Raw genomic sequence first — 56,247 nt, 5'->3', positions numbered from 1 at the left:
GGCTGGATTATCGCCACCATGGTCTGGATGTTCCCTTCCGCAGGCGCCGCCAAGATCCTGGTGATTATTCTGATGACCTGGCTGGTGGCGCTGGGGGACCTTGCGCATATTGTGGTGGGTTCGGTAGAGGTTTGCTATCTGGTGTTTACCGGCGAGCTGCCGTGGCAGGCGTTTATCTGGCCCTTCGCGATACCGACGCTGGCAGGCAATATTATCGGCGGCACCTTCATTTTCGCGCTGATCAGTCATGCGCAAATCCGCAACGATATGAGCGCTGAACAAAAAGCGCAGGCAAAAGCGAAACAGAAAAAGCAGGCGCAGCAGGGGGAGAAAGCGCAGAAAAACCAGCGTAAATGACAAAATTGCTGACAGAATAAGCAGTCAGGCGGGTAAGTGGTTAATCTGGTGAACAAATTGCGCTATACTGCCCGCCGCTGTCCCCTTAGTTAAATGGATATAACGAGCCCCTCCTAAGGGCTAGTTGTAGGTTCGATTCCTGCAGGGGACGCCATCTCAGCGTTTGTTAACTTCACTTACGCTCGCCAAATCCTGGCAGGCGCAACCAGAACTCCCGTTTGATTCACCATCACTTATTACCCATCTGTTTTTTGTTTTGCTACCGCAATCATGGTAAGTCGCCAGCTATTTTAGATGTTCAACTATTGGGCACTGCAGGCATTAAGCGCTCAGCCACACTAAGTGTTTAGCGGCGTACCGTTTTCGCTGAAGATAAATTATAAATTTTCGTGGCAGTAAAATAAGAGAAGTGCCTATTATAAACATCTCAGATATCAGCACAGCCTTGAAGTTAAACATATCCATTTTAATAAATTATATAAAAAATTATTAGTCTGAAGATATTTCACATGTTGCCGGTGTAGATTCGCGATAAAAACCACTATCGCCTGATGAGTCTAATTAACACTAAATAAAAACAATCCCAGCGCTTTTCACCGCACAATAAACAGAGCCGGACAGATGAGCGCCTTTCTTATACCTGTGAACCCATGGCAGGCCTCCATGCCTGCCGGTTTAGCTTAACGCGCCTGACGGAAGGCGCTCAGGTTTACTACCTGGTGCGGCTGGTTGAGCGCTTTCCTTGCCAGCCAGTAGAGTAGAACCCGGTCATCATCGCTTTCACTGTCTGCCATAGAGAGCAGCTTGAGCGAGAGGGTCGATTTGTTTAATGGCTGACTGGCGTCACTCAGTTCAATAACAGCACGACCGATAAGACAACAGACTTCGTCCTCTTTGGCAGTGGATTCATATGCTCGGTCTTTCATATTTCCTCCTTTTATGTAAAAACTAAGTCTGGCACAAATAATAGTTTCCGGTATAAATTTTCCCGAGAGGAAATATATTGCAACGCTTATTGAAGTTTGCTTGCGATTTAGCGATATCTTCACGGAAAAATGCCTGTCAGGAGAGAAATTATGTGGTTTATTGCCCGTGGCGCGCTGTTATTTAGTCTGCTGGTTAACGTTATGCCGGCAACCTTAGCTAACCCGCTAACGCATGTTAATCCGATGACCGACTGCCTTAATGGCCATATTTTGCCGCAGATGGGCAGCAACGAAGCGCCAGAGGCGATCGTTAATCATGCTTTTCTTCTCTGTAAGCCTTTTGTTGATAGCTGGCTCGCTTCTTATCCGGATGCACGTCGCCAGCAGTTAGATCAGGCGCTGCGACAGTTTTATCTGGACCGGCTTAATGCTGCGTTAAACAGATCGGTCAGATAAACCAAACAAATTGCGATACGATCGCGATTGCAATAATATATTCTCCTTGTTTAGCAAAATATTTACCAAAGTTTCACCTCTGAGCCCTGGTTTTAACCTCCCTTTGCTCGCCAGCCTTCTTCTTATTAATTAATGCAATGCCGTTCATACCGTGAAACAGGCACTTTATTCCTTACGCGTGGCTGTTCGCGGCAATTTTCCCCATAGTAAGATGCACCGGCTCTATTATCAGGCTAATTAAGGCATTCCCTTAGGGAGAAGATAATGAGCAGAGCAAACCTCTCGTCCGTTCCAGATTCAGTTCGCTGGCTAACGCTACTCGGTACCATTATTACTCAATTCGCACTCGGCTCTGTTTATACCTGGAGCCTGTTTAACGGTCAGCTATCACAAAAGCTGGATGCGCCAGTTAGCCAGGTCGCCTTCTCGTTTGGTTTACTCAGCCTCGGGCTGGCGCTCTCGTCATCGGTAGCCGGCAAACTGCAGGAGCGTTTTGGCGTGCGTAACGTGGCTATCGGCGCCGGTCTGCTGTTGGCATTAGGCTTTTACCTTACGGCGCAGGCCAATTCACTGCTGATGCTGTGGCTGAGCGCAGGCGTGCTGGTTGGTCTGGCGGATGGTGCAGGCTATCTGATGACATTATCAAACTGCGTAAAATGGTTCCCGGAACGCAAAGGCGTTATCTCCGCTTGCGCTATCGGCGCTTACGGACTGGGCAGCCTCGGCTTTAAATTTATCTGCAGCAGCCTGCTGGCGCATTTCACGCTGGAAAATACCTTTTTAATCTGGGGTGCCCTCGCCATGAGCATGGTGATTTTAGGCGCATTGCTGATGAAAGATGCGCCGCAGCAGCAGGCTTCTCAAAACAAGAACGGCGAGGCCGCCGCGCGCGATTTCAGCCTGGCGCAATCAATGCGTATGCCGCAGTACTGGATGCTGGCGCTGATGTTTTTGACGGCCTGCATGAGCGGCCTGTATGTGATTGGCGTAGCGAAAGATATCGGCGAGGGTATGGTGCATCTCAGTACGCAAACCGCAGCCAGTGCGGTGACGATTATCGCTATCGCCAACCTGAGCGGTCGTCTGATCTTAGGCGTGCTGTCAGATAAAATTGCCCGCATCCGGGTTATTACACTGGCGCAGGTCGTTTCACTGGCAGGCATGGCTATCTTGCTGTTTACTCAGATGAACGAAACCACTTTCTTTATTTCCGTTGCCTGCATCGCCTTTAGCTTCGGCGGCACCATTACCGTGTACCCTTCCCTGGTCAGTGATTTCTTTGGTCTTAATAATTTGACGAAAAATTACGGCGTTATTTACCTGGGTTTTGGTATCGGCAGCGTGCTGGGTTCGCTTATCGCTTCGCTGTTTGGCGGCTTTACCGTGACGTTCAGCCTGATTATGACGCTGCTGGTTATTTCACTGGTGATGTCGTTGATGATTCGTATACCGCATCGGGAGCGCAGCATGCAGCAGGTTTTGCAACGCGGTTGATACTGCTGCCGGGTAAGCCATCAGGGCACCCGGCAGGCTGTTATTCAGACACCGGACGCGCTACAGGCCGTCCGGTTTCTTTTAACCAAACGAGGGTTCAGGCAGACCAGCAACCGGCATCCGTACCGCGAATAGGCTTCCGGACCATGGGTACTGCGCCAGTTCTTCTGCGCTACGATTTTCCCGACTGGATGTGATATAGAGCGTTTTCAAATCCTCGCCGCCAAAGGCGACCATCGTCGGCCAGCGCACCGGTAGTGGAATTTCATCTACCATCTCTGCGGTATTTGGATCGATGCGCACGATACGTCCGCCATCAAACATCGCCGACCAGTAAAAACCTTCTTCATCTACCGCCGCCCCATCCGGCATTAGCCCATCGCTAAAACGCCGGAACAGCTCGCGCTTGCCGTTCTCGCCGGTTTCAGCATCAAGCGAATAGCGCCAGATCACATGGTTCGCCGTGTCGCTGTGATACATCCAGCGACGATCGGGGGAGAAAGCCAGACCGTTAGAGACTTTGATATCCTCATCGATCACATGCAGCTGTAGATCTTTATCGAGACGGCAGAGCTTCGCGCCGTTACGATCCTGAGGCTCCCACAAACTGCCGCACCAGAAACGGCCAAAGGGATCGACGCGCCCGTCATTAAAGCGGCTTTTACTCGCTTCACCTGGATTATCAGCTATTTTACGCTCCGGCTTTCCCTGTGCGTCAATAAACCAGACGCCGCTGCGCAACGCCGCTACCAGGCCGCCTTCACGGCGCAAACCGATACAGCCCACCTCTTCCTGCTGTGGGAATACCCGGTGTTCGCCGCTTTTTGGATCAAAGCGATGAATCGCCGGGGCCAGAATATCAACAAACCACAGCGCCTGCTCTGCGGTTGACCAGAGCGGGCATTCGCCCAATTCGGCCTCAATGGGTAAAACGCGCTCTACCTGCCAGTTCATTATGGCTCCTTTTCGCTACGCATTTGGTGCATAAACTGTAGCGGAAATTGCCGTGTCGGGGTTTACCCGCCAGGCAAAATAATCACGATTTCAGGCTTTCGCCATGCGTGGTCATCACCTGTGGATATCAGTAAAACATTTTGCAGCTACGCGCCGGACTGCCTCCGCTCTTATCATGGCGATCCATACAGATAAAGCTATAGCGCCCGGATTAAGCACTTTATTAATTTTTTACCTGTATATTTATCCAGAATCATTCTTCAGGATCGCCAGTTATTTCCTGGGCAATGCTTTAATATTTTCACTTGTTATCGGCCCGGCAAGGTAAATATTTCTCCCTTTGAAAAAATGGCCAGGGAAAAACTAATCACCTGGACGGCAAATGAGAATGAGAATATAGATGAGGGGTTGCGTTTAGGATAATTCCTGCTATTATTGCTTTCCATTCAGCCCATTCCTATATTTTTGCGCGGCCCTTTTACTCTACTCTTAATTGCATTGAAACATTTATTAATATTTAAATATTAAACTCTACATTAGTGCCGTTATTCCTTCACTTTTAGCTTTTATAGTGGACGGCATTAAAGGCAATAAGAGAATTGATCATGCAAATAATGATAAAAAGCGCTTCTGTACTGGCGATTGTCAGCATGCTAAGCGGATGTATCATTGCTCACGATCGCGGGCATCATAAGGGCTGGCAGCACGATAACGGCCATCATAAGGGCTGGCGCCATCATCATCGAGGATGGTAAAAAAAATTCTAAACGGGTAGGTCACAGCAACATACCTGGCGGGCAAAGCCTGCACACAGCAATATAATAAAAATAAGGTAGGAAAAGTTGGGCGAGAATATTCTCGCCCTTTTCTTTTTTAGCTTTTTAAAGCGAAATTACATTGATACCAGACCGTGGTTAATCCCGGCACATGGCTATCCTGCGGAGGTAATGATTCAACCAAATCAAAGCCCTGAGCGTGGCAATAGTTGGTCACATCAAGCTTCAACGCATCTTTATCCACTTTTTTCGGGTGATAGCGATACTGCACCGTATGTGAAACAAGATCTTCATCCACTCGTTCGAACGCGCCTGGTTTGCTGGCCGTACAGCCTGCTAATAAAAACAGCGCCAAAACGCCGTAAATTTTGCTTTTCATAATTCTTCCTTATGCTGGTGCGGCATCTTAACAGGCAGCCATAAAGGCACAATCGGAATGCTGCTTAAAGCGCAGCGGTGGATTGATGGTTTTACCTATTGAATCGATTCAATTTAACGTTTAGAGCTGCTGACTGTTAAATGCGATTATCTCTACAGATGCCATGATATCTGTGCTATACACCAGGTTTTTTACGATAGATAATAATAAGTTAACTACGAATGCCCGCCTGAAGCGGGCTTTTTTTTGTGGATTATCCGGCGTTAGCGCTGAGCATCATACGCACAACGCTGAGCGTTTACCTGTCAGGAAGTGCGATGGCACCCTCGCCAGCAACAGAACGCGCACAGAAAGAGAATGCTGCAAAGTTTTCTACCGATCCCGTTACTGCGCGCGAACGTCTACCAGTACCGGACAAGGCGCACGCTCAATAACCGCTGCGCTCACGGAACCTTTCAGCAGACGATTAAACGGCGAAAGATGGCGACGCCCCATAATAATCATTTGGGCATCCAGCACGGCGGCCTGCGCCACAATGGTCTCCGCCGATTCGCCCGCCACCACGCGACCGCGCGCAACGATTCCTGCTCCCAGCAGCTGTGCCAGCGCATGGCGAATCACCAGCTCTGCGGTGTTTTGCTCATCCAGCGCCGCGCCGAAGTCAGCCGGATCTTCGCCAGCCGTAATATCCAGCGGCTCGCCGCAGGTGGCATAGGCCGGATCGATGCAGCACAGTACCATCACCTGCGCTTTTAACGCTCGCGCCTGCTCCGTTGCCAGGGAGACGACTTTACGTGAGTGATCCGAGTTATCTATTGCGACCAGCAAGGTTGTCATTCTGTTTATTCCTCAGTCATGCGCCAGATGTTTGCCAATTTCACGCGTCATCGCTTCCTTACATCTTAGTATTTCATCACGATAGAACGCCTCATTCCTGTGAAAGCGCGCCGCCGGCACCAGCAGCGAAACGGCAAAGCGTCCCAGCAAGGTATCCAGCGCAACGCCCATCGTAGAGATCCCTTCCAGGGTTTCACCACGATCGAAAGAGACGCCGCTCTGGCGGATCTCTTTTAACTGCCGCAGCAGCTCCGGCAAGGTTTTAATGGTGTTTTCGGTAATAGCATCCCAGGAATCGCCAACCAGCGCCCGGACATCTTCATCGCTCTCCAGCGCCAGCAGGGCACGGCCGCCCGAAGTACTGTACAGAGGCAGATTAAGCCCCATCCTTGGTACAACGCGCAGTTCACGATCGGCAACGATAAAATGCACAATTGCCAGCTGGGTGCCGCTGGCGCGCGCCAGCGAAACGGTTTCTCCGGTGGCATCGCTCAGCGCCTGCAGCAAAGGACGCGCCACTTCCACGACATCCGTATGAACGCTGGAGATCAAACGCAGCAGCGCTGGCCCGAGCCGCACGCCGCCTGCGCCGTGGCTGCGTACCATTTGGGCCGCGTCCAGCGCCGCCACAATACGCTGTACCGTTGAACGAGGGAGATCCACCGCCTGAGCAATTTCTCCCAAACTCATACCGCCCGGCTGTTCTCCCAGAGCGTTAAGGATTTTCGCTGCGCGTGCAATCACCTGGATGCCGCCCGTTTTCTCATCATCACGATGGTACGGTTTTTCAGACATGAACATGCTGTTCTCTTTCCATGAAGGGCATCGATACTGTAGCGCATTTCATGCCACCTTCCCAGCCTGTATCACATTGCAATACATCTAATCGGCATGTAAGATGCGCGCTCACTGTATCGCATCACAATACACCACACCATAATAAAAACGCTATGGAGTACCTGCTATGAACGGTCAGCCTGCCGCTGCACCGGCTCCCCATCCTTTTACCCTGCGTCTGGCGCTGGGGCTGGTCGGGGTGCTGATTGCTGCCCTTGCTTCCGGGCTTAACGATCGCGTCACCGATATGGCTCTGGCCGATATTCGCGCCGCGCTGGGCATCAGTTACGATCGGGGAAGCTGGCTTATTGCTGGCTATCAGGCGGCAGAAGTCGCCGCAATGATGATCGCGCCCTGGTTTGCCGTTACGTTATCGCTGCGTCGCTTCGCGCTTGGCGTAGCGTTCGGTTTTGGGCTGATGGCGGCGCTGCTGCCTTTTGTCACGCACTATCCGCTGTTCCTGACGCTGCGCGTGCTGCAGGGAATTTTTGGTGGCGCATTGCCGCCATTGCTGATGACGGTCGCGCTGCGCTTTCTGCCGCCGCCGCTAAAGCTTTACGGACTGAGCGCCTATGCATTAACCGCCACCTTTGGCCCCAATATGGCCGCTACCCTGGCCGCTTTCTGGACCGACAGCGTGGGCTGGGCCTTTGTTTTCTGGCAAATTATTCCGGCTATGCTGATCGCTATGGTGCTGATTGGCTGGGGGCTCCCGCAGGATCCTGTGCGGGTTGAGCGTTTTCGACAGATGGATCTGTTTGGCATGCTCACCGGCTGTAGCGGCATTGCGCTGCTAATCCTGGCGTTAAGCCACGGAGAACGTCTCGACTGGCTCAGCTCGCCGCTGATCTGCGCTATGTTGCTGGCGAGCGTGGCGCTGCTGACGGTTTTTCTGATTAATGAGTGGTTTCATCCGCTGCCGCTGTTCCGCCTGCAAATGCTGTCACGTCCTAATCTGACGCACGGTTTGCTTACGCTGACGGGCGTGCTGCTGCTGGCCCTCTCCGGATCGGTGCTGCCTTCGGCATACTTTTCTCAGGTAGACGGTTTTCGCACCGCACAGTTTGCGCCGTTAGCGCTGATGATTGGCGCGCCGCAGCTGCTGATCGCTCCGTTTATCGCCATGCTGCTTAATCTGCGCTGGATCGACTGCCGCTGGGTGCTCTCATGCGGCGCCCTGCTGATGGCAGGCTCCTGTGTGATGGGCTCGCAGCTTACCGGTGACTGGGCGCGCCAGAACTTTTGGCTGATCCAGATGATGCAGGCCTTTGGCCAGCCGATGATGATTTTGCCGGTGTTAATGAGCGCCACATCGGTGGTGCTGCCGCCGGAAGGCCCGTTTGCTTCAGCAATGTTTAATACCGTGCGCGGATTTTCCAGCATCGCGGCCGGTACGCTGGTGGAGTGGTTTCTCAGCCATCGCGAGCAGTTTCATTCACATATTTTACTGGACGGCGCTGCCAACCGCAGCTGGCTGCTGCGTGCCGGTTCGTCTGCAGAAGCCAGTGCCTCCGTACCGCTATTGCCGGACGGCAGCATCAGCTCCACGGAAAATATCGCCCACTTCTCCACGCTGGTTAAGCATCAGGCGCAGATATTAAGCATCAGCGACAGCTATCTGTTGCTGATCGCTTTTGCGCTGCTGCTGATCCTGCTGACCGCCTGGCTGCCGAAGCGTGTCTGGCCGCCGCAAACGCTATTACAACAACCTGTTATAACAAAACCGGGAATTTAACGATGTCTTTAACACCTGCTAAACGTACCGGCCTGTTGGCGGTACTGTTGATTGTCTTACTGGCTATTGCCTTCTTTATCTGGTCCAGCATGATGCGGGCCGACTATCGCACTGATGACGCATGGGTCACCGCGGACTATACGTTAGTTGCGCCGAAAATTTCTGGCTATATCAGTCAGGTGATGGTGCGTGATAATCAGCGGGTGAAAGCGGGCGAACTGCTCGCCACGCTGGATGACCGCGACTACCGCGTTGCGCTGGAGAGCGCCAAAGCGAACCTACAGCTAAGCGAGGCGAAGCTTGCCAGTATTGTTGCCCAGCGGGAGCAGCAGCAGGCGGTGATTGCCCAGCAAAAGGCGGCGGTGAACGCCAGCCAGGCGACCTTAAGCTACGCCGGGCAAAACGCCGAGCGCTATCGTCGTCTGTTGCAAAGCGGCACCGCCACCGCCGACGAGCAACAGAAGGCCAGCTCTACCATGCGATCTGCCGCCGCTCAGGTTGAGCAAAATCGGGCTGCGGTAGTGGCAGCGGAGAAAGAAACGGCAATTTTACTGGCCAGCCAGAAACAGGCGGAGGCCGATATTGCTGCCGCTCAGGCGGCAGTCGATCAGGCGCAGCTGAATCTCTCTTATACACGTATTGTAGCGCCGGTAAGCGGCATGGTGGGTCAGCGCGCGCTGCGTCAGGGCGCGTATGTTTCTGCCGGCAGTCGCCTGCTGGCGCTGGTGCCGCTGGAGCAAAGCTATATTGTCGCGAATTATCTGGAAACCCAGCTGGATAAGGTGCAACCCGGCCAGCCGGTAGAGATTACCGTTGATGCGCTGCCCGGCCAGCAGTTCCATGGTCACGTCGACAGCATCGCGCCCGCAACCGGCGCGACTTTTTCCGCCATTGCCGCAGATAACGCCACGGGAAATTTCACCAAGGTGGTCCAGCGTCTGCCGGTTAAAATCGTTCTGGATGCCGATCAGCCTAACCTGGCGCATCTGCGGGTAGGCATGTCGGTGATCCCGGAAATTAAAGTGAAGTAGCGGCAAGCTTTTCGGGCTACGGCTCGGAGCATGCCTATTTATTTTGTGATCGAATCCGCGTAAATTAGCGCGCGATCCCGTTCTGAGTTATTCAGAACTAACCGGAGCAAAGGCGTCGTACTAAAGAAAGCGCGCCTTGTTTTTATTCTGTTCGCGTTATGCAGGTCTGGGATCGCCACCGACATAACCGCTCAGAGGAGTTGTCAGGTGAAATACGCGTTGATGGGAATCTCTTTTTTCCTGTTAGTCTGGGTTGGTACCTTCATGCTAATGCTGTAAGCGTGCGAAAATAGGGGCGACGTTATGCGTCGCCCGATTTGCTTTCAGAGGTCGCTTTTTCCATTGCCCGGCAAAATGCCATCGGCACGAAACATCGCTTTAATTCCCCGCACCGCCTGACGAATACGATCGCAATTCTCAATCAGCGCAAAGCGCACATGCGTATCGCCATAGTCGCCGAAACCAATACCCGGCGAGACGCAAACTTTCGCCTCCTGCAATAGCCGTTTGGCAAACTCCAGCGATCCCAGCTCCGCATAGCGATCGGGAATTTTGGCCCAGACGTACATGGAAGCCCTGGGCATCTCAACCATCCAGCCTGCCTCATGCAGCCCTTTTACCAGCACGTCGCGGCGGCGTTTATACTGCTGTGCAATATCGCGCACGCACTGCTGATCGCCTTCCAGCGCGGCGATGGCCGCCACCTGCAGCGGCGTAAAGGTGCCGTAATCGTGATAGCTTTTGATACGCGCCAGCGCGTTCACCAGCTCTTTATTACCCACCATAAAACCGATGCGCCAGCCCGCCATGTTGTAGCTTTTTGACAGCGTAAAAAACTCAACCGCCACGTCGCGCGCACCTGGTACCTGCATAATAGAGGGCGCTTTCCAGCCGTCGTAAACGATGTCGGCGTAGGCCAGATCGTGGATCACCAGTACGTTGTACTGCTTCGCCAGCGCAATCACCCGCTCAAAGAAATCAAGCTCGACACACTGCGCGGTAGGATTTGATGGGAAACCGAGGATCATCATTTTCGGCTTGGGATAACTTTCGCGGATCGCCCTTTCCAGCTCGTTAAAAAAGTCCACGCCAGCCACCAGCGGCACCGAGCGCACCTGCGCGCCAGCGATCACCGCGCCGTAAATATGAATGGGGTAGCTGGGGTTGGGCACCAGTACGGTATCGCCATGATCAAGCGTCGCCAGCATCAGATGCGCCAGCCCCTCTTTCGAACCGATGGTAACAATCGCTTCCGATTCGGGATCGATCTCCACCTCATAACGGTCAGCGTACCAGCGAGAGATCGCCCGACGCAGACGCGGAATACCGCGCGAGGTGGAGTAGCCGTGCGTATCGTCACGCTGTGCCACCTGACATAGCTTTTCGACGATGTGCGGCGGCGTCGCGCCATCGGGGTTGCCCATGCTGAAATCGATAATATCTTCGCCGCGCCGACGCGCAGCCATTTTCAGCTCAGCGGTAATGTTAAAAACGTAAGGGGGGAGACGTTCGATACGCGAAAAACGACGAGACGAGCTGTTATCAGCCATAGCATCCTCAGAATATACGTAAGCGCCCGGACCGTCCGAGCGACGCTGACCACTGATGTGGTCGAATAATGAACATAGCCTGGCGGCGCTCCCCTTGTCGACAGGCCAGCAAAAATAAACTTTTTGTCGAGCCGGCTGGCGGAACATGCGAAGATCGTGGCGCCGTATGGCCACATTTTTTATGATGTTACTTCTTCATTACGCCACGAGATGCCTGTGCAATCTATATTCGATATGCTGCTTGCGGTGTTCGACCGCGCCGCTTTAATGCTGATTTGCCTGTTCTTTTTGACGCGCACGCGCCATTTCCGCCAGCTTTTGCAGAAAGATGAGCACTCTCGCCAGGAGCTGCTGGCGGTCACCGCGATCTTCTCGCTGTTTGCCCTGTTCAGTACCTGGTCGGCGGTGAATGTTGAAGGTTCCCTGCTGAACGTGCGTACTATCGCCGTGATGTCCGGCGGCATACTATTTGGCCCATGGGTGGGCATCGCCACCGGGATTATCGCCGGGCTGCATCGTTTTTTAATCGATATTCACGGCGTCTCTTCCGTGCCCTGTTTGATTACCAGCATTATTGCTGGCATGGTCTCCGGCTGGATTAACCTGAAAGTGCCGAAAGCGCAGCGCTGGCGGCTCGGTATTCTTGGCGGCATGCTGTGCGAATCGCTGACCATGCTGCTGATTATTCTCTGGGCGACGCCGTCAGCGCTGGGCCTGGAGATCGTCTCTGAGATTTCAATTCCGATGATTCTGGGCGCGGTCAGTATCGGCCTGATTGTGCTGCTGGTACAAAGCGTTGAGGGAGAGAAAGAGGCGGTTGCCGCACGTCACGCCAAGCTGGCGCTGGATATTGCCAATAAAACTCTGCCGCTGTTCCGCCAGGTAAACAGCGACTCGCTGCGTCAGGTCTGTGAGATCATCCGCAACGATATCAACGCCGATGCCGTCGCGATGACCAATAAGCATCAAATCCTGGCCTATGTCGGCTACGGCGAACAGCACTATCGTCAGGGCGATGATGGCCTGAGCCCCACCACGCGCCAGGCGATTAACTACGGTAAAATCATTATTAAAAACAACGATGAGGCCTATCGCACGCGCGATATTCACTCAATGATTGTGATCCCGCTGTGGGAGAAAGGTGAAGTCACCGGCACGCTGAAAATCTATTATCGTCATGCGCATCGCATTACCTGGTCACTTAAGGAGATGGCGGTCGGCCTGTCGCAAATTATCTCTACTCAACTGGAGGTGTCGCGCACCGAGCAGCTGCGTGAAATGGCGAACAAGGCGGAACTGCGCGCGCTGCAAAGCAAAATTAATCCGCATTTCCTGTTTAACGCGCTGAACGCGATCTCCTCTTCTATCCGGCTTAATCCCGATACTGCGCGCCAGCTGATTATTAATCTGTCGCGCTATTTGCGTTACAACCTTGAGCTGAATGATGACGAGCCCATCGATATTAAAAAAGAGCTGTATCAGGTGAAGGATTATATCGCCATTGAACAGGCGCGCTTTGGCGATAAGCTGACGATGATTTATCACATCGACGAAGAGATAAACTGTACCCTTCCCAGCCTGCTGATCCAGCCGCTGGTGGAAAACGCTATCGTACATGGCATTCAGCCCTGCCGTGGTAAGGGCGTGGTGACGCTGTCGGTAGAAGATGTTGGCGATCGGGTGCGGATTGCGGTACGCGATACCGGAAACGGCATCAGCGATGAGGTTATCGCGCGCGTGCAGCGTAATGAAATGCCGGGCAATAAGATTGGCCTGCTGAACGTACATCATCGCGTTAAGCTGCTGTACGGCGGCGGGCTACAGATTACACAGCTGCATCCGGGCACGGAAATCGTGTTTTTCATCAGCAAGAACGGTGAAAAACTGCCGGAAAAAACGCTGTCGCTGACGGCCTGAAGGAGAGTAGTAAGTGAAAGCCATCATTGTGGAAGATGAGTTTTTGGCGCAGCAGGAGCTGAGCTGGATGATTAATCAGCACAGCCATATCGATATTGCAGCCTGCTTTGATGACGGCCTCGACGTGCTGAAATTTCTGCAGCACAACGAAGTGGACGTGATCTTTCTGGATATCAATATCCCCTCGCTGGATGGCGTTCTGCTGGCGCAGAACATCAGCAAGTTTGCCCATAAACCGCAAATTGTTTTTATTACCGCCTGGAAAGAGCATGCGGTACAGGCGTTTGAGCTGGACGCGTTTGACTACATTCTTAAACCCTACCACGAATCGCGCATTGTCAGCATGCTGCAAAAGCTGGAAGCGCACTGGCAACAGCAGCAACAGCAGCCCGCCGCACCGGAAACCTCATCGCTGCGCCCGGTGGCGCAAACCGTCAATCTGATCAGGGATGAACGGATTATCGTTACGGATATCAATGAAATCTACTATCTGGAAGCGCATGAAAAGCTGACTTTCGTCTATACGCGTCGCGAGGAGTATGTGATGTCGGTGGCGATTAGCGAATTTTGTAACCGACTGCCGGAAAGCCAGTTTTTCCGTTGCCATCGCTCCTACTGCGTAAATCTGAACAAGATCCGTGAAATCGAACCCTGGTTTAATAACACCTATCTTTTGCGACTGCGCGATCTGGATTTTCAGGTGCCGGTGAGCCGCAGCAAAGTAAAAGCCTTTCGCCAGCTAATGCGTTTGTAAGCATGTTCGGGGTAGGATCAGCGCGCGGATGATTAGCCTGCGCACATGCAGGCTAATCATGAGTGTTGTGAAATTAGAGTACGCGTCCCAGCGTCTGGCGCAGATGCGCGCCTGCGCCCAGCAGTCCTGGCTGATCGTGCTTGATCATATAGACCGGAATATCATGCACGTAATCACGGAAGCGGCCCTTGTCTTCAAACGCGGCGCGGAAGCCGGAGGCTTTAAAGAACTCAAGGAAGCGCGGCACGATACCGCCAGCAATATACACGCCGCCGAAAGTCCCCAGGGTAAGCGCCAGGTTACCGCCGAAGCGTCCCATAATGACGCAGAACAGCGACAGCGCGCGTCGACAGTCGATACAGCTATCGGCCAGCGCTCGCTCGGAAACATCTTTTGGCTTCAGGTTTTCCGGCTCGCGCTTATCGGATTTAACAATGGCGCGATAGAGGTTAACCAGACCGGCACCAGACAATACGCGCTCAGCTGAAACGTGGCCCAGCTCTTCACGCAGCACGCGCAGGATCAGATCTTCTTCCACGCTGTTTGGAGCGAAATCAACGTGTCCGCCCTCGCCTGGCAGGCTAACCCAGCGGCGATCGACATGCACCAGATGCGCCACGCCCAGCCCGGTGCCCGCGCCATACACGGCGATAGGCTTATCTTTTACCGCTGCGCCGCCGCCAAACTGAATAACATCCTCTTCAGTCAGCATCGGGATCGCCATAGAGACTGCGGTAAAATCGTTAATGATTTCCAGATGATCAAATGCCAGGTTGGCTTTCAGCGCTTTGGTAGAGAACGCCCAGTCGTGATTGGTCATTTCTACCCAGTCTTCGGTAATCGGGCAGGCAATGGCGATACAACCATCTTTTACATCCTGCTGCTGCTCTTCCAGAAACAGACGAATCACCTCTTCCAGACCATGATGCTCTGAAGTGGAATATGTCGTTACCTGAGAAATCAGGCCGGTTTCTACTTCACACAGCGCCAGGCGCGCGTTGGTACCGCCAACGTCACCCACCAAAGCGTATTTAGTCATTATTCTGCTGCTCCGCTTATGTCAATTCACTACGGGACACTATAAATTTCCCCCGGTAAAACAACAACGCTCATCAAAACGAAAGCGCTTTGCCAAATTGCCCGTTACCATAACCGTGAAAGTCCGTGCTGAACAGCACCATCTTTCTGAAATCACTGTGCTGAATTACGCTGATGCAGCGAGGCGGAGACCTGCTGCAGTAAAGGCGGCATATCCAGACGTGGCAGCACCACTTCAACCAGGGAAAGTCGGCGCGCGTCGGCAATCAGCTTCAGGACTTCGGTAAGCTGTACCGTCTCCAGTACGCGCCAGCTTTGCGCCGGACACGCGGTGCTCAACGCCTGCGGTATTTGCGTCCAGTTCCAGTCGGCAATATCGTTATAGCGCTGACTGGCGCCGTTAATGGCACGCTCAACGGTATAGCCGCCATTATTTAATACAAAAATCAGCGGTCTCAGGTTATCGCGCATCATCGAGCTCAGCTCCTGTACCGTTAACTGCGCCGACCCATCGCCAATAAGCAGGATGACTCGCCGCTCAGGCTCTGCGGTCTGGGCGCCAAAGGCCGCTGGCAAAGTATAGCCGATAGATCCCCAGAGCGGCTGCACCACCAGCTTCGCACCCGTAGGCAGACGCAACGCCGCTGCGCCAAACGCCGCGGTGCCCTGCTCCGCCACCAGTAGATCTCCCGGCTGCAGAAATGCCTGTATCGCCTGCCAGAACGCATTTTGCGTCAGACCCGGCTGGTCACTTGCTGCCAGCGGCGCGGGCTGACAATGATCCAGCGTCCAGCGTGCGGCGTAACGCTGGCAGAGCAGCCGGAGTTCTTCAATGACCGTAGACATCGGCAGCGAATCGAATCTCTGCCCGGCGACCGTAACGCTAAAAGGCTGTACGTCGATGTTTTTTGCCGTCCCGATTTGCTGGGTAAAGCCAACCGTAATGGTATCCGTGAAGCGTACGCCGACAGTAATAATAACATCCGCCTGCTCAATCACCCGCCGCGTCCCGTCAGCGCACCCCTCCCCGGCGTAGGTTCCGGCAAAGCCTGCACGCTGCTCATCCAGTACCCCTTTTCCCATCAGCAGCGTGGCGTGCGGCAGCGGAACCGCCTCCAGCCAGTTCGCCAGCTGCTGCTGTACGCCAAAACGGTCGGCCAAAAAATCTGCCAGCAGCGATACGCTGCGCGCGCCTGAAAGCAGCGTTTCCGCCGCACAGCGAAAAGCCTGCAGCGCCTGGTCATCGGGCTGCGTCTGAAGAGTTAACGGCTGCCCGGGCGCGCAAGCCGGCGCGCCAGCGACATCGACCGGCAACAGTAAATAGCCTGGTCGTCGTTGCGTCAGCGCTTCGCGCATAACCCGATCGATCTCCGCGCAGGCGTTCTCGGCGGTAAGCGTCGCCTGTGCTACCGTTACCTCGCGCTGCATACGCAAAAAATGGCTGAAATCGCCGTCGCCCAGTGAATGATGAATAAGATCGCCGCGCTGCTGCGCCGATAAAGAAGGCGCACCAACAATATGGATCACTGGCACATATTCCGCGTAGCTGCCCGCAATGCCGTTAATGGCGCTAAGTTCACCGACGCCAAAGGTTGTCAGCAATGCACCTGCGCGACGACTGCGGGCATAGCCGTCTGCGGCGTAAGCCGCGTTCAGCTCATTGGCGCAGCCCACCCATGCCAGCCGTGGATGGGCGATAACCCGATCGAGAAACGCCAGGTTAAAATCTCCCGGCACGCCAAACAGGTGATCGATACCGATTTCATTCAGACGCTGTAGCAGATAATCACTTACCGTTAAGCCAGACATAGCAGACTCCTTGCGTAATCAGGTCATTTCAGTATCGATTATTCTGCTGCCACGTCGACATACGATATTGTTATCTTCAGGCGCGGCGTGGCAAGCGGGCGTTACGCCTGCAAATTTTTCTGTAATTGCGATCCGCCCCGCGGCTTTCGCTTTGTGTAAACGTATACACTACTAAGCTTCCTGTTTAACCTCTGCTTTCTTCAGGGAATCGCCATGTACTATCAACCCGCCGCTGAGCGCTATCAGCAGATGGAATATCGCCGTTCTGGCCGCAGCGGTCTTAAGCTGCCCGCTATTTCCCTCGGCCTGTGGCATAACTTTGGCGACAGCACGCGCGTGGACAATAGCCGTGCTCTGCTGCGTCACGCTTTTGACGCCGGCATTACACATTTTGACCTCGCCAATAATTACGGTCCGCCGCCGGGTTCCGCCGAGGAAAATTTTGGCCGCATCCTGCGGGAAGATTTTCACGCCTGGCGCGATGAGCTGATTATCTCGACCAAAGCAGGCTACACCATGTGGGATGGGCCATACGGCGACTGGGGTTCGCGTAAATATCTGATCGCCAGCCTTGATCAAAGCCTGAAGCGTATGGGACTGGAGTATGTCGATATTTTTTATCACCACCGTCCCGATCCGGAAACGCCGCTGGAAGAGACTATGATGGCGCTGGATCAAGTGGTGCGTCAGGGCAAAGCGCTGTATGCCGCGATCTCTAACTATCCCGCCGAGCGGGCGGCAGAAGCGATTAAAATTTTGCGCGAGCTGGGGACGCCGTGCCTGATTCATCAGCCAAAGTATTCGATGTTTGAGCGTAAGCCGGAAGAAGGTCTGCTGGATACGCTACAGCGCGAGGGCGTAGGCTGTATCGCCTTTTCACCGCTGGCGGGCGGCGTGCTGACCGATCGTTATCTGCAAGGCGTACCGGAAGATTCCCGTGCCGCCAGCGGCAGCCGCTTTTTGAATGCTGAACAGCTGACCACAGATAAAATGGAAAAGGTGCAGCAGCTCAACGCTATTGCGCAGCGCCGTGGACAGAAACTGGCGCAAATGGCGCTGGCCTGGGTACTGCGTCAGCCAGCCATGACCAGCGTATTGATTGGCGCCAGCAAAACCAGCCAAATCGACGATGCGGTACAGATGCTACAGCAAAGCCCTCTGAGCGCAGAGGACCTGCAGGATATTGAGCGCGTGCTGCGTTAAACCCTCCTCTGGCTGCCCCGGCGCAGCCAGAAAAATCTCAATTCAGATTATCCTTAACTTTTTCAGAAATGCGCCGATGTTATGCCTGAGCTTTCTTTATATGCTGGCACCACAGTGCTGCTGCTTGCGCACTGATAAGGAGAAACATGAAACGTGCCATTATTTTTGCCGCTTTGTTGGCAACCTTGTCCCCTTTAGCTACACACACAGCACAGGCAGATGGCGCCACAATTACTCTGGCTCCGGGCGTGACGTTGCAATTGGGCGATCGCGATCGCCAGGGTCAATACTGGGATGGCGGACACTGGCGCGACGGTCGCTGGTGGCATGACCGTTATGAGTGGCAGCAGGGCCGCTGGTGGCGTCATGAGCAATGGCGACGTCATCGCGAATGGGAGCGCCAGCAATGGCAGCGGGAACGGGAATGGCGACATCATGAGCACGCTCGTGAACGCGAACACCGTAAATGGGAAAAACACCGTGAACGCGATCACCGACGGTGGGAAAAACATCGTGAGCACGAGTATCGCCAGTGGGAAAAACATCATCGCGATTAAGCGCCCGTGCGCTTAAGCCGCTGGCCGTGGCTGTGCGGTAAAGTCGATGTCCGATCCAGAAAATACCAGGCGCCGTATTAACGGCGCTTAGTTTCAACCAAGACCCAACGCTTCTCCGACCAGTAGGTAAATATTCAGCGTAACCACCAGCGCGACAATCACCCAGCCCACGGTTTGCATGATACGTGAATTAGTCATATCTCCCATCAGCTCTTTCTTGCCGGTAAACACCAGCAGCGGTACCAGCGCCAGCGCGATACCAAAGCTTAACAGCACCTGACTCATTACCAGAATACGTGTAGGATCCCAGCCCGCCATGATGACCACAAAAGAGGGCAGCATAGTAATCGTCCGGCGCAGCCACAGCGGGATATAAAAGTGAATAAAGCCCTGCATCACCACCTGCCCCGCCAGCGTGCCGACAACCGTGGAGGAGAGCCCCGCCGCCACCAGGCTTAGGCCGAAGACGAATGCAGCAGCATCGCTTAACAACGGCTTCAGCGTCAGATAGGCCTGATCGAGATCCGCTACGCCGGCATGCCCATTAAAATGGAAAGCCGCCGCCGCCGTGGCCATCATTGCCAGATTCACAAAGCCAGCAATGGTCATGGCGATCGCCACATCCAGCTTGGTGGAAGAGTAACGTTCGCTGCGCGAGCTGCCGCGTCCGCCGTTTTGCGTCAGTGAAGAGTGCAGATAAATCACGTGCGGCATAATGGTTGCGCCCAGCACGCCCGCCGCAAGAAATACCGCATCAGCCGTGGGCAGCGAAGGCACGGCCATTCCGCGCGCCAGCTCGCTCATTTGCGGCTGGGAGAAGAACAGCTCAACAATATAAGCCGCAGCAACAAACAGCAGCAGCCCACCAATAACCAGCTCCAGCGGCTTTTGACCACGGCTTTGCAGCATTAAAATCAAAAAGGTCGCGACGCCGGTAAGCACTGCTCCCTGCAACAGCGAGATCCCCAGCAGCATCTTAAAGCCGAGCGCAGCGCCGATAAACTCAGCCAGATCGGTGGCCATAGCGATAATTTCCGCCTGCACCCAATAAAACCATACCGCCGGACGCGGAAAGCGATCGCGGATATGCTCAGCAAGATTTTTGCCGGTGGCGATGCCCAGCTTGGCGGACATCAGCTGAATAATGGTCGCCATAATATTGGCCCAGACCACTACCCACAGCAGCTTATAGCCGTAAGAAGCGCCCGCCTGAATATTAGTGGCAAAGTTACCAGGATCAATATAACCAATGGCCGCAATAAAGGCCGGCCCCAGCAAAGCCAGCTTTATCTTACGGGCTCCGCGTGCTGCTCGTTCCGCGGTGCGGCTTTCTAACATAGTCATTATCCTGTCTAAAAGTTATGTCACCCTTACAGCGTAAAGGGACGTAAGGCAAGGTAAAACAAGGTTGTCGTTATCGCTGTGATAGCTCGCGCTATAAAGTATAGCAAATGCTATATCTGTATTCACAATAGCCGACTGTTTAACAAGCATCAACCCACTAACTGTAGGTCATCCCAAAAATGTTAACAATGCAGATGTGGTTTTTTTAATCGGTGTTACAGTTGTGATCGGGATGCCTTTTCTGACGCAAGTTGCTATAGGCAATTGTTATATTGTGGAGTTGATCTCGTTTTTACGCCCGGTGTTACATAGAATACGCAGCGAAATATAATCTGCCTCAAATTTGGAGCATACATGTCCCGCATTTTGCATTTTGTTCTGGCGCTGGTGGTGGTTGCGTTACTGGCCTTGCTGGTTAGCCGCGATCGTAAAAATATCCGCGTCCGTTTTATCATACAGCTACTGGTAATTGAGGTTCTGCTTGCCTGGTTCTTCCTCAATTCAGAAGCTGGCCTGGGATTCGTGAAAGGCTTTGCCGGCCTGTTTGATTATCTGCTGAAATACGCTGCTGAAGGGACCAACTTCGTATTCGGTGGGATGAATGATAAAGGTCTGGCGTTCTTCTTCCTTAATGTTCTCTGCCCTATCGTCTTTATCTCCGCCCTGATTGGTATCCTGCAGCACTTCCGCATTCTGCCCATCGTTATTCGCGCTATCGGCACGGTACTGTCGAAAGTCAACGGCATGGGCAAGCTGGAATCCTTTAACGCGGTGAGCTCACTGATTTTGGGACAGTCAGAAAACTTTATCGCCTATAAGGATATCCTTGGGCAGATGTCGCAGCGCCGGATGTACACCATGGCCGCAACCGCGATGTCTACCGTCTCCATGTCTATCGTGGGGGCGTATATGACCATGCTGCAGCCGCAGTATGTGGTGGCCGCGCTGGTGCTGAATATGTTCAGTACCTTTATTGTGCTGTCATTGATCAACCCCTATCGCGTTGATAGCGAAGAAGATTTACAGCTAAGCGATCTGCATAAAGGCCAGAGCTTCTTTGAAATGCTGGGCGAATATATCCTTGCTGGTTTCCGCGTGGCGATTATCGTTGCGGCGATGCTGATTGGCTTTATTGCCATTATTGCCGGGATTAACGCACTGTTTGATGCGATTTTCGGCATCAGTTTCCAGGGCGTGCTGGGCTATGTGTTCTTCCCCTTCGCCTGGGTGATGGGCGTACCTTCCAGCGAAGCGCTGCAGGTTGGCAGCATCATGGCGACCAAGCTGGTTTCCAATGAGTTCGTGGCCATGATGGATCTGCAAAAAATCGCCGGACAGCTCTCTCCGCGCGGTGAAGGCATCCTTTCCGTGTTCCTGGTCTCTTTTGCTAACTTCTCATCTATCGGCATCGTTGCCGGTGCGATCAAGGGTTTGCATGAAGAACAGGGCAACGTGGTTTCCCGCTTCGGCCTGAAGCTGCTGTATGGCTCTACGCTGGTCAGCGTGCTGTCAGCGTCTATTGCGGGTCTGGTGCTCTCCTGATCGCCGCCGTTACGTTAAAAAACCGGGCCTGGCCCGGTTTTTTTATACCCGTGGATAACAGGCTTAATAATGTACTTCTGGGCAGATAAGCAGATAAGCAGATAAGCAGATAAGCAGATAAGCAGATAAGCAGATAAGCAGACAGTAACTAACGGGAAATAATAAGAAGATAAAACCGAAAGGAAAATGGTGGAGATAAGCGGGATCGAACCGCTGACCTCTTGCATGCCATGCAAGCGCTCTCCCAGCTGAGCTATACCCCCACATCAAATGATTACCGTTACCAAACCTGTTGGGATAAGATTTGGTGGAGCTAAGCGGGATCGAACCGCTGACCTCTTGCATGCCATGCAAGCGCTCTCCCAGCTGAGCTATAGCCCCATACCGGATAATCGTGTCGTGTTGACGGAGCGCATGATATGAAACCGCCTCCAGGGTGTCAACGGCAAATTCAAAATCTGTGTTTGATCGCTGAAAAAGACGTCAAACGAAATTAAACCTCGTCAGCATCAGGTGTGTCAGCTACCAGATAATCTCCCTTAAAACACGCTTCTGGCTGTGAGCTATCGCGCAGGTTGGCGTTGGGGAAAGATTTATTACTGGCTGGTCCTGATCACGCCCGTTTTGTTGTTAATTTTGCGTTAATGTCTTTATGAAAAGGTACTTGTTATTGTTAATTTGCTATGCAAAACTTCGCGCGCTAATTAATTTATTGGTTTATCGAGTCCGCTCTGGCTGCCTTCTGCCGCCGACGAGAAGCGAAAACCATCATTATTCTTTGACTAACACCAGAGCTACTATGTCCTTGCATTCACCTAAAGAAATCGCTGCCATTGCTATTCAGTCTGGCGTGGCAAAAAGTCGTCTTTCTATTCCGTCGCTGTTGATCCTAGGCTTTATGGCTGGTGCATTTATTGCCACCGGCTTTCTGCTTGATCTCCATGTGATTAATAAACTGCCAGCAGACTGGGGTTCCTTCGGCGGCTTCCTTGGCGCTGCGGTCTTTCCGGTTGGCCTGATCCTCACTATTCTTGCGGGCGGCGAACTGCTGACCGGCAACATGATGACGATGCCTATTGCCTGGTTTGCCCGTCAGGTAAGCGGCCTCAGCGTGCTGCGTAACTGGTTCTGGATCACCATCGCTAACTTCATCGGCAGCGTGGCCGTTGCCTGGTTCTTTGGTCATCTGCTTGGCATGACAGAAGGCGATTACCTGAATAAAACCGTTGCGATCGCCACGGCAAAAGTCAATGCCGATTTCATGCACGCCTTTATCTCTGGCATCGGTTGTAACTGGCTGGTTTGTCTTGCCGTCTGGCTGGCCTTCGCCAGTAAAGATATGGTGGGTAAAATCTTTGGTGCCTGGTTCCCGGTAATGGCTTTTGTTGCTATCGGCTTTCAGCACGTGGTTGCCAACATGTTTATTATTCCTGCGGCAATCTTCGCGGGTCATCTTAGCTGGGCTGAATACCTGCCGAACTTTATTGCGGTCTTTCTTGGCAATGGCGTTGGCGGTGCGATTTTTGTCGGCCTCGCCTATTTCCTCGCCTTCCGTCCAGCTGTAGAAAGCGCCACTACCCCGCGCTAATCTTGTTTGTCCTCTGCCTGCGGGCAGAGGATATAACCTTCCCTGTTAGTGATCCTCGTTAGTTAATCGCATGACGTTTTCATGTAATATATTCGCCTGTTGCTTAAGTTTACAGGGAATGAAACGTGAAAGAGGAATGGTTAACGCCGGAAGAGCTTGCCCAACGGACAGGCTATACGCGTCAGACAATCAATAAATGGATTAAGCGCGAGCACTGGATAACGAAACCCAAGCCCGGCGTACAAGGTGGTAAAGCGCGCGTGGTTAAAATTGACGAAAGGGTAACGGCCTTTTTGGATGATACCCGCCACGCTGCGGAGCCGGCCGGGACTTACCTGGTAAGATCCAATACGCTGCCCGCGCTGCTGACTTCTTTTGTTCAGCAGATGACTCCGCAGGAACAGGAAAACCTGCAGAAATTGTTGCTGCGTGAAGGCGTCACAGGGCTTCTTCAACGGCTGGGGATTGAAAGCAAGTAAAAAAAACCGGAAGCATGCTTCCGGTTTTTTTATCTGCCGCAAGGAGGATTTAGCCCTGCGCTTCACGTTCGCTGATAAAGGCCAGCGCTTTTTCAATACGCGCTACCGCACGCGAGCGGCCAATCGCCTGCACCGTCACGTCCAGCGCCGGTGACTGCCCTGCTCCGGTTACCGCTACGCGCAGCGGCATGCCCACTTTCCCCATGCCTACTTCCAGCTCGTCCGCCGTGGACTGAATAGCATGGTGAACGTTTTCTGCCGTCCAGTCGCTGATTGCTGCCAGTTTATCACGCACCACTTCCAGCGGCTGACGCGCAACCGGACGCAGATGCTTTTTCGCCGCATCGGCATCAAAGGTCTCGAACTCTTCATAGAAATAGCGGCAGCTGGCAGCCATTTCTTTCAGTGTCTTACAACGTTCGCCCAGTAATTTCACCAGCTGCGCCAGTTCAGGACCGGTACGGGTATCAATTTGCGCCTGCTCAATGTGCCATTGTAAATGCGTAGCGACATATTCCGGTGCCAGGCTATTAATATAGTGGTGGTTTAGCCACTGCAGCTTCTCAGTATTGAAAGCGCTGGCGGACTTGCTTACCGCATCCAGTGAAAACAGCTGTTTCATCTCTTCAATCGAGAAGATCTCCTGATCGCCGTGGGACCAGCCCAGACGCACCAGATAGTTGAGTAGCGCTTCCGGCAGATAACCGTCGTCACGGTACTGCATTACGCCTACCGCGCCGTGACGCTTGGAGAGTTTTTTACCATCGTCGCCGAGGATCATGGAGACGTGCGCGTAAACCGGCACCTGCGCGCCGATCGCCTGCAGGATATTAATCTGACGCGGCGTGTTATTGATATGGTCTTCACCACGGATGACGTGGGTGATGCCCATATCCCAGTCATCAATCACAACACAGAAGTTGTAGGTCGGCGAACCATCGGTACGACGGATAATCAGATCGTCCAACTCCTGGTTACTGAACTCAATCGGACCACGGATCTGATCGTCAAACACCACAGAACCTTCCTGTGGGTTACGGAAGCGCACCACATGCGGTTCATTATCAGCATGATGTTCATGGCTGTCACGGCAGCGGCCATCGTAGCGTGGCTTTTCGCCATTCGCCATTTGCGTTTCGCGCAGCTGCTCCAGGCGTTCTTTAGAGCAATAGCATTTATAGGCCGTCCCCGCTTCCAGCATCTCGTCAATCACTGCATTGTAGCGATCGAAACGTTTGGTCTGATAATACGGACCCTCATCCCAGTCCAGATTCAGCCAGTTCATGCCATCCATAATGGCATCGATCGCCTGCTGCGTGGAGCGCTCCAGATCGGTATCTTCAATGCGCAGGACAAATTCACCGCCGTGATTACGAGCAAACAGCCAGGAGTAGAGTGCGGTACGAGCGCCGCCAACGTGCAAATAGCCGGTCGGACTGGGCGCGAAACGGGTTTTGATTTTCATTGAGCTTGCCTTAGTGCGCAGATTTTCTGCGGAATGACAGAAAAGATGATTTTCATGCAGTGTTTAAGTGCGCATATTCTATCACCTGCCCCTGATTCCTCAACGGCTAACCCGGCGTTGATGCAGCATGCTGCTGAATTTTCATGCATCCGGAAGGCGGTTTCGGCTAAAAGCGCGACACGCTGCCTAATTTTAAGACGAACAAACATTTTCGTTTTAAAAAGCGTTGACTCGTTGCGAACTCTCCCTATAATGCGACTCCACACAGCGGGGGTGATTAGCTCAGTTGGTAGAGCACCTCCCTTACAAGGAGGGGGTCGGCGGTTCGAACCCGTCATCACCCACCATCTCTAAGATGGCCCGCAGTGTAAGACAGATGATAAAAGATGGGTGATTAGCTCAGTTGGTAGAGCACCTCCCTTACAAGGAGGGGGTCGGCGGTTCGAGCCCGTCATCACCCACCATCTTTTATACTTTGTCGCACCGAAAATGGGTGATTAGCTCAGTTGGTAGAGCACCTCCCTTACAAGGAGGGGGTCGGCGGTTCGAGCCCGTCATCACCCACCATCGGGTCGTTAGCTCAGTTGGTAGAGCAGTTGACTTTTAATCAATTGGTCGCAGGTTCGAATCCTGCACGACCCACCAATGTAGAAAGGCGCCCTAAAGGCGCCTTTTTGCTATGCAAAATCGGCAGGATGAGAACCTGCAGCAGGTTCGGGCCGAGCGAAGCGAGAAAACGTTGCCAGCGGCAACGGCCCGAAGGGCGAGGCGTAAGCCGAGTTATCCTGCACGACCCACCAATGTAGAAAGGCGCCCTAAAGGCGCCTTTTTGCTATGCAAAATCGGCAGGATGAGACGCTAGCAGGTTCGGGCCGAGCGAAGCGAGAAAACGTTGCCAGCGGCAACGGCCCGAAGGGCGAGGCGTAAGCCGAGTTATCCTGCACGACCCACCAGTGTAGAAAGGCGCCCTAAAGGCGCCTTTTTGCTATGCGTAATCGGCAACCTTTTCACTTTTTTAACGATTTTTTTACGCTCTTTTAGGTTAAGTCATTCCAAAAATTGACCGATAGATATATTGATCTATTAAAAAGGAGAGGATCGTGACAACTATTGCCATTTCCACGCCAGGCGTTAGCCAGAGCAGCGGCGCCAGTAGTTCCAGCAGCGGTAGCGATGTATCATCGCAAATTTCTCGTCTGACTAACCAGATTACTAAGTTGCAGCAGCAGCTGAAAGATGTGACTAACTCAGACTCTTCCGCAGAAGAAAAACAGAAACAGCAGGAGCAGATCCAGGGTCAGATAGAAATGCTGCAAGCTCAGCTGGCTCAGCTACAGCGTCAACAGGCTGAAGAAGCGGCAAAGAAACAGCAGAACAGCAACAGCTCAGGCAACTTGAGCGACCCGAAAGTGGCTGATGGGGTGAATCGCCCTACCGCAGAGAATCAAATTAACGTCTATATCTAAAAAGCGGGCATGCTTTGCCGCTGTTGCGTCAGTAGCATCGCCTGCTGACGCACTTCCTGCCAGATAGCTTCGGCGGCGGGTGTCAGAGAGCGGTTTTTCCGCCGAATCAGCATCAGCGTACGATTAATCTCCGGCAGGAGTCTGCGGACCATCAATGGTCGTCCCGCAGGCAAGGGCAGCGCCAGCGCTGGCAGAATACTGATCCCGATCCCCGCCTCAACCATGGGATAAAGCGTGGTAGGGTGACCAATTTCCTGAACAATCTCTGCCTGCACTTGCTGTTGCCTGAGCGCTTCATCAATCAATACCCGGCTGCCGGAAGCATAATCCTGCAACACCAGGGGACGCCCGCTCAGCATTCGCCAGTGAAGCTCTTTAACCTGCGCCAGTTTATCATCCTGTCGGCACAGCAGCAGGAAAGGCTCATCAAGAATGGGCTGCGATGTAAACTCGCCTGCGGTCAACGGGCCAACCACAATGCCGAAATCCACTTCAGCATCACGCACGCTTTGAATAACCCACTGCTGTGGCCGGTCACGTAACATGACCTTGATTTCAGGATAATTAAGCTGACTGGCGGCCAGACACTGCGGCATCAAGTGGGCAGAAATAGTCTGGCTGGCTGCTACCCGCACCGTGCCGCTGCGCTGTTGCCCAAAGCTGCGCGCATCAAGCAACGTGGTATTCAGCTCTTCCAGCAGACGTTCAAGGCGATTAGCCAGAAGCTGTCCGGCGCTGGTAAGGAGCACTTCGCGTGTGGTACGGTCCAGCAGACGAATCCCCATCTCCGCTTCCAGCTCTTTAATGCTATGGCTCACTGCCGACTGGCTAAGACCGATCACCTGCCCTGCCTGGCTAAAGCTGCCATGCTGCGCGACGGCCACAAACACCCGCAGTTGACGTAACGTATAATTCATCTGTTTTATTCATCAATGGATGCAATAAATCAATTTTATTTCTAAACCCGGCTAGCCCACAATAGACCATCGAATTTTAATCTGGATTTAACAATGCGAGTTTTGCGTCTCGACCCGATGATGGTCAAATTGCTGATTGTCGTATTACTGGCAACCTTTTTACCGGCAAAAGGCGGCTTTGTTGCTTTTTTTGAATGGCTGACTACCGCCGCGATTGCGCTGCTGTTTTTTATGCACGGCGCCAAACTTTCGCGGGAAAAGATCATTGCCGGCAGCAGCCACTGGCGGCTGCATCTGTGGATTATGTTCAGCACCTTTGTGCTCTTTCCGATTCTGGGCCTGCTGCTGGTGTGGTGGCATCCAGTTAATCTCAGCAACGAAATTTATACCGGCTTCATTTATCTTTGTATTTTGCCGGCCACGGTTCAGTCCGCTATCGCCTTTACTTCAATGGCGGGCGGCAACGTTGCGGCTGCCGTCTGCAGCGCCTCTGCTTCCAGCCTGCTCGGCGTGTTTATCTCCCCGCTGTTAGTCAATCTGGTAATGAATATTCATAGCGAGATGCCGGGCAACGGCCTGGAGCAAATTGGTCGCATCATGCTGCAGCTGCTGGTGCCTTTTGTGCTGGGACACCTGTCGCGTCGCTGGATTGGCGGCTGGGTTGAACGCCATCGCAGCCTGATTGGCAAAACCGATCAGGCTTCAATTTTGCTGGTGGTCTATTCTGCCTTTAGTGAAGCGGTGGTTAACGGAATCTGGCATCGGGTGGGCGTAATCACTCTGCTATGGATCCTGGCGGGAAGCGTACTGCTGTTGGCGATTGTGCTAATAGTAAATTTGCTGGCGGCGCGGCTGTTCGGCTTTAAGCGGGCGGATGAGATTACTATTCTGTTCTGCGGCTCGAAAAAGAGCCTGGCGAACGGCGTACCTATGGCAAATATTCTGTTTCCTGCCGCCGCCGTGGGTATTATCGTGTTGCCGCTGATGGTGTTTCATCAGGTACAGCTTATGGTGTGTTCGTTTATCGCCCAGCGCTATAAAAAGAAAAACGAAGCCGAGCTTCAGGCCAGCGAGCCAACGGGCAAAGCCATGATGGGATCTCAAAAGTAAACCAGACGCGCCGTCGCTGACGGCGCGTCTCAGGCTTAACGCTTAAGCGGCTTCACCAGCCCTTCCAGTCCTTCAATCTTGATCGCCAGCGTCAGCCGCATCAGCTCACCCAACTGCCCTGCCGGAAATTCTCCCTTGCGGGCGAACCACAGCAGATAAGGTTCAGGCAGATCGATCAATACGCGTCCCTGATATTTACCGAAAGGCATCACGGTATTGGCGATATCGATCAACTGCTGTTTATCCATTCTGGCTGTCCAGCAGACGGATCATTTCCGCTTCATCAATGACCTCGATTCCCAACTCCTGTGCCTTAGCCAGCTTGGAACCTGCCGCTTCGCCCGCGATCACCAAATCGGTTTTCTTTGATACGCTGCCGCTGACTTTGGCGCCCAGCGCCGTTAAACGCTCTTTCGCCTCATCGCGCGACATAATACTCAGCGAGCCAGTTAGCACCAGGGTTTTACCGGCAAATGGATTGTCCAGCGCTTCGACATTCACCAGGGTAATTTCTGGCCAGTGGATGCCAATATCCTCAACCAGCTGGCGGATAACTTCACGGTTGCTCTCTTCTTCCATAAAGTTCCGCACGTGGGAAGCGACAATCTTGCCCACATCCTGCACGGCAATCAGCGCATCCAGATCGGCATCCATAATCTTTTCCAGCGAGCCGAAATGATTCGCCAGGTTCACCGCCGTCGCTTCGCCAACTTCACGAATGCCTAACGCATAAAGAAAACGCGGCAAGGTCGTGGCTTTCGCCTTATTAAGCGCATCGACAATATTTTGCGCCGATTTCGGTCCCATGCGCTCCAGACCGGTCAGCAGACCGGCGCTGAGGCGGAACAGATCGGCGGGCGTTTTCACATACTCTTTTTCCACCAGCTGATCGATGATTTTATCGCCCATGCCCTCGACATCCATCGCACGACGCGAGACAAAATGCTTCAGCGCCTCTTTACGCTGCGCGCCGCAAATCAGGCCGCCGGTACAGCGCGTTACCGCCTCGCCTTCCACTCGCTCTACGTCCGAACCGCAAACCGGGCAGTGACTGGGGAAAGTAATTTCTCGCGTATCGTCAGGGCGCTCTGACTCCACCACATTAACCACCTGCGGTATCACATCACCCGCACGGCGAATAACCACGCGATCGCCAATTCGCAGGCCAAGACGCGCGATCTCATCGGCATTATGCAACGTTGCGTTGCTGACCATAACGCCTGCAACCTGTACCGGCTCCAGACGCGCTACCGGCGTAATCGCGCCGGTACGACCCACCTGAAACTCCACGTCACGTACGCGGGTAAGTTGCTCCTGCGCCGGGAATTTAAACGCAATCGCCCAGCGTGGCGCGCGCGCCACAAAGCCCAGACGTTCCTGTAGCTCCTGCGAATCCACCTTGATAACCACGCCATCAATATCAAAGCCAAGTTGAGGACGATCGCGCTCTACCTGATGATAAAAATCCAGTACTTCATCAGCGCGGTGATGAAGACGAATACGATCGCTGACCGGGAGTCCCCAGGCTTTAAACTGCTGCAAGCGTTCCCAGTGGCTGTGCGGCAACTCTCCACCTTCTACCAGACCAATGCCGTAGCAGAAGAAGGTCAGCGGACGCCTGGCGGTAATCCGGGGATCAAGCTGGCGCAGCGAGCCCGCTGCCGCATTACGCGGGTTAGCAAAAATTTTGCCGCCGGTGCGGCGCGCTTCATCGTTTAGCTTCTCGAATCCCACCTGATTCATAAACACTTCGCCACGCACTTCCAGCCGTGCCGGAATATTATCGCCTTTAAGACGCAGCGGAATGGCGCGGATGGTGCGCACATTGGCCGTGATATTTTCACCGGTCGTTCCATCACCACGGGTAGCGGCACGCACCAGCAGGCCATTTTCATACAGCAAACTCACGGCAAGGCCATCCAGCTTTAGCTCGCAGCAAAAAGTAATATCATCGCTGCTCTTCAGCCGATCCTGCACGCGCTTATTGAACGCCAGATAGCCCGCCTCGTCGAAAACGTTATCCAGCGACAGCATCGGCACTTCATGACGTACCTGTTCAAAAGCGGTTAACGGCGCGGCGCCCACGCGTTGGGTGGGTGAATCAGGCGTGATTAAATCGGGATGCTGCTCTTCCAGCGCCCGCAGCTCGCGCATCAGGCGGTCATATTCCGCATCGGGAACTTCCGGCGCATCCAGAACATGATAGAGATATTCATGATGACGAAGCGTGGTTCGCAGCTCGGTGATTTTTTCTTGTACGGATTCCATAACGCACCATCAGAGAAAGAAAACCCCCGGCAAGCGGGGGTTCAGGGGAACAAAGCGGGAACCGGCTATCAGGCGTTCGCCTCAACTACGTCGCGAATACGCGCCTTATAGGTTTCCAGTTTTTGCGGCGTCATCATCCGACGCTCATCATCCAGCACTACGCCGCCAACATCGTCAGCGATGCGCTGCGCTGACTGCAGCATTAACTTAAAGTTTTGATGCGGATCGCCATAGGAAGGCACCATCATAAACATAGAAACGCCTGGCGTTGAAAAGTCTGACATGGCATCAGGATTGAACGATCCCGGCTTCACCATATTGGCCAGACTGAACAGCACCGGGCCGCTTCCGGCCGGACTTAAATGACGATGGAAGATGTTCATTTCGCCAAACTGGAACCCGGCCTGCAAAATGCCCTGCAGCAGGCTTTCGCCGTTCAGCTCGCCGCCAGCATGAGCAGCGACATGCAGCACCAGCACCGTCTCTTTGCGACGCGCTTCTTCACGCGATTGCGACACAGGCTCTGCGGCTGCAGGCGCATCGCTTTCAACATTCATTACCGGTTCATTATCATCCTGCCACTGCGGTTCATCATCCAGTAAAGGATCGGCAGGCTGCTGTAACGGCGTTTCAACCGGACGCGCAGGCACGGGCTGTTGCGTACGTGAAACGGCAGGCTGCCGCTCGCTTTGCGGACGCGGCTCGAAAGCGTCATCGTCAACCGTAGCGGAAGGCTCGGCATCAAACAGCGGATCGCGTTCCGGCTGGGGAACAACAGGCACCGCCGTAGGCGTCGGTTGCGGCTTACGCGCAGCAGGACGTGGCGCAGGCTCTTCGTCTTCTGCGGTAAACCCATCAAAAGAAGGTTCATTATGTGAAGATTTTGTCGGCGTTCGTCGGACCCGAACGTCACCTACACCCTGGGTGTCCTCTTCGGTCAGGTTATCTTCTTGATCCTGCTTTAAACGCTTGTGCGGGCGATCGCGAAACACAGATGAGCGCTCTTTACGGCTGGTCCACAGCCCGTGAAGCAGCAGCGCTATTATGGCGATCGCACCAACAACGATTAATATCAGACGCAAATCCTGCATCATTGTATTCTCTGTTGTTCCAATACCTTGCCACCACGGCAAACTTTATCCTCTAACTGTATTTGTCCCGCTAAACAAGTGCAAGTCTGCACCGGCTTTTCTGACAAATAAGATAGAGCCATCCCGATTTTTTGCTGTTTTTTCAGCCAAAAGGCGGCTGGTAAGAGAAAAAACCCAGGTTATGATAGCCTGGCCTGCCAAACAGAGGAGAAAAACTGTCGATGGCTACGGTTCAACCCACGTCTTACAATGGTATTCACTACTTCGCTCAGGGCTGGAAATTGATCCGCCTGCCGGGCATTCGCCGTTTCGTTGTTATCCCCTTACTGATCAATATTATTCTGCTCGGCGGCGCTTTTACCTGGCTGTTTTATCGGCTTAATGAATGGATCCCCCGGCTGATGTCGCATGTGCCTGACTGGCTGCAATGGTTAAGCTATCTGCTCTGGCCGCTTACGGTGCTCTCGATCGTGCTGGTGTTTAGCTACTTTTTTTCTACTATTGCGAACTGGGTCGCCGCGCCCTTTTGCGGTCTGCTGGCGGAACAGCTTGAAGGCCGACTTACCGGACACCCGCTGCCCGACAGCGGCTGGCTGGCGCTGGTAAAAGATATTCCGCGCATCATGAAACGCGAATGGCAGAAGTTTGCCTGGTATTTGCCGCGCGCGTTGGGATTGCTGATGCTTTACTTTATTCCTGGTTTCGGCCAAACCGTTGCGCCGGTATTGTGGTTTCTGTTCAGCGCCTGGATGCTGGCTATTCAGTACTGTGACTATCCTTTTGATAATCATAAGGTCAGTTTTCAGAGCATGCTTGGTGCGCTGCGCCAGCACAAAACCGCTAATATGCAGTTTGGCGCGCTGGTAAGCCTGTTTACCATGATCCCGCTACTTAACCTGGCGATTATGCCCGCCGCGGTCTGTGGTGCGACGGCGATGTGGGTTGATCGTTATCGTAACCAGTTAGGTATACATGAGCGTCGTTAAGCAAAGATTAAGCAGGTTAAGAACCGCCGATCGTTGCATAAAACCCATCTTATGCATTTTCGTCAGGGCTTATTTCAGCTAAACATATACATATACTATTTCCTTCCTTCCTTGCGAAACTGGAAAAGGTATGCTCTGACGGTTCCCTGAAATTCATACAGTTAAGGACGGGCTATGAGTAAGATTTATGAAGACAACTCTTTGACAATCGGTCATACGCCGCTGGTTCGTCTGAACCGCATCGGCAATGGACGCATTCTGGCGAAGGTTGAGTCGCGCAATCCCAGTTTTAGCGTCAAATGCCGTATCGGTGCCAATATGATATGGGACGCTGAAAAGCGCGGGATCCTGAAACCCGGCGTGGAACTGGTTGAACCTACCAGCGGCAATACCGGGATCGCTCTGGCCTACGTTGCGGCCGCACGCGGCTATAAGCTGACGCTGACCATGCCGGAAACCATGTCCGTTGAACGCCGTAAGCTGCTGAAAGCGCTGGGTGCCAGCCTGGTATTAACCGAAGGCGCAAAAGGCATGAAAGGCGCTATCGCTAAAGCAGAAGAGATCGTAGCCAGCAATCCGGACAAGTTCCTGATGCTGCAGCAGTTTAGCAATCCGGCTAACCCGGAAATTCATGATAAAACCACCGGTCCTGAAATCTGGGAAGATACCGATGGCCAGATTGATGTCTTTATTTCCGGCGTTGGCACCGGCGGCACGCTGACCGGCGTTACCCGCTTCATCAAAAATACCAAAGGCAAAAAAGATCTGATCGCCGTGGCGGTTGAACCCACCGACTCACCGGTTATCGCTCAAACGTTGGCCGGGCAAGAAGTTAAACCCGGTCCGCATAAAATTCAGGGCATCGGCGCTGGCTTTATTCCGGGTAACCTGGATCTCAGTCTGGTGGATCAGGTTGTGGCCATCACAAATGAAGAGGCAATTTCCACTGCCCGACGTCTGATGGATGAAGAAGGCATTTTGGCCGGCATCTCTTCCGGCGCAGCCGTGGCCGCCGCGCTTAAGTTGCAGGAAGACGAAGCTTACGCCAATAAAAATATTGTGGTAATCCTGCCCTCTTCCGGCGAGCGTTATCTGAGTACCGCCCTGTTTGCCGATCTTTTTACGGAAAAAGAACTGCAATAGTAGTGCCAGGGTGCCGGCATTGTTGCAAAAAGCGCCTTTCGGGGTGCTTTTTTGTGGACCACTTCAAATTTTTACCACCCCTGTCATTGATTCACTCTGGTAGCTCTGGTATTTAAGCTGACAATTATTTCGAAGCGCAAAATTAATAGCGCTTTGAACTGGATCAAGCTGAATCGATTTACTGATTTGGCGGAATAGCGCAACACGCGGCATAATGAGGAGTAGAGCAGCGAAGCGAAAACCCCCGTTTTTTTGCCCCGTCCGCTCTCATGCCTTAATTGCGCATTTTTTGGTGAGTCCCGTACTCGAACCAGCGCGACCTACACAGGCTAAAGTTTCGCCGCCAGGCTAGACTTTAGAGACAAAACACCAAACCTAATTAAGTTGGGGAAATATAATGTTCCAGCAAGAAGTTACCATCACCGCACCTAATGGCCTGCATACTCGTCCGGCTGCTCAGTTTGTTAAAGAAGCAAAAGCTTTTGCCTCAGAAATCACCGTGACGTCTAATGGTAAATCTGCCAGTGCGAAAAGCCTGTTCAAGCTGCAGACTCTGGGCCTGACTCAGGGCACCGTGGTGACGCTGTCCGCTGAAGGTGAAGATGAACAGCAGGCTGTTGAGCATCTGGTTAAACTGATGGCTGAACTCGAGTAATCGTCCAGCCGACGAAAAACCGTTTCATCAGGCAACTGAGTGCAAACATATTGATCGCGGACATTATGTCCGCGTTGTTGCATCCGTAAAGTACGGTTCCGCAGGATCCTGGCACCTCGTTTCGCCTGGTAGGCATCGTTATAATAAAGGTAGGGTTATGATTTCAGGCATTTTAGCATCACCGGGTATCGCTTTCGGCAAAGCACTTTTGCTGAAGGAAGATGAAATCGTTATCAACCGGAAGAAAATTTCTGCCGATCAGGTTGATCAGGAAGTTGCTCGCTTTCTTGAAGGTCGTGGTAAAGCCGCTACACAGCTTGAAGCTATAAAAATTAAAGCTGGCGAGACTTTTGGCGAAGAAAAAGAAGCCATCTTCGAAGGCCACATTATGTTGCTGGAAGATGAAGAGCTGGAACAGGACATCATCAGCCTGATTAAAGATGAAATGGCCACGGCCGATGCCGCAACTCATAGCGTCATTGAAGGTCAGGCTAAAGCACTGGAAGAGCTGGATGATGAATATCTGAAAGAACGTGCTGCCGACGTACGCGATATCGGTAAGCGTCTGCTGCAGAATATTCTTGGTCTGCACATTGTGGATCTGAGCGCGATCAAAGACGAAGTGATTCTGGTTGCTAAAGATTTGACGCCGTCCGAAACCGCACAACTGAATTTGAAAAAAGTGCTGGGCTTCATTACCGATCTTGGCGGTCGTACTTCACATACGTCTATTATGGCGCGCTCCCTTGAGCTGCCTGCCATTGTCGGCACCGGTGACGTCACCAGTCGCGTTAAGAACGATGATTATGTGATTCTGGATGGTGTTAACAATAAAGTTTATGTTAACCCGACTGCTGAAGTCATCGAAGAGCTGAAGGCAGTACAGCATCAATATCTGAGCGAGAAAAATGAACTCGCTAAACTGAAAGATCTGCCAGCGATCACGCTGGATGGACATCAGGTAGAAGTGGGTGCCAACATCGGCACCGTGCGTGATATTCCGGGCGCTGAGCGTAACGGCGCAGAGTGTGTTGGCCTGTATCGTACCGAGTTCCTGTTTATGGATCGCGATGCGCTGCCCACTGAAGAAGAGCAGTTCCAGGCTTACAAAGCCGTTGCCGAAGCCATGGGCTCTCAGGCAGTGATTGTCCGTACCATGGACATTGGCGGTGATAAAGATCTGCCGTACATGAACCTGCCGAAAGAAGAGAACCCGTTCCTTGGCTGGCGTGCTATCCGTATCGCTATGGATCGCAAAGAAATTCTGCATGCACAGCTGCGTGCGATTCTGCGCGCCTCCGCGTTCGGCAAGCTGCGCATTATGTTCCCGATGATCATTTCCGTGGAAGAAGTGCGCTTCCTGAAAGCAGAGCTGGAGATGTTAAAAGCCCAGCTGCGTGAAGAAGGCAAAGCTTTCGACGAAACCATTGAAGTCGGTATTATGGTGGAAACGCCAGCCTCAGCCGTTATCGCTCGCCACCTGGCGAAAGAGGTCGACTTCTTTAGTATTGGGACAAACGATCTGACGCAGTATACTCTGGCGGTCGATCGCGGTAACGAACTGATTTCGCATCTTTATAACCCAATGACGCCGTCAGTGCTTGGCCTGATTAAGCAGGTTATTGATGCTTCTCACGCCGAAGGCAAGTGGACCGGCATGTGTGGTGAGCTGGCCGGTGATGAACGTGCTACACTACTGTTATTGGGAATGGGGCTGGATGAATTCAGCATGAGTGCCATTTCTATCCCGCGCATCAAGAAGATCATTCGTAACACGAACTTCGAAGATGCGAAGGCATTAGCAGAGCAGGCTCTGGCTCAACCGACCGCGGAAGAGTTGATGAACCTGGTCAACAAGTTCATTGAAGAAAAAACACTCTGCTGATTCCGCGATACGCTGGCCCAACATTACTGCTTAGGAGAAGATCATGGGTTTTTTATCCAAACTTTTTGGCGATAAAACAGAAAGCGCATCTGGCACCATTGAGATCGTCGCCCCGCTGTCTGGTGAGATCGTAAATATCGAAGACGTGCCAGACGTAGTATTTGCGGAGAAAATTGTCGGCGATGGCATCGCGATTAAACCGGCAGGCAATAAAATGGTTGCTCCGGTTGATGGCACTATCGGCAAAATTTTCGAAACCAACCATGCGTTCTCTATCGAATCCGATAGTGGCATTGAGCTGTTCGTTCACTTCGGTATCGATACCGTGGAGCTAAAAGGCGAAGGCTTTAAACGCATCGCGGAAGAAGGCCAGAAAGTGAAGAAAGGCGATGTGGTTATTGAGTTTGACCTGCCGCTGCTGGAAGAGAAAGCGAAATCGACCCTGACGCCAGTCGTGATCTCCAATATGGATGAGATCAAAGAGCTGACCAAGCTGACCGGTCAGGTTATTGTTGGCGAAACACCGGTGATTCGTATTAAAAAATAACGGTTTTCATGCTGACTAAAACGGCACCTGCGGGTGCCGTTTTTATATCATAATGCAGTGCTAAGCTAGTTTTCCCAGTGCGGCAGACGAATAATCATTTCTAATCCACCGTTACGCCCGTTGAATGCCTGTACCTCACCATAATGCGCCAGCACCACCTTACGTACGATAGATAACCCCAAACCGTAACCTTTGCCCTGCATAGGGGAATTGACACGCACAAAGGGATCAAAAATACTGGAGAGCTTATCGGCATCCACGCCAGGTCCGCTATCGCTCACACGAATGCTTAGCCAGTGGCCGTCAGGCCGCAGGCTCACTTTAACCACCTGCCCTCGCACCGAATAGCGCAGCGCGTTACGCACCACATTTTCTACCGCACGGCGTATCAGTTCGGCATTGCCCTTCACCGTATAGTCGACGTTTTCCCCAACTTCCAGCGTAATATCTACGCCAGGCAACTGCGCCTCATAGCGCGCATCATTAACGACCGTTTCCAGCAGACCGTGTAGATCGAAATATTGCTCATCAGGCATCTTTTCATTTTCGGCCCGGGACAGCGTCAGCAGCTCGCCAATCATCTTATCCAGCCGCCGCGCCTCTTCATCAATGCGATCGAGAGAGGTGTTAACCGACTCCGGCGTCTGACGTGCCAGGCCGGTCGCCAGTTGCAGCCGTGCCAGCGGCGAGCGCAGCTCATGCGAAATATCATGCAGTAGCTCTTCACGCGCCTTCACCAGCACAGCAAGGCGTTCAACCATCGCATCGAAATCACGGGCGACAACGGAAAACTCGTCGTGGCGACGACGCATCTGTGGGTAAAGACGTACGGAAAGATCGCCATTGGATACGCGGGTAAAACCCAGACGTAGTTGACGCATCGGCCGCGTCAGGTTCCATGCCAGCAAAGAGCTGAACAGCAGCCCCATTACCCCGGCAAACCAGAACACCGGCTCTGGAATATTCAGGATCTTACGCGGCGGTCTGCCCATCTCGCTGTCTTCGCGTAGCCCTTTTACGTCATAGCGTAGCTGGTACTGCTGGCCATCTGCGCCGGTCACCCACTCAATAACCTGATCGGGGAAGCCGCTACCCGGCAGTGAAAGATTGAGCTGATGACGCGAAATCTCCTGCGGCGGCGTCGGCATAAGCGTGACGGAGAAAAAACGACGATCGCCGGGCGACCAGTCCGACATCATATTATCCAGCGCTGGCAGACCGCCGTGCTGCAATACCGAAACGGCTGAAGCCATCTGAAGATTAACAATACGCCGCGTAGCAATATGTTCTGGCGGCTCGCGATGCTTGCCATACAGGGTAAACCCCAGCCACAGTAGTTGGCTAATCAGAAAAAACACCAGCAGGAAACCAAACAGGATTTTCCAGAACAGACGGCCGCGAAAACGGTTCCTCATCGAATGCGATAACCGATGCTGCGTACGGTTTCAATATTGATCGCCTCGCCAGCCAGGCTGGATAGTTTTTGCCGGATATTGCTGATATGCACATCCACGCTGCGATCGTAGGCTTCGCGCGGACGCCCCAGCCCTTTCTCCGACAATTCATCTTTTGTCACTACCCGATCGGGCGATCGCAGCAGCAAATCAAGCAGATTGAATTCGGAAGCGGTCAGGTCGAAAGGCTTGTTTTTCCATTCGCTGATACGCGTAGCCGGATTAAGCGTCAGATCGCCCCAGCGTACCACCTCTTTTTTCTCCTGCTGGGCAGGCAGCTCATCAAAGCGACGCAGCACGGCCCGCAGGCGTGCCACCAGCTCACGGGGATAGCAGGGCTTGGGAACATAGTCATCTGCGCCCATTTCAAGCCCGATAACCCGATCGATATTATCCCCTTTTGCCGTTAGCATAATCACCGGGATACGACTGCTTTGTCGTACCTGACGCAGCACGTCAATACCACTCATATCTGGCAGCATGATATCTAAAATCATCGCCTGAAAGTCACCGGACAGCGCACTATTAATTCCGGCCTGACCGGTAAGCACCAGCGAGGCATGAAAGCCCTCGCCCATTAAATATTCACTGAGCATCGTGCCCAGCTCCAGGTCATCGTCAACTAACAGAATTTTCATGCATACACTCTCATAATCGGTTGGCGTTATTTTGACCTCAAGCGGAACAGTACGCAGCAGAATTTACTCAATCCTTACAGATATTCTTGCCTGATTGCGCTGCTGTTTCACTTTATTGTGGCAGCCTTTTAGGCTATACCAGTGTTTTCTTCGTACCAGGGATATTGGTCATGGCATTAAGTCGCACTTTGTTCAGCCGTAAAGGATTTTTACTGCTGTTATTTATCATCATTGCTGTTGTTATCACCTGGGCGTTACTGCATCAGCGGCAGAAACCCGCAGAATTTTTGACCGCTACGGCGGAACAGCGCCCGCTGCAACAGGCGGTGCTGGCAGACGGCACGCTCACCGCCAGCAAACTGGTTAGCGTCGGCGCGCAGGCTTCAGGTCAGATCAAACGGTTGCGGGTCGAACTGGGCGATCAGGTCAAACAGGGGCAGCTGGTGGCGGAAATTGACAGTATGACGCAGCAAAACGCGCTACAAAACGCGCAGGCGGCCTTAAAAAATATTGAAGCGCAGCGAGCAGCTAAGCAGGCCCAGCTCAGCAACTATCGGGCAACCTTTGCCCGTCAGCAGGTGATGCTGGCCAGAAACCTTACGGCGAAAGCGGAGTATGACGATGCGCAGGCCAGGCTGATCGCTACCGAAGCGGAGATCCGCGCGCTGGATGCACAGATCGTTCAGGCGCAAATTGAAGTGAATACCGCCCAGGTGAACCTTGGCTATACCCGTATCGTGTCACCGATAGACGGCACGGTTGTTTCGGTACCGGTTGAAGAAGGACAAACGGTTAACGCCGTACAAAGCGCGCCAACGCTAATCAAAGTCGCCAACCTCGACACCATGACGGTAAAGGCGCAAATTTCTGAAGCGGACGTTATCAAGGTGGAACCGGGCATGAAAGTCTGGTTTACCATTCTCGGCGAGCCGCATAAACGCTATGAGGGCACGCTGCGCGCCATCGAACCGGCACCAGACTCGATTAATAACGACAGCTCCAGCAGTAGCCTGACCAGCTCTTCCAGTAGCTCCAGCAATAAAACCGCCATCTATTATTATGGTCTGTTTGACGTGCCCAATCCGCAGCATCGCCTGCGCATCTCTATGTCGGCGGAGGTGCATATTGTGCTGGGCGAGCGCAAAAATGCCGTGGTGATCCCCGCGACCGCGCTGGATAACATTGACGGTAAAACATCGGTACAGGTACTGGATGCCAGTCAGCAGGTCACGCGCCGACAGGTTGAGGTGGGGTTGAATGATAATGTCGAAGCGGAAATTGTTTCCGGTCTGAAGCCCGGCGAGAAAGTGATACTGGGCCAGCGCAACACGGCTGACGCGCCCTCGGGCGAAATGGGGCCACAATAATGGCGCTGCTACAGCTTAATGATATCTGCCGTTCTTTTCAGAATGGCGAACAGCAGGTGCAGGTGCTGCGTAATATTAATCTGTCCATCGATTCAGGCGAATTTGTTGCCATTGTAGGGCAGTCCGGCTCTGGCAAATCAACGTTAATGAATATTCTCGGCTGCCTGGATAAAGCCAGCGCCGGTGAATATCTGATTGCCAATCGCGCCGTTTCGGCGCTGGATAACGATGCGCTGGCGGCGCTGCGGCGCGAGCATTTCGGCTTTATCTTCCAGCGCTATCACCTGCTAAGCGAACTCACGGCACTGGGTAATGCCGAGATGCCCGCTATCTACGCCGGTCAGGCGGTGCAGGCGCGGCGTGAACGGGCCGCTGCTCTGCTGACGCGTCTTGGCCTTGGCGAGCGTCTGCATTATCGACCGGGTCAGCTTTCGGGCGGACAGCAGCAGCGTGTCAGTATTGCGCGCGCCCTGATGAACGGCGGCGAAGTGATCCTGGCCGATGAGCCGACCGGGGCGCTTGATAGCCACAGCGGCGAAGAGGTAATGCGCATCCTGCATGACCTGCATCAGCAAGGGCATACCATTGTTATCGTGACGCACGATATGCAGATTGCACAGCACGCACAGCGGATTATTGAAATACGCGATGGCGAAATTCTCAGCGACAGCCAGCGTCAGGCGCCTGACGCTGGCTCACGGCAAATGACCCGGCGCGCAGAGGGTAACGCCTGGCGCGCCGCGCGCGATCGGCTGACCGAAGCATTTCGTATGGCGCTGGTCTCCATGATGTCGCAGCGCTTACGCACGTTCCTGACGATGCTGGGCATAATTATCGGTATCGCCTCGGTGGTGGCGGTTGTGGCGTTGGGTAAAGGATCGCAGCAAAAAATCCTGCAAGAAATCAGCTTAATGGGCACCAGCACGCTGGATATTTTTCCCGGCAATGATTTTGGCGATATGGACTCCTCCGCCATTCAGACGCTGCGCGCCAGCGATGCCGATGCGCTGGCTTACCAGCCTTATGTGCATAGCGTGACCCCTTCGCTTTCAACCAGTACCACGCTGAAATATCGCAATCAGGCGCTATCGGTAATGGTAAACGGCGTTGGCGAACAGTTTTTTGCTGTACGTGGCTATCATGTGACGCAGGGAATGGCCTTCGATCGTCAGGGTGTAGACAGCCTGGCGCAGGATGCGGTGATTGATGAAAATACCCTAAAAAGGCTCTTCCCTCACGGTGAAAATCCGCTGGGCCAGGTTGTGATCCTCGGCAATATGCCGGTGCGCATTATCGGCGTCGCTACCCATCAAAGCAGTTTCGGCAATGACAGCAATCTGAATCTGTGGGTGCCCTACACCACGGTGATGAAGCGCATGGTTGGGCAGACGTGGCTCAGCGGCATTACCGTACGAGTGCGTGATAACGTTGATCTGGATCTGGCGGAACAGGGCGTTACCCGCCTGCTGACGCAGCGCCACAATGGCAAAGATTTTTTTATCCTTAATACCGACAGCATTCGGCAAACCATTGAGCGCACCACCGATACCATGACGCTGCTGGTAGCGATGATTGCGCTGATTTCACTGCTGGTGGGCGGCATCGGGGTGATGAATATTATGCTGGTTTCAGTGACTGAGCGTACCCGTGAAATCGGCGTGCGCATGGCGGTAGGCGCGCGCGCCAGCGATATTATGCAGCAGTTTTTGATTGAAGCGGTGCTGGTCTGCCTGACCGGCGGTATTATCGGCGTGCTATTGTCGCTGGTGCCAGGCATCATTCTGGCGCAGACCACCAGCAGTTTCAGCATGATCTACTCGCCCTTCTCAATCGTGGCGGCTTTTATCTGCTCCAGTCTGATCGGTGTGATCTTCGGCTTTTTCCCGGCAAGGCGGGCTGCCCGGCTCGACCCAATTCATGCGCTGGAGCGCGAATAGCTGACCCTTTTGTTACAAAACCGCAGGAGAGGCTCGCGCCGTGGGCCTGTCGCTCTTTGCGGGGCGCGTTATTGATAAACGCCGGTCGAGAGGTAACGGTCGCCGCGATCGCAAACGATCGCGACCACTATGCTACCTGGATTTTCCGTAGCGATGCGAATCGCGCCCGCCGCCGCGCCGCCAGAGCTAACACCGCAGAAAATTCCTTCACGCCGCGCCAGTTGGCGCATGGTCTCTTCCGCTTCGCCCTGCCCCATATCGATAATGCGGTCAATCAACTCCGGGCGCCAGATACCCGGCATATAGGCAGCAGGCCATCGGCGAATGCCGGGAATACTGCTGCCCTCCTGCGGCTGCAGCCCCACAATTTGTACCTGCGGATTTTGCTCTTTCAGGTAACGGCCAACGCCGGTTATCGTGCCGGTGGTGCCCATACTGGAAACAAAATGCGTGATGCGTCCGCCGCTCTGCTGCCAGATTTCCGGGCCGGTAGTGGCATAGTGACCCAGTGGATTATCAGGATTATTAAACTGATCCAGTACTTTGCCCTCACCACGTTCCGCCATTGCCAGAGCCAGATCGCGTGCCCCTTCCATGCCCTGTTCACGGCTAACCAACACCAGTTCAGCCCCGTAGGCGCGCATCGCTGCCTGCCGTTCCTGGCTCATATTATCCGGCATGAGCAGCTTCAGACGGTAACCTTTCATCGCAGCGATCATCGCCAGCGCAATACCGGTATTGCCGCTGGTCGCTTCGATCAATTGATCGCCGGGAGCGATTTCACCACGTTGCTCAGCGCGCTGGATCATCGACAGCGCGGCACGATCCTTCACAGATCCGGCAGGGTTGTTGCCCTCCAGCTTCAGCCAGATTTCGCTGCCGTTGGCAGGCGTCAGGCGCTGCAGTTTAATCAGCGGCGTATTGCCGATGGTGGTTTCCAGAGTCGTCACGATGTTTTCCCGGCAGGCAAAATAACAGGGCGGGAAAATCCCGCCCAAATAAAATATGTGGAGTTAGAAAATATCAGGCGCTTTCGGCAAAGGCAACCGCACGCAGCGGCGTGTTGCCCTGATAGAGACGCGCCTGCTGCAGGCCAACGTAGAGGCGCTCGCCGCGCTGCGGGGCCGCCTGTTCACCATCAAACACCAGGCTAAAAGGCTCAGCCTGCCAGCCAGCGGGTTGGACCAGCAGCTGCCAGAAGTGCCCACGCGGGCTGACTTCCAGAATCTGAACCGGCAAAGGGGTTTCCAGGCTACCCTGGCGCGCCGCATCAATTTCCCAGGGACGCAGGAACAGCTCAACCGCACCCTGATGCGCTGGCGTATAGCCCAGCGGCCAGTGATGCGCGCCCACATGGAAATGAGAGCCATGAACCTCAGCATCAAAGCGGTTCACTTCGCCAAGGAACTCCAGCACAAAACGGTTGGCCGGTTCGCGCCACACATCATCCGGCGTACCGACCTGCTCGATATTACCCTGGCTCATGACTACCACCCGATCGGCAACTTCCATCGCCTCTTCCTGATCGTGAGTTACAAACACGCTGGTAAATTTCAGTTCTTCATGCAGCTGACGCAGCCAGCGACGCAGTTCTTTACGCACCTGCGCGTCCAGCGCGCCAAAAGGTTCATCCAGCAACAGAATCTGCGGCTCGACCGCCAGCGCGCGCGCCAGCGCCACACGCTGTTTCTGACCGCCGGAAAGCTGGGCCGGAAAACGGGTTGCCAGATGTCCCAGCTGCACCATTTCCAGCAGCTGCGTGACCTTCTGCTTGATCGCCGCCGCTGACGGACGTTCGCGACGTGGCAGCACCGTCAGACCAAAAGCAATGTTGTCGAACACGGTCATGTGACGGAACAGCGCATAGTGCTGAAAAACAAATCCAACCTGGCGATCGCGCGCATGTACATGGCTGACATCTTTATCATGAAAGCGGATCTGTCCGCTGTTTTGATGTTCCAGACCGGCGATAATGCGCAGCAGCGTGGTTTTCCCGGAGCCGGACGGCCCCAGCAGCGCCACCATTTGACCAGAAGAGATATCCAGCGAGATGTCATTGAGCACCCGCGTACGGCCAAACGATTTATTAATCTGCTTAATCTCAATGCTCATGATTTTCCTCCTGCTGTAAACGCTTCTGCTGGTTCTCTAATCGCCATTGCAGCGCGCTTTTCAGAAACAGCGTCACTATCGCCATCAGAGTCAGCAGCGCGGCGGCGGTAAACGCGCCCACGCTGTTGTAATCCTGATGCAGTAACTCAACCTGTAGCGGCAAGGTATAGGTCTCGCCGCGAATCGCTCCCGAAACCACCGAGACCGCACCAAATTCACCGATCGCGCGGGCATTGGTCAGCACCACGCCATACAACAGCGCCCAACGGATATTGGGCAACGTCACGCGGCGAAACATCTGCCAGCCGGAAGCGCCCAGCAGTACTGCGGCTTCATCTTCATGACTGCCCTGACTAAGCATCACCGGTACCAGCTCACGCACCACAAATGGGCAAGTGACAAAGATTGTTGCCATCACGATGCCCGGCCAGGAGAACATCAGCTGTATATGGTGTTCATCCAGCCAGCCGCCCGCGGGCCCGTTTACGCCCCAGAACAGCAAATAAATCAGGCCAGCCACCACCGGCGAGACCGCAAACGGAATATCGAACAGCGTCAGCAGTAACTGGCGCCCCGGGAAGGTAAAACGGGTCACCAGCCAGGCAAGCAGCGTACCGAAAACCAGGTTAACCGGTACGGTAATCAACGCCACCAGCACTGTGAGCCAGATAGCATGCAGCATATCGCTATCGCTGAGGTTACTCAGCACCGCGCCCAGCCCCTGTGCCAGCGCCTCGGTAAAAATGGCGATCAGCGGCACCACCAGCAACAGAAAAGAGACCAGCACGCCAACAGCAATCAGCAGCCATTTACCCCAGTTAATGCGCGGACGCTCAACGCCATTCAGTTGGGTGATATCAGCCATTAATGACCTCCAAGACGACGGCCAAAGCGGCTCTGTAACGTATTGATAGCGAACAGCAGCAGCAGCGAGGCGGCCAGGATAACGGAAGCAATCGCGCTGGCTGCGGGGTAATCAAATTCCTGCAGACGAATAAAAATCATCAGCGAAGTGACCTCCGTCTTCCATGCGATATTACCGGCGATAAAAATAATCGCGCCAAACTCACCCAGGCTGCGGGTAAAGGAGAGCGCCGTACCGGCCATTAACGCCGGAGCCACTTCCGGCAGCACCACGCGGCGGAAACTTTGCCAGGGTGTCGCGCCCAGGGTTTGCGCCGCCTCTTCATATTCCGGACCCAGCTCTTCCAGTACCGGCTGAACGGTACGCACCACAAAGGGGATGCTGGTAAAAGTCATCGCCACGGCAATTCCCAGCCAGGTATAGGAAACCTTGATATCAAACTGCGCCAGCCACTGACCATACCAGCCGTTCACCGAAAACAGCCCGGCCAGCGTCAGTCCCGCTACGGCCGTTGGCAGCGCGAAAGGCAGATCCATTAACCCATCCAGCACACTGCGGCCGGGAAAGCGGTAGCGGGTTAAAATCCAGGCCATCAGCATGCCGAAGAAGGCATTAAACAGTGAGGCCACCGCCGCCGAGATCAGCGTTATTTTGTAAGCCGCTACCACCTGCGGATTAGTAATGACTTCCCAGTATTGCGCCAGCGACATTTGCGCCAGTTGCATAATCAAGGCGCTCATCGGCAACAGCAGGATCAGGCAGGTGAAAAACAGGCTGCTGCCGAGGCTAATGCCAAAGCCAGGAAGTACGCGTTTACTACTTGCTACAAACATTAACCACGCCCCGCCGCTAACAGCTTATCCAGCTCGCCACCGCTGGCGAAGTGGGTTTTCATGATCTTTTCCCAGCTGCCAAAGCGATCTTCCACACGGAACAGCTCGGTTTGCGGGAAGTTCGCCTGCTGCATCATTTGAGGGTTATTCACCCGATAATAGAATTTGGTCATTATCTGCTGCGCCGCTGGCGTGTAGAGATAATTGAGGTAGGCTTTCGCCGCTGCCTCGCTATGATTCTGAGCCACGTTTTTATCCAGCCACGCCACCGGGAACTCGGCGAGAATATCGGTTTTCGGCACCACTACTTCGTAACCTGCTTGCGCATACTGGTTACGAATATTGTTCACTTCTGATTCAAAGCTGATCAGTACGTCGCCCAGGCCACGCTCAACGAACGTGGTGGTTGCGCCACGTCCGCCGGTATCCATCACTTCGACATTTTTCAGCAGTTGAGTCATAAACTGGGTGGTTTTAGCGCGGTCGCCATTGTTGGCTTTATCTGCCGCTCCCCATGCCGCCAGCCAGGTATAGCGACCGTTGCCGGACGTTTTTGGATTAGGGAAAATCAGCTTAACGTCGCTGCGGATCAGATCGTTCCAGTCATGAATTTGCTTTGGATTGCCCTTGCGCACCAGAAACGCCATGGTGGAATAGAATGGCGAGCTGTGGTTCGGCAGACGCGATTGCCAGTCGGCAGGCAGCAAACGACCGCGATCGTGCAGGATTTGTACATCGGTGACCTGGTTATAAGTGACCACATCCGCCTTCAGGCCCTGAAGGATCGCCAACGCCTGTTTCGACGATCCGGCATGTGACTGGCGAATAGTAAGCTTATCGTTCGGGTGCTTTTCATCCCACTGCTGGATAAAAGGAGCATTCAGCGCCGTAAAGAGTTCACGTGACACATCATAAGAGCTGTTTAACAGCTCGGTTGCCTGCACGTTCGCGGCCAACAGCAAAGAGAGCGCCGCGCCGCCGAGTAACTTTTTCGCTACGGGAAAGGTCATTTCACACCCTGAGTATTGATCCGGCTCACATCACCGTATGCTCAGTGTATTTATAACTCAGGGCAAAGCTGTAACGGTTTTATATATCTTTTGCTGCTTTAAAAGTAGAAAAAAGCATAAGCGCACGGCAAAGCTTAACGGCAATACAGCAAAGCTGAAAAACAGCGGTACGGCAGAGTAGATCGGGCGATACCAGGCCGGTATCGTCCGTTATTTACAGCGCCAGTAGCGTCTCAAGAGAAGGCGCAAACCACCACGCGCCGCTGACCGGTTTAGTAAAGCGCAGCATGGCGTCATACTTGCCGTCACGCTCGCCAAACATACTTAACAGCTGCTGTTCAATATTGTAGAGCGTGGCGCAGTAAGCGATAAAATAGAGGCCGTTAGTGCCGCTGGCGGTGCCGTAAGGCAGGCTCTGGCGCAGGATTTTTAATCCCTGCCCGTTTTCTTTCAAGTCAACGCGGCTAACGTGCGATGTTGCAGGACGCGCATCGCCTTCCAGCTCTTCATTGCTCAGCCTGGTACGCCCAATGATTTGCTCCTGTTTTGCAACCGGCAGACGTTGCAACTGCGATAAATTATGCTCCCAGCGCTGGGTAAACACATAGCTGCCACCGGCGTCAGCCCCGTTGGCGATAATCGCTACCTGTTGACGCATCTCTCCCTTCGGGTTTTCAGTGCCATCAACGAAGCCAGAAAGATCGCGATCTTCCGTCCAGCGGAAACCGTGCGTCTCTTCTTCAATGCGTACCGCCGGGCCAAAAGCCGTCAGGGCCGCCTGGGCCAGGGTAAAGTTAATATCATGACGCAGGGATTGAATATGAACCAGCAGGTCGCGTTGAGTCGCAGGTGCCATATTTTTGCCCAGCGGCTGAAAATCCTTCAGCTCCGGCGCACTGTCTCCAGGCTGTAGATCGCGCCAGAGCGCGTTGCCAAAAGCAAGGGTCGCGCCCAGCGCCGCATCGGGATAGCGCGCCTGCAGCTGGATTAACTGATGATGGAAGGTTTTTACCCCCTGGCGAATCCTGTTCAGGTCGTCCTGAACCACGGCTTCCAGCCAAATGGCAAAACGATTATTTTCGGGCAAAATGCCGCTCTGATGCGGGGACATGCAGTGCTACTCCGGAATGAAACGGGTCGAAACAGGGCAATTATCATACCGGAAAATAGCGGCAGGGGTTGAGCTTGTACATATATTCACGCTGACTGATGAATAAATCGCTGAAAACAGCATGCAAAAACCATCGCGCATAACCTGTTGCACAGTTCTTTCAGTTAGCGTTCTGTACCATTGTTGATCCCGGTTCAGTGATTCCCCTGGCGGGCGTTGCGCCCGCCGTTCTGGGTTTACTTAACGTTGCCAGATAATTTTACTCACCTGCCAGCTTTTTAGCACATCATCCGGCGGGATCAGCCCCTGTGGACCCGCCCATTTTCCCTGATAGATATAGCTGATATGCTGGTTGCCCGGTGCCTGGCACAGCACTGCGGGAGCCGTTTCCCCACTGGCGGCCTGACAATGGCCAAAGGCTTTTTGATAATGATCGCTGAATACATCGCCAATGCGGGTGCCGTCGGCGCTGGCGATATCGCGATCCGTTACCTCTATGCGGCTCACTGTATCTTTGCCGCTGAACGTCAACTTCACCTCGTTATCGGTCAGCGCCTGCCAGAAACTGACCACGCTGCCCTGCTCGCTACGCATGCCCTGCCGCAACCGATAGTCACCATTCAGGCCCGCGTTAAGGGCGCTTTCCTGCAGTGGCGTAGCGCCATTGATTGCGCCAACGCCCTGTTCGGTTACCGTCAGCGAGGAGCCAAACCAGTTGCCGGGCCATAGCGTAGACCATGACCAGTCGATTGGATTCCACCAGCTTGCTTCGTTGCTGTTCGAGCCGTGACTGGCACAGCCCGCCAGTAGTAACGTAGCGACGATCAATGCCGGACGTAGTGATTTCATTGCAGCTCCTGTAGTGATTACGCAACCTTTTTCAGTGGGGTTGGAGTCGCATAAGCGCAAAAAGTTTTATTCCGTCTGATTGAGCTGCACATTAAAGCAGGCTTTCAGGCGACGACTAAGCAGTAGCCAGAGCAGCGCTGACAGGTCAAACAGCGCCGGCAGCCACAGCGCGAACAGCGAGATATCGCTCTCCTGCCCACTCTGCCACAGCACCAGCAGCAGGTTCAGCAGCAAGGTAGCGCACAGTGCCCAACGCCAGGCTCGCCAGAGCTTAGGCCAGCGTTGTCGATAGCCGGTAAGCAGTAGCCCGACGGCGGCGGGGATCCCCAGCGCCATGCCCATCCAGAAGATGTTTCTGTCAGGATAAAAGAGCTCCAGCAGTTCGGCACCCTGCTGACGTGATGCGCCAGCCATAATAAACAGCGCCCAGGTACGCGCCTGTAACAGCAGAATAAGCCAAAAGGTCAGCGGCAGACGCAGCTGACCTTTACTGTCGTAGTCATCAGGGGTGAAAAGCATCATGCACACAGTCTACAGCCGCAACCATGCGGCCCGGCAAGGTTAATACTCACGATCTTCAATCAGTCGTTTGCCCAGGCAGACAGCGTCTTGCATTTCATAATCGAGCTTTTCATAAAAGCCAATAACCGCGTCGTTCTCTTCACGTACGATGAGATTGATTTTCGGACAGCCGCGCGCAATCAGTTTTTTCTCCAGCCGGTTAAGCAACGCGTTGGCAAAGCCGCGTCCACGATAATCAGGATGCACGCCAAGATAATAGACGGAGCCGCGATGGCCGTCGTAGCCGCCCATCAAGGTGCCGACGATTTCGCCGCCGACCACCGCCACCAGAAAGAGATCGGGATCGTGATTTAGCTTACGCTCAATGTCCATTTCCGGATCGTTCCAGGGGCGAAGCAGATCGCATCGCTCCCAAAGCGTAATGACTTCTTCAAAGTCTTCCTGGCGGAATGCGCGGATTTCCATGGAATTTTCTCAGAGTTACTTACAATTCGCTGATTATCACGCATTCTTTGCCTGGCGCAACCCTCGTAGCGCATCAGGCGGCAAAAAAATTCACGGCTGCTGCTTATTTAGCTGAAATAAATAGTAAAAGGCTGAAACAGCTTGCCTGTCGAAGCCCCTGGGCTGTCATGTTATAACGTTATTTTAACACTGGACGCCGCCATGAAAAAATTCTCACCGTTAACTTCCCGCCGCAAGCTGCTGTTTTCCGGAGCCGCTCTGGCCCTGTTACCCTCCGTGCGGGCGCTGGCGAAAAGCGAACAGGCCACGCTGTCGACAATGCCGCGCCCTGAGGCCAAAGCGTCTCGCCCGGCCAGCGGCAAAAAAATCGTGATGCTCGATCCCGGTCATGGCGGCATTGATTCCGGCGCGGTGGGTCAGGAAGGCAGCGAAGAGAAACATATTGTGTTGGAGATTGCGCATCACGTGCGCGAGCAGCTGAGCCAGCACAATCATATTGAGGTGCGTCTGACGCGCGACAGCGACCATTTTATTCCGCTGGCCGAGCGGGTAGAGATCGCGCATCAGCATGGGGCCGATCTCTTTATGTCTATTCACGCCGACGGTTTTACCAGCCCAACCGCTAACGGCGCATCGGTGTTTGCCCTGTCGAACCGTGGGGCGAGCAGCGCGATGGCGCGTTATCTGTCGGAAAAAGAGAATGCGGCGGATAAAGTGGGCGGCGTTAAGGTACAAAGCGACAATCCTTATCTGCAACAGGTCCTGTTTGATCTGGTTCAGACAGATACCATCAAGAACAGCCTGACGCTTGGCAGCCATATTCTTCAGCAGATTCGTCCGGTTCATCATTTGCACAGCCAGCACACCGAGCAGGCCGCCTTTGCCGTGTTGAAATCCCCGTCGATCCCCTCTGTGCTGGTTGAAACCTCTTTTATTACCAATCCGGCGGAAGAGCGTCTGCTGGGCACCACGGCTTTTCGGCAAAAGATTGCCCGCGCCATTGCCGACGGCATCGTTAGCTTTTTTGTGGAATTTGACCGCCGCAATCAACGACCGGGTTAGGTATACTCTTCACCCTGAAGCAAAAGGCCAGAAGATGGCCTTTTTATGACATAGCGAAGCGAATATGAATGCTCCCAATATTGAACAGGTAAAAGCCTTTCTGCAGGCGTTACAGGATGAGATCTGTCAACAACTGGAACTGGCAGACGGCGGCGCGCAGTTTCAGGAGGATAGCTGGACGCGCGTTGGCGGCGGCGGCGGCCGGAGCCGCGTGCTGCGTCAGGGCGCAGTGTTTGAGCAGGCGGGGGTGAATTTTTCCCATGTGCATGGCGACCAGATGCCCGCCTCCGCCACTGCGCATCGTCCCGAACTGGCTGGACGCAGCTTTGAGGCGCTGGGCGTTTCTCTGGTGATCCATCCGGAAAACCCCTATATCCCGACCAGCCATGCCAACGTGCGCTTTTTTATTGCGGAAAAACCGGGGGCCGATCCGGTCTGGTGGTTTGGCGGCGGCTTTGATTTAACGCCGTTTTATGGCTTTGAAGAGGATGCGATTCACTGGCATCAAACCGCTTTCGATCTGTGTCAGCCGTTTGGTGGGGATGTTTATGCCCGTTATAAGAAATGGTGTGATGACTATTTTTACCTGAAGCATCGCAATGAGCAGCGTGGTATCGGCGGGCTGTTTTTTGATGATCTGAACACGCCTGATTTTGAACGCAGCTTCGCCTTTACGCAGGCGGTAGGCCGGGGTTTTCTTGATGGCTATTTGCCTATTGTGCAGCGTCGCAAAGGCATGCCGTGGGGCGAGCGTGAGCGTGAGTTTCAGCTTTATCGTCGTGGGCGCTATGTGGAATTTAACCTGGTTTGGGATCGCGGCACGCTGTTTGGTTTGCAGACCGGTGGCCGTACCGAATCGATTCTGATGTCTATGCCGCCGCTGGTGCGCTGGGAATATGATTATCAGCCACAGCCTGGCTCGCCGGAGGCAGCGCTGTACAGTGATTTTCTGCCGGTAAAGGCGTGGCTGCCGGAGTAAAGCAGCGGCAAGGGAGCGGGAGTTGCAGGATTAAACCGCACTGGTAGTGCGGTGCCCGCTGAAGCACACCGGGCTGGTAGCGCGGTGCCTGCACAGGGAGTGCAGGCCGATCGTAAAGACGCAAAAAACGTCATCCCTGACAGCTCGGCCCGCGCCATCCCTGGCGCGGGACGCTTTACTCTTCTGCCTGCACTCCCTGTGCTTCAGGCTCAGGTGTCGCTGTACAGTGGTGACTTACACCTTATCGGCGTTTTTAACCATTCTGTGCAGACACGTTATTGGTCATGTGCGAAGTGAGCGTTGGCAGTTCGCCTGTACTCCCTGTGCTTCCGGTTTAGAAAACGTCTGTAGAGTAACTGCCCATAGCTACAGCTATAGCGGCTGCGTTTGCGCTTCTACTACCGCCAGCGCCACCATATTCACGATGCGCCGCACCGATGAGATGCGCGTCAGCACATGAACCGGCTTTGCGATACCCATGAGTACCGGTCCAACGGTTACCCCTTCCGAACAGGAAACGCGCAGCAGGTTATAGCTGATACGCGCCGCCTCAACGTTTGGCATAATCAACACGTTAGCAGAACCTTTTAACGGGCTGTCCGGCATTAAATCCTGGCGAATGCTTTCCACCAGCGCGGCATCACCGTGCATTTCGCCATCAATTTCCAGCTCCGGCACGCGTGCATTAACCAGCGCCAGCGTCTCACGCATTTTACGCGCCGCAGGTGCGTCGGAGGTGCCAAAACTGGAGTGCGACAGCAGCGCCACTTTGGGCTCGATACCAAAGCGCCGCACCGTTTCCGCCGCCATAATGGTTAACTCAGCCAGTTGTTCCGGTGTGGGATCTTCGTTAACGTAGGTATCGGCAATAAAGGTATTACCGCTGGGCAGCAGCAGCGCATTCATTGCTCCCGCCACGTTAATACCGGGTCGAAAACCAAACACCCGCTCAACGATCGTATAGTGCTCCTGATAATCGCCGATGGTGCCGCAGATCATGGCGTCCGCTTCGCCACGGTGCACCATAATCGCCCCGATCAGCGTGGGATTGCCGATAACCGCGCGCTGCGCCTGTTCGGGCGAGACGCCGCGCCGCTTCATCATCTGATGGTATTCGCTCCAGTAGGCTTTAAAGCGTGGATCGGACTCATTGTTCACCACTTCAAAATCTTTACCCGCCTCGATTTTTAAACCCAGCTTTTGCAGGCGCATCTCAATAACGTTGGGCCGGCCGATAAGAATCGGCTTTGCCAGCCCCAGCGTGACCAGCTCCTGGGTGGCATGCAGTACGCGCGCCTCTTCGCCCTCCGCCAGCACCACCCGCTTCGGCTCTTTACGCGCCTGGGCAAACACCGGCTTCATAAACAGATTGGTTTTATAAACAAATTCGGTCAGCTTTTCACGATAGGCATCGAAGTCGTTAATGGGCCGGGTCGCCACACCCGATTCCATTGCCGCTTTCGCTACCGCAGGCGCAATCTGCACAATAAGGCGCGGATCAAAAGGTTTAGGGATCAAATAGTCGGGGCCGAACGACAGCTCCTCATCGCCATAGGCGGACGCCACCACCTCGCTCTGCTCCGCCAGCGCCAGTTCGGCTATGGCATGCACCGCCGCCAGCTTCATTGCTTCATTAATGGCCGTCGCGCCCACGTCCAGCGCGCCGCGAAAAATAAACGGAAAGCAGAGAACATTGTTTACCTGATTAGGGTAATCGGAGCGGCCAGTACAGATAATCGCATCCGGACGCACCGCTTTCGCCAGCGGCGGCAGAATTTCCGGTTCCGGGTTGGCCAACGCCAGAATCAGCGGATCAGGCGCCATCTCTTTAACCATCTCGGGCGTCAGCACCTTCGGTCCGGAGCAACCCAGGAAAATATCGGCACCAGCAATCGCCTCATCCAGCCGACGCATCCCGTTATCGGCAATGGCATAGGCCGCTTTGGTTTCCGCCATCTTCTCGTCGCGGCCCTGGTAGATCACCCCTTTTGAATCACACACAATGATATTACGTCGCTGCAGCCCCAGCTCCACCAGCAAATTCATACAGGCGATAGCGGAAGCACCCGCACCGGAAACCACCAGCCGCACATCGGAAATATTTTTCTTCACGATGCGCAGCCCGTTCAGCACCGCAGCGGTACAGATAATCGCCGTACCGTGCTGATCGTCATGAAACACCGGTATCTTCATGCGTTCGCGCAGCGCTTTCTCAATATAAAAGCATTCAGGTGCCTTGATATCCTCCAGATTGATGCCGCCGAAAGTCGGTTCAAGCGCGGCAATGACATTAATCAACCGATCGGGATCCTGTTCATCGACTTCAATATCAAACACATCAATGCCAGCGAACTTCTTAAACAGGACGCCTTTGCCCTCCATCACCGGCTTACCTGCCAGCGCGCCGATATTGCCCAGCCCGAGTACCGCCGTGCCGTTAGAGATCACAGCAACCAGGTTGCCGCGTGCGGTATATTTATGCGCGGCCAGCGGATCTTGCGCAATTTCCAGACAGGGTGCGGCCACGCCCGGTGAATAGGCCAGCGCCAGATCGCGCTGCGTTGCCAGCGGCTTGGTGGGAGAAACCTGTATTTTTCCTGGCTGCGGATATTGGTGAAAATCGAGCGCGCTCTGCTTGAGTTGATCGTCCATCATCGGTTCCTTCGGGTTAATAACGCGTGAAAAAGCATCAGCTGAGCAGTATAGGAGCGTGCTGCGGCGAAAAAACTTGAGGTGCGCCAAAGAATGACTATCTGCGCCTGAACGCATAGTGGAAGAACTGGACTCAGACACGATATTTTTTACTTCTGCTATGCTTTTTAGTGGCCTGCATGCTGTTTTAGCCTGGGCAGCAGAAGCGTCCCCGACGATGTCTTACCTGACGCAACAGGAACGGGTTATCAAGTTCATGCTTTATTGTCGTGGCATTCTGCCCGTGGCGATCAAGCATCGGCATGGTCTTACGCACCGCCAGGCCGCATCACGACTGGCGCGGCTCTCGCTATTGAATGAGCCCATTGCAACAATCAGAGAAAACGCATTTCCACATGAGAGCGGCTGGTGCAATGTGGTTCGTCTGTATTAAAGGACCGGGCCTGGCAGGCAAGGCCTGACAGCCATGATTAAATTTGCACTACCCTTCGGTTATCAAGGAGCTAAGAGATGAATCAGCTAGATGCACTGAAACAATTCACTACCGTTGTGGCGGACAGCGGCGATATTGAATCCATTCGTAATTATCACCCTGAAGACGCTACCACCAATCCGTCTCTGATCCTGAAAGCCGCTGGCCTCGAATCCTATAAGCACCTGATTGATGACGCGATCGACTACGCGAAAAAACAGGGCGGCAGCAAAGAAACCCAGATTATCAATGCCAGCGACAAAGTTGCTGTGAACCTCGGCATGGAAATTTTGAAAAGCGTGCCGGGCCGTGTTTCGACCGAAGTGGATGCGCGCCTCTCCTTCGATCGTGGCATGTGCGTCACCAAAGCGGAAAAGCTGGTAAGAATGTATGAAGATCACGGCATCGACCGCTCACGCATTCTGATCAAGCTGGCTTCCACCTGGGAAGGTATCCGTGCAGCGGAAGAGCTGGAGAAAAACGGCATCAACTGTAATCTGACGCTGCTGTTCTCTTTTGCCCAGGCGCGCGCCTGTGCCGAAGCAGGCGTTTTCCTGATCTCCCCGTTCGTGGGCCGTATTTATGACTGGTATAACAGCCGCCAGCCGCTGGACCCTTACAATGTGGATGAAGATCCAGGCGTGAAATCGGTACGGGCGATTTACGAATATTATAAATCGCATCGTTATAAAACCATCATCATGGGCGCAAGCTTCCGTAAAACCGAGCAGATTCTGGCGCTGGCGGGCTGCGATCGCCTGACTATTTCTCCGAACCTGCTGCAAGAGCTGCAGTCCAGCGACGCGCCGGTAGAACGCAAGCT

The 56,247-nt window shown here is 53.8% G+C and carries 53 protein-coding genes, 7 tRNA genes and 2 other RNA genes (2 of these 62 only partly in view); 34 read left to right on the top strand and 28 right to left on the bottom strand.

The genetic code is table 11. The features are described 5' to 3' along the window. Together ACQE3Z_RS01620 and ACQE3Z_RS01615 are read left to right on the top strand one after the other, a co-directional pair. Positions 1-357 carry the 3' end of a formate/nitrite transporter family protein gene (locus ACQE3Z_RS01620; RefSeq protein WP_426971816.1) on the top strand. Its footprint begins 573 nt before the window's first position, so 357 of the gene's 930 nt are visible here — the last part of the coding sequence; its start codon lies beyond the left edge, outside the window; the stop codon is at positions 355-357. 79 nt (positions 358-436) lie between these two features. Continuing rightward, positions 437-511 (top strand) — tRNA-Arg (locus tag ACQE3Z_RS01615). 526 nt (positions 512-1,037) lie between these two features. Here the strand turns inward: ACQE3Z_RS01615 and ACQE3Z_RS01610 are convergent. Beyond that, positions 1,038-1,283 (bottom strand): hypothetical protein, encoded by a 246-nt coding sequence (locus ACQE3Z_RS01610; RefSeq protein WP_426971814.1) that lies wholly within the window; start codon positions 1,281-1,283, stop codon positions 1,038-1,040. A gap of 150 nt (positions 1,284-1,433) precedes the next feature. Here ACQE3Z_RS01610 and ACQE3Z_RS01605 point away from each other — a divergent pair, with 150 nt between their 5' ends. Together ACQE3Z_RS01605 and ACQE3Z_RS01600 are read left to right on the top strand one after the other, a co-directional pair. Further along, positions 1,434-1,739, top strand: coding sequence for a hypothetical protein (locus tag ACQE3Z_RS01605; protein ID WP_426971812.1), 306 nt, complete (start codon positions 1,434-1,436; stop codon positions 1,737-1,739). Between the two features lie 264 nt (positions 1,740-2,003). Then, positions 2,004-3,233, top strand: coding sequence for an L-lactate MFS transporter (locus ACQE3Z_RS01600; protein ID WP_426971810.1), 1,230 nt, complete (start codon positions 2,004-2,006; stop codon positions 3,231-3,233). An 81-nt stretch (positions 3,234-3,314) separates the two neighbouring features. On the opposite strand, the gene ACQE3Z_RS01595 is transcribed toward ACQE3Z_RS01600, so the two are convergent. Beyond that, on the bottom strand, positions 3,315-4,187 hold the full coding sequence (locus tag ACQE3Z_RS01595; RefSeq protein WP_426971809.1) for an SMP-30/gluconolactonase/LRE family protein: 873 nt from the start codon (positions 4,185-4,187) through the stop codon (positions 3,315-3,317). A gap of 605 nt (positions 4,188-4,792) precedes the next feature. Here ACQE3Z_RS01595 and ACQE3Z_RS01590 point away from each other — a divergent pair. Next, positions 4,793-4,942 carry a hypothetical protein gene (locus ACQE3Z_RS01590; protein WP_426971807.1) on the top strand — a complete coding sequence of 50 codons (150 nt, stop codon included), beginning with the start codon at positions 4,793-4,795 and terminating at the stop codon, positions 4,940-4,942. A gap of 118 nt (positions 4,943-5,060) precedes the next feature. Here ACQE3Z_RS01590 and ACQE3Z_RS01585 read toward each other — a convergent pair whose 3' ends face one another. The 3 genes from ACQE3Z_RS01585 to ACQE3Z_RS01575 all read right to left on the bottom strand — a co-directional run bounded on the left by ACQE3Z_RS01585 (position 5,061) and on the right by ACQE3Z_RS01575 (position 6,974). Continuing rightward, the gene (locus ACQE3Z_RS01585) at positions 5,061-5,342 is read right to left on the bottom strand and encodes a hypothetical protein (RefSeq protein ID WP_426971806.1); all 282 of its coding nucleotides are present in this window, start codon (positions 5,340-5,342) and stop codon (positions 5,061-5,063) included. 384 nt (positions 5,343-5,726) lie between these two features. Continuing rightward, positions 5,727-6,179 (bottom strand): universal stress protein, encoded by a 453-nt coding sequence (locus tag ACQE3Z_RS01580; protein WP_426971805.1) that lies wholly within the window; start codon positions 6,177-6,179, stop codon positions 5,727-5,729. 12 nt (positions 6,180-6,191) lie between these two features. Further along, entirely contained in the window at positions 6,192-6,974 is a 783-nt protein-coding gene (locus ACQE3Z_RS01575; RefSeq protein WP_250650503.1) for an IclR family transcriptional regulator, read from the bottom strand. A 169-nt stretch (positions 6,975-7,143) separates the two neighbouring features. On the opposite strand from ACQE3Z_RS01575, the gene ACQE3Z_RS01570 reads away from it, so the two are divergent. The 3 genes from ACQE3Z_RS01570 to ypdK all read left to right on the top strand — a co-directional run bounded on the left by ACQE3Z_RS01570 (position 7,144) and on the right by ypdK (position 10,061). Further along, positions 7,144-8,751: an MFS transporter gene (locus ACQE3Z_RS01570; RefSeq protein WP_426971803.1), complete on the top strand. Its 1,608-nt coding sequence runs from the start codon at positions 7,144-7,146 to the stop codon at positions 8,749-8,751. A 2-nt stretch (positions 8,752-8,753) separates the two neighbouring features. After that, the gene (locus ACQE3Z_RS01565; RefSeq protein WP_426971801.1) at positions 8,754-9,782 is read left to right on the top strand and encodes an HlyD family secretion protein; all 1,029 of its coding nucleotides are present in this window, start codon (positions 8,754-8,756) and stop codon (positions 9,780-9,782) included. A 207-nt stretch (positions 9,783-9,989) separates the two neighbouring features. Next, positions 9,990-10,061 (top strand): membrane protein YpdK, encoded by a 72-nt coding sequence (gene ypdK, locus ACQE3Z_RS01560; RefSeq protein WP_103061073.1) that lies wholly within the window; start codon positions 9,990-9,992, stop codon positions 10,059-10,061. A gap of 44 nt (positions 10,062-10,105) precedes the next feature. On the opposite strand, the gene alaC is transcribed toward ypdK, so the two are convergent. Next, on the bottom strand, positions 10,106-11,332 hold the full coding sequence (gene alaC, locus ACQE3Z_RS01555) for an alanine transaminase (protein WP_250650506.1): 1,227 nt from the start codon (positions 11,330-11,332) through the stop codon (positions 10,106-10,108). 234 nt (positions 11,333-11,566) lie between these two features. Between alaC and ACQE3Z_RS01550 the strand changes: the two genes are divergently transcribed. Both ACQE3Z_RS01550 and ACQE3Z_RS01545 read left to right on the top strand, forming a co-directional pair. Further along, positions 11,567-13,249: a sensor histidine kinase gene (locus ACQE3Z_RS01550; protein WP_085072310.1), complete on the top strand. Its 1,683-nt coding sequence runs from the start codon at positions 11,567-11,569 to the stop codon at positions 13,247-13,249. A gap of 13 nt (positions 13,250-13,262) precedes the next feature. After that, a complete protein-coding gene (locus tag ACQE3Z_RS01545; protein WP_426971799.1) occupies positions 13,263-14,003 on the top strand; it encodes a LytR/AlgR family response regulator transcription factor in 741 nt (246 codons plus the stop codon). A gap of 73 nt (positions 14,004-14,076) precedes the next feature. Here the strand turns inward: ACQE3Z_RS01545 and glk are convergent, their stop codons facing one another. Continuing rightward, positions 14,077-15,042: a glucokinase gene (gene glk / locus ACQE3Z_RS01540; protein ID WP_085070934.1), complete on the bottom strand. Its 966-nt coding sequence runs from the start codon at positions 15,040-15,042 to the stop codon at positions 14,077-14,079. Between the two features lie 152 nt (positions 15,043-15,194). Continuing rightward, entirely contained in the window at positions 15,195-16,850 is a 1,656-nt protein-coding gene (locus ACQE3Z_RS01535; protein WP_426971797.1) for an alpha-keto acid decarboxylase family protein, read from the bottom strand. A gap of 213 nt (positions 16,851-17,063) precedes the next feature. Between ACQE3Z_RS01535 and mgrA the strand changes: the two genes are divergently transcribed. Further along, positions 17,064-18,053 carry an L-glyceraldehyde 3-phosphate reductase gene (gene mgrA / locus ACQE3Z_RS01530; RefSeq protein WP_426971795.1) on the top strand — a complete coding sequence of 330 codons (990 nt, stop codon included), beginning with the start codon at positions 17,064-17,066 and terminating at the stop codon, positions 18,051-18,053. 146 nt (positions 18,054-18,199) lie between these two features. Then, complete coding sequence (locus ACQE3Z_RS01525) at positions 18,200-18,610, top strand: DUF2502 domain-containing protein (protein ID WP_426971793.1); 411 nt, start codon at positions 18,200-18,202, stop codon at positions 18,608-18,610. A 93-nt stretch (positions 18,611-18,703) separates the two neighbouring features. Here the strand turns inward: ACQE3Z_RS01525 and ACQE3Z_RS01520 are convergent, their stop codons facing one another. Further along, positions 18,704-19,948 carry an Nramp family divalent metal transporter gene (locus tag ACQE3Z_RS01520; RefSeq protein WP_426971791.1) on the bottom strand — a complete coding sequence of 415 codons (1,245 nt, stop codon included), beginning with the start codon at positions 19,946-19,948 and terminating at the stop codon, positions 18,704-18,706. Positions 19,949-20,308: 360 nt separating this feature from the next. Here ACQE3Z_RS01520 and ACQE3Z_RS01515 point away from each other — a divergent pair, with 360 nt between their 5' ends. Beyond that, positions 20,309-21,496, top strand: a complete 1,188-nt coding sequence (locus tag ACQE3Z_RS01515; protein WP_085070929.1) for a NupC/NupG family nucleoside CNT transporter — start codon at positions 20,309-20,311, stop codon at positions 21,494-21,496. A 187-nt stretch (positions 21,497-21,683) separates the two neighbouring features. Here the strand turns inward: ACQE3Z_RS01515 and ACQE3Z_RS01510 are convergent. Both ACQE3Z_RS01510 and ACQE3Z_RS01505 read right to left on the bottom strand, forming a co-directional pair. After that, positions 21,684-21,759, bottom strand: a tRNA-Ala gene (locus ACQE3Z_RS01510). Positions 21,760-21,801: 42 nt separating this feature from the next. Then, a tRNA-Ala gene (locus tag ACQE3Z_RS01505) sits at positions 21,802-21,877 on the bottom strand. Between the two features lie 418 nt (positions 21,878-22,295). Between ACQE3Z_RS01505 and ACQE3Z_RS01500 the strand changes: the two genes are divergently transcribed. Both ACQE3Z_RS01500 and ACQE3Z_RS01495 read left to right on the top strand, forming a co-directional pair. Then, complete coding sequence (locus ACQE3Z_RS01500) at positions 22,296-23,084, top strand: formate/nitrite transporter family protein (protein WP_085070928.1); 789 nt, start codon at positions 22,296-22,298, stop codon at positions 23,082-23,084. Between the two features lie 125 nt (positions 23,085-23,209). Next, entirely contained in the window at positions 23,210-23,563 is a 354-nt protein-coding gene (locus ACQE3Z_RS01495) for a YfeC-like transcriptional regulator (RefSeq protein ID WP_426971790.1), read from the top strand. Positions 23,564-23,612: 49 nt separating this feature from the next. Here the strand turns inward: ACQE3Z_RS01495 and gltX are convergent, their stop codons facing one another. Then, positions 23,613-25,028, bottom strand: a complete 1,416-nt coding sequence (gene gltX / locus ACQE3Z_RS01490; protein WP_250650513.1) for a glutamate--tRNA ligase — start codon at positions 25,026-25,028, stop codon at positions 23,613-23,615. Positions 25,029-25,299: 271 nt separating this feature from the next. On the opposite strand from gltX, the gene ACQE3Z_RS01485 reads away from it, so the two are divergent. The 7 genes from ACQE3Z_RS01485 (at position 25,300) to ACQE3Z_RS01455 (ending at position 26,494) form a co-directional block, all read left to right on the top strand. Beyond that, a tRNA-Val gene (locus ACQE3Z_RS01485) sits at positions 25,300-25,375 on the top strand. Positions 25,376-25,416: 41 nt separating this feature from the next. Beyond that, positions 25,417-25,492 (top strand) — tRNA-Val (locus ACQE3Z_RS01480). Between the two features lie 27 nt (positions 25,493-25,519). Next, positions 25,520-25,595 (top strand) — tRNA-Val (locus ACQE3Z_RS01475). A 2-nt stretch (positions 25,596-25,597) separates the two neighbouring features. Continuing rightward, positions 25,598-25,673 (top strand) — tRNA-Lys (locus tag ACQE3Z_RS01470). Positions 25,674-25,702: 29 nt separating this feature from the next. Continuing rightward, a non-coding RNA gene (locus ACQE3Z_RS01465) (RtT sRNA) lies at positions 25,703-25,828 on the top strand. Between the two features lie 29 nt (positions 25,829-25,857). After that, a non-coding RNA gene (locus tag ACQE3Z_RS01460) (RtT sRNA) lies at positions 25,858-25,981 on the top strand. Between the two features lie 147 nt (positions 25,982-26,128). Next, positions 26,129-26,494: a FlxA-like family protein gene (locus ACQE3Z_RS01455; RefSeq protein ID WP_426971789.1), complete on the top strand. Its 366-nt coding sequence runs from the start codon at positions 26,129-26,131 to the stop codon at positions 26,492-26,494. Here ACQE3Z_RS01455 and ACQE3Z_RS01450 read toward each other — a convergent pair. After that, complete coding sequence (locus tag ACQE3Z_RS01450) at positions 26,491-27,411, bottom strand: LysR family transcriptional regulator (protein WP_426971788.1); 921 nt, start codon at positions 27,409-27,411, stop codon at positions 26,491-26,493. The genes ACQE3Z_RS01455 and ACQE3Z_RS01450 overlap by 4 nt on opposite strands. Before the next feature lie 93 nt (positions 27,412-27,504). Here ACQE3Z_RS01450 and ACQE3Z_RS01445 point away from each other — a divergent pair, with 93 nt between their 5' ends. Next, complete coding sequence (locus ACQE3Z_RS01445) at positions 27,505-28,521, top strand: bile acid:sodium symporter family protein (protein ID WP_426971786.1); 1,017 nt, start codon at positions 27,505-27,507, stop codon at positions 28,519-28,521. A gap of 35 nt (positions 28,522-28,556) precedes the next feature. On the opposite strand, the gene ACQE3Z_RS01440 is transcribed toward ACQE3Z_RS01445, so the two are convergent. From ACQE3Z_RS01440 to zipA, 3 genes are all read right to left on the bottom strand, one after another. After that, positions 28,557-28,769 carry a DUF3820 family protein gene (locus ACQE3Z_RS01440; protein ID WP_426971785.1) on the bottom strand — a complete coding sequence of 71 codons (213 nt, stop codon included), beginning with the start codon at positions 28,767-28,769 and terminating at the stop codon, positions 28,557-28,559. Then, on the bottom strand, positions 28,762-30,789 hold the full coding sequence (ligA, locus tag ACQE3Z_RS01435) for an NAD-dependent DNA ligase LigA (RefSeq protein WP_426971784.1): 2,028 nt from the start codon (positions 30,787-30,789) through the stop codon (positions 28,762-28,764). The genes ACQE3Z_RS01440 and ligA overlap by 8 nt, the downstream gene beginning before the upstream one ends. Before the next feature lie 68 nt (positions 30,790-30,857). Next, on the bottom strand, positions 30,858-31,883 hold the full coding sequence (gene zipA, locus ACQE3Z_RS01430; RefSeq protein ID WP_426971782.1) for a cell division protein ZipA: 1,026 nt from the start codon (positions 31,881-31,883) through the stop codon (positions 30,858-30,860). A gap of 218 nt (positions 31,884-32,101) precedes the next feature. Between zipA and cysZ the strand changes: the two genes are divergently transcribed. From cysZ to crr, 5 genes are all read left to right on the top strand, one after another. Continuing rightward, the gene (gene cysZ / locus ACQE3Z_RS01425; RefSeq protein WP_426971781.1) at positions 32,102-32,866 is read left to right on the top strand and encodes a sulfate transporter CysZ; all 765 of its coding nucleotides are present in this window, start codon (positions 32,102-32,104) and stop codon (positions 32,864-32,866) included. A gap of 174 nt (positions 32,867-33,040) precedes the next feature. After that, positions 33,041-34,009: a cysteine synthase A gene (cysK, locus tag ACQE3Z_RS01420; protein ID WP_426971779.1), complete on the top strand. Its 969-nt coding sequence runs from the start codon at positions 33,041-33,043 to the stop codon at positions 34,007-34,009. A gap of 397 nt (positions 34,010-34,406) precedes the next feature. After that, positions 34,407-34,664 (top strand): phosphocarrier protein Hpr, encoded by a 258-nt coding sequence (gene ptsH, locus ACQE3Z_RS01415; RefSeq protein ID WP_038624898.1) that lies wholly within the window; start codon positions 34,407-34,409, stop codon positions 34,662-34,664. 157 nt (positions 34,665-34,821) lie between these two features. Further along, the gene (gene ptsI / locus ACQE3Z_RS01410; protein ID WP_426971778.1) at positions 34,822-36,549 is read left to right on the top strand and encodes a phosphoenolpyruvate-protein phosphotransferase PtsI; all 1,728 of its coding nucleotides are present in this window, start codon (positions 34,822-34,824) and stop codon (positions 36,547-36,549) included. Between the two features lie 43 nt (positions 36,550-36,592). Beyond that, positions 36,593-37,096 (top strand): PTS glucose transporter subunit IIA, encoded by a 504-nt coding sequence (crr, locus tag ACQE3Z_RS01405; RefSeq protein WP_250650519.1) that lies wholly within the window; start codon positions 36,593-36,595, stop codon positions 37,094-37,096. A gap of 65 nt (positions 37,097-37,161) precedes the next feature. Here crr and ACQE3Z_RS01400 read toward each other — a convergent pair whose 3' ends face one another. Both ACQE3Z_RS01400 and ACQE3Z_RS01395 read right to left on the bottom strand, forming a co-directional pair. Further along, positions 37,162-38,511 carry an ATP-binding protein gene (locus ACQE3Z_RS01400; protein WP_426971777.1) on the bottom strand — a complete coding sequence of 450 codons (1,350 nt, stop codon included), beginning with the start codon at positions 38,509-38,511 and terminating at the stop codon, positions 37,162-37,164. After that, on the bottom strand, positions 38,508-39,188 hold the full coding sequence (locus tag ACQE3Z_RS01395) for a response regulator transcription factor (protein ID WP_426971776.1): 681 nt from the start codon (positions 39,186-39,188) through the stop codon (positions 38,508-38,510). The genes ACQE3Z_RS01400 and ACQE3Z_RS01395 overlap by 4 nt, the downstream gene beginning before the upstream one ends. A gap of 170 nt (positions 39,189-39,358) precedes the next feature. On the opposite strand from ACQE3Z_RS01395, the gene ACQE3Z_RS01390 reads away from it, so the two are divergent. Next, entirely contained in the window at positions 39,359-40,555 is a 1,197-nt protein-coding gene (locus ACQE3Z_RS01390) for an efflux RND transporter periplasmic adaptor subunit (RefSeq protein WP_426971775.1), read from the top strand. Next, positions 40,555-42,492 (top strand): MacB family efflux pump subunit, encoded by a 1,938-nt coding sequence (locus ACQE3Z_RS01385; protein WP_426971774.1) that lies wholly within the window; start codon positions 40,555-40,557, stop codon positions 42,490-42,492. The genes ACQE3Z_RS01390 and ACQE3Z_RS01385 overlap by 1 nt, the downstream gene beginning before the upstream one ends. Before the next feature lie 68 nt (positions 42,493-42,560). Here the strand turns inward: ACQE3Z_RS01385 and cysM are convergent, their stop codons facing one another. The 9 genes from cysM to ACQE3Z_RS01340 form a co-directional block, all read right to left on the bottom strand. Beyond that, complete coding sequence (gene cysM, locus ACQE3Z_RS01380; RefSeq protein ID WP_426971773.1) at positions 42,561-43,442, bottom strand: cysteine synthase CysM; 882 nt, start codon at positions 43,440-43,442, stop codon at positions 42,561-42,563. Between the two features lie 73 nt (positions 43,443-43,515). After that, entirely contained in the window at positions 43,516-44,604 is a 1,089-nt protein-coding gene (cysA, locus tag ACQE3Z_RS01375) for a sulfate/thiosulfate ABC transporter ATP-binding protein CysA (protein WP_426971772.1), read from the bottom strand. Further along, complete coding sequence (gene cysW / locus ACQE3Z_RS01370) at positions 44,594-45,469, bottom strand: sulfate/thiosulfate ABC transporter permease CysW (RefSeq protein ID WP_426971771.1); 876 nt, start codon at positions 45,467-45,469, stop codon at positions 44,594-44,596. The genes cysA and cysW overlap by 11 nt, the downstream gene beginning before the upstream one ends. Continuing rightward, on the bottom strand, positions 45,469-46,302 hold the full coding sequence (gene cysT / locus ACQE3Z_RS01365) for a sulfate/thiosulfate ABC transporter permease CysT (RefSeq protein WP_426971770.1): 834 nt from the start codon (positions 46,300-46,302) through the stop codon (positions 45,469-45,471). Before cysT ends, cysW begins: the two co-directional genes overlap by 1 nt. Continuing rightward, positions 46,302-47,312 carry a thiosulfate ABC transporter substrate-binding protein CysP gene (cysP, locus tag ACQE3Z_RS01360; protein WP_426971768.1) on the bottom strand — a complete coding sequence of 337 codons (1,011 nt, stop codon included), beginning with the start codon at positions 47,310-47,312 and terminating at the stop codon, positions 46,302-46,304. The genes cysT and cysP overlap by 1 nt, the downstream gene beginning before the upstream one ends. 214 nt (positions 47,313-47,526) lie before the next feature. Continuing rightward, positions 47,527-48,423, bottom strand: coding sequence for a Dyp-type peroxidase (locus ACQE3Z_RS01355; protein ID WP_426971767.1), 897 nt, complete (start codon positions 48,421-48,423; stop codon positions 47,527-47,529). 240 nt (positions 48,424-48,663) lie between these two features. After that, entirely contained in the window at positions 48,664-49,272 is a 609-nt protein-coding gene (locus ACQE3Z_RS01350; protein ID WP_426971765.1) for an RpoE-regulated lipoprotein, read from the bottom strand. A 66-nt stretch (positions 49,273-49,338) separates the two neighbouring features. Continuing rightward, the gene (locus tag ACQE3Z_RS01345; RefSeq protein WP_426973029.1) at positions 49,339-49,791 is read right to left on the bottom strand and encodes a DUF2919 domain-containing protein; all 453 of its coding nucleotides are present in this window, start codon (positions 49,789-49,791) and stop codon (positions 49,339-49,341) included. Between the two features lie 42 nt (positions 49,792-49,833). Then, positions 49,834-50,259, bottom strand: a complete 426-nt coding sequence (locus ACQE3Z_RS01340; protein WP_085070892.1) for a GNAT family acetyltransferase — start codon at positions 50,257-50,259, stop codon at positions 49,834-49,836. Positions 50,260-50,460: 201 nt separating this feature from the next. Here ACQE3Z_RS01340 and amiA point away from each other — a divergent pair, with 201 nt between their 5' ends. Next, positions 50,461-51,321: an N-acetylmuramoyl-L-alanine amidase AmiA gene (gene amiA, locus ACQE3Z_RS01335; protein ID WP_426971764.1), complete on the top strand. Its 861-nt coding sequence runs from the start codon at positions 50,461-50,463 to the stop codon at positions 51,319-51,321. A 64-nt stretch (positions 51,322-51,385) separates the two neighbouring features. Next, positions 51,386-52,300 (top strand): oxygen-dependent coproporphyrinogen oxidase, encoded by a 915-nt coding sequence (gene hemF / locus ACQE3Z_RS01330; RefSeq protein WP_426971763.1) that lies wholly within the window; start codon positions 51,386-51,388, stop codon positions 52,298-52,300. Between the two features lie 372 nt (positions 52,301-52,672). Here hemF and maeB read toward each other — a convergent pair whose 3' ends face one another. Next, entirely contained in the window at positions 52,673-54,952 is a 2,280-nt protein-coding gene (gene maeB, locus ACQE3Z_RS01325) for an NADP-dependent oxaloacetate-decarboxylating malate dehydrogenase (protein WP_250650529.1), read from the bottom strand. A 118-nt stretch (positions 54,953-55,070) separates the two neighbouring features. Here maeB and ACQE3Z_RS01320 point away from each other — a divergent pair, with 118 nt between their 5' ends. Beyond that, positions 55,071-55,385: a hypothetical protein gene (locus ACQE3Z_RS01320; RefSeq protein ID WP_426971762.1), complete on the top strand. Its 315-nt coding sequence runs from the start codon at positions 55,071-55,073 to the stop codon at positions 55,383-55,385. Positions 55,386-55,462: 77 nt separating this feature from the next. After that, positions 55,463-56,247, top strand: the 5' portion of a protein-coding gene (tal, locus tag ACQE3Z_RS01315; RefSeq protein WP_250650530.1) for a transaldolase. Its footprint extends 166 nt past the window's final position; only the first 785 of its 951 coding nucleotides appear in the window; it begins with the start codon at positions 55,463-55,465; the stop codon falls past the right edge of the window.

This window comes from Pantoea sp. FN0307, assembly GCF_050113815.1.
Classification (GTDB): domain Bacteria; phylum Pseudomonadota; class Gammaproteobacteria; order Enterobacterales; family Enterobacteriaceae; genus Mixta; species Mixta alhagi.
The sequence above is the reverse complement of the archived record's forward strand: the minus strand, read 5'-3'. Positions and strand labels throughout refer to the sequence as shown.

Excerpts from the sequence above, each read along its gene's own strand:
- ACQE3Z_RS01590 (WP_426971807.1), top strand. The coding sequence starts at position 4,793 with ATGCAAATAATGATAAAAAGCGCTTCTGTACTGGCGATTGTCAGCATG.
- crr (WP_250650519.1), top strand. The coding sequence starts at position 36,593 with ATGGGTTTTTTATCCAAACTTTTTGGCGATAAAACAGAAAGCGCATCT.
- ACQE3Z_RS01520 (WP_426971791.1), bottom strand. The coding sequence starts at position 19,948 with ATGTTAGAAAGCCGCACCGCGGAACGAGCAGCACGCGGAGCCCGTAAG.
- ACQE3Z_RS01580 (WP_426971805.1), bottom strand. The coding sequence starts at position 6,179 with ATGACAACCTTGCTGGTCGCAATAGATAACTCGGATCACTCACGTAAA.
- ACQE3Z_RS01595 (WP_426971809.1), bottom strand. The coding sequence starts at position 4,187 with ATGAACTGGCAGGTAGAGCGCGTTTTACCCATTGAGGCCGAATTGGGC.
- ACQE3Z_RS01345 (WP_426973029.1), bottom strand. The coding sequence starts at position 49,791 with ATGCTTTTCACCCCTGATGACTACGACAGTAAAGGTCAGCTGCGTCTG.
- ACQE3Z_RS01390 (WP_426971775.1), top strand. The coding sequence starts at position 39,359 with ATGGCATTAAGTCGCACTTTGTTCAGCCGTAAAGGATTTTTACTGCTG.
- ACQE3Z_RS01445 (WP_426971786.1), top strand. The coding sequence starts at position 27,505 with ATGCGAGTTTTGCGTCTCGACCCGATGATGGTCAAATTGCTGATTGTC.
- ACQE3Z_RS01440 (WP_426971785.1), bottom strand. The coding sequence starts at position 28,769 with ATGGATAAACAGCAGTTGATCGATATCGCCAATACCGTGATGCCTTTC.
- cysZ (WP_426971781.1), top strand. The coding sequence starts at position 32,102 with ATGGCTACGGTTCAACCCACGTCTTACAATGGTATTCACTACTTCGCT.
- ACQE3Z_RS01450 (WP_426971788.1), bottom strand. The coding sequence starts at position 27,411 with ATGAATTATACGTTACGTCAACTGCGGGTGTTTGTGGCCGTCGCGCAG.
- ACQE3Z_RS01570 (WP_426971803.1), top strand. The coding sequence starts at position 7,144 with ATGAACGGTCAGCCTGCCGCTGCACCGGCTCCCCATCCTTTTACCCTG.
- gltX (WP_250650513.1), bottom strand. The coding sequence starts at position 25,028 with ATGAAAATCAAAACCCGTTTCGCGCCCAGTCCGACCGGCTATTTGCAC.
- ACQE3Z_RS01525 (WP_426971793.1), top strand. The coding sequence starts at position 18,200 with ATGAAACGTGCCATTATTTTTGCCGCTTTGTTGGCAACCTTGTCCCCT.
- mgrA (WP_426971795.1), top strand. The coding sequence starts at position 17,064 with ATGTACTATCAACCCGCCGCTGAGCGCTATCAGCAGATGGAATATCGC.
- ACQE3Z_RS01400 (WP_426971777.1), bottom strand. The coding sequence starts at position 38,511 with ATGAGGAACCGTTTTCGCGGCCGTCTGTTCTGGAAAATCCTGTTTGGT.
- alaC (WP_250650506.1), bottom strand. The coding sequence starts at position 11,332 with ATGGCTGATAACAGCTCGTCTCGTCGTTTTTCGCGTATCGAACGTCTC.
- ligA (WP_426971784.1), bottom strand. The coding sequence starts at position 30,789 with ATGGAATCCGTACAAGAAAAAATCACCGAGCTGCGAACCACGCTTCGT.
- ACQE3Z_RS01605 (WP_426971812.1), top strand. The coding sequence starts at position 1,434 with ATGTGGTTTATTGCCCGTGGCGCGCTGTTATTTAGTCTGCTGGTTAAC.
- ACQE3Z_RS01385 (WP_426971774.1), top strand. The coding sequence starts at position 40,555 with ATGGCGCTGCTACAGCTTAATGATATCTGCCGTTCTTTTCAGAATGGC.
- ptsI (WP_426971778.1), top strand. The coding sequence starts at position 34,822 with ATGATTTCAGGCATTTTAGCATCACCGGGTATCGCTTTCGGCAAAGCA.
- cysW (WP_426971771.1), bottom strand. The coding sequence starts at position 45,469 with ATGGCTGATATCACCCAACTGAATGGCGTTGAGCGTCCGCGCATTAAC.
- ACQE3Z_RS01565 (WP_426971801.1), top strand. The coding sequence starts at position 8,754 with ATGTCTTTAACACCTGCTAAACGTACCGGCCTGTTGGCGGTACTGTTG.
- cysT (WP_426971770.1), bottom strand. The coding sequence starts at position 46,302 with ATGTTTGTAGCAAGTAGTAAACGCGTACTTCCTGGCTTTGGCATTAGC.
- ACQE3Z_RS01500 (WP_085070928.1), top strand. The coding sequence starts at position 22,296 with ATGTCCTTGCATTCACCTAAAGAAATCGCTGCCATTGCTATTCAGTCT.
- ACQE3Z_RS01600 (WP_426971810.1), top strand. The coding sequence starts at position 2,004 with ATGAGCAGAGCAAACCTCTCGTCCGTTCCAGATTCAGTTCGCTGGCTA.
- hemF (WP_426971763.1), top strand. The coding sequence starts at position 51,386 with ATGAATGCTCCCAATATTGAACAGGTAAAAGCCTTTCTGCAGGCGTTA.
- cysA (WP_426971772.1), bottom strand. The coding sequence starts at position 44,604 with ATGAGCATTGAGATTAAGCAGATTAATAAATCGTTTGGCCGTACGCGG.
- ACQE3Z_RS01610 (WP_426971814.1), bottom strand. The coding sequence starts at position 1,283 with ATGAAAGACCGAGCATATGAATCCACTGCCAAAGAGGACGAAGTCTGT.
- ACQE3Z_RS01350 (WP_426971765.1), bottom strand. The coding sequence starts at position 49,272 with ATGAAATCACTACGTCCGGCATTGATCGTCGCTACGTTACTACTGGCG.
- cysP (WP_426971768.1), bottom strand. The coding sequence starts at position 47,312 with ATGACCTTTCCCGTAGCGAAAAAGTTACTCGGCGGCGCGGCGCTCTCT.
- ACQE3Z_RS01575 (WP_250650503.1), bottom strand. The coding sequence starts at position 6,974 with ATGTCTGAAAAACCGTACCATCGTGATGATGAGAAAACGGGCGGCATC.
- ACQE3Z_RS01535 (WP_426971797.1), bottom strand. The coding sequence starts at position 16,850 with ATGTCTGGCTTAACGGTAAGTGATTATCTGCTACAGCGTCTGAATGAA.
- ACQE3Z_RS01340 (WP_085070892.1), bottom strand. The coding sequence starts at position 50,259 with ATGGAAATCCGCGCATTCCGCCAGGAAGACTTTGAAGAAGTCATTACG.
- cysK (WP_426971779.1), top strand. The coding sequence starts at position 33,041 with ATGAGTAAGATTTATGAAGACAACTCTTTGACAATCGGTCATACGCCG.
- maeB (WP_250650529.1), bottom strand. The coding sequence starts at position 54,952 with ATGGACGATCAACTCAAGCAGAGCGCGCTCGATTTTCACCAATATCCG.
- glk (WP_085070934.1), bottom strand. The coding sequence starts at position 15,042 with ATGACTAAATACGCTTTGGTGGGTGACGTTGGCGGTACCAACGCGCGC.
- amiA (WP_426971764.1), top strand. The coding sequence starts at position 50,461 with ATGAAAAAATTCTCACCGTTAACTTCCCGCCGCAAGCTGCTGTTTTCC.
- ACQE3Z_RS01550 (WP_085072310.1), top strand. The coding sequence starts at position 11,567 with ATGCTGCTTGCGGTGTTCGACCGCGCCGCTTTAATGCTGATTTGCCTG.
- ACQE3Z_RS01355 (WP_426971767.1), bottom strand. The coding sequence starts at position 48,423 with ATGTCCCCGCATCAGAGCGGCATTTTGCCCGAAAATAATCGTTTTGCC.
- zipA (WP_426971782.1), bottom strand. The coding sequence starts at position 31,883 with ATGATGCAGGATTTGCGTCTGATATTAATCGTTGTTGGTGCGATCGCC.
- ACQE3Z_RS01515 (WP_085070929.1), top strand. The coding sequence starts at position 20,309 with ATGTCCCGCATTTTGCATTTTGTTCTGGCGCTGGTGGTGGTTGCGTTA.
- ACQE3Z_RS01585 (WP_426971806.1), bottom strand. The coding sequence starts at position 5,342 with ATGAAAAGCAAAATTTACGGCGTTTTGGCGCTGTTTTTATTAGCAGGC.
- ptsH (WP_038624898.1), top strand. The coding sequence starts at position 34,407 with ATGTTCCAGCAAGAAGTTACCATCACCGCACCTAATGGCCTGCATACT.
- ACQE3Z_RS01395 (WP_426971776.1), bottom strand. The coding sequence starts at position 39,188 with ATGAAAATTCTGTTAGTTGACGATGACCTGGAGCTGGGCACGATGCTC.